The 55,432-nt window shown below is 60.9% G+C and carries 56 protein-coding genes and 1 tRNA gene (2 of these 57 cut by a window edge); 25 read left to right on the forward strand and 32 right to left on the reverse strand.

The window, feature by feature from the left end:
• The 18 genes from AC0L2U_RS03590 to rpoZ all read right to left on the reverse strand — a co-directional run.
• Nucleotides 1-541, reverse strand: partial view of a RimK family protein gene (locus AC0L2U_RS03590; protein ID WP_127321391.1) — the start only. 923 nt of this gene lie to the left of the window's left edge; only the first 541 of its 1,464 coding nucleotides appear in the window; the start codon lies at nucleotides 539-541; its stop codon lies off the left edge, out of view.
• The gene (locus tag AC0L2U_RS03595) at nucleotides 541-1,644 is read right to left on the reverse strand and encodes a peptidase C39 family protein (RefSeq protein WP_128363024.1); all 1,104 of its coding nucleotides are present in this window, start codon (nucleotides 1,642-1,644) and stop codon (nucleotides 541-543) included. Before AC0L2U_RS03595 ends, AC0L2U_RS03590 begins: the two co-directional genes overlap by 1 nt.
• Nucleotides 1,645-1,954: 310 nt before the next feature.
• Entirely contained in the window at nucleotides 1,955-2,746 is a 792-nt protein-coding gene (locus AC0L2U_RS03600; RefSeq protein WP_127321389.1) for an anti-sigma factor family protein, read from the reverse strand.
• Nucleotides 2,743-3,261, reverse strand: a complete 519-nt coding sequence (locus AC0L2U_RS03605) for an RNA polymerase sigma factor (RefSeq protein ID WP_127372020.1) — start codon at nucleotides 3,259-3,261, stop codon at nucleotides 2,743-2,745. Before AC0L2U_RS03605 ends, AC0L2U_RS03600 begins: the two co-directional genes overlap by 4 nt.
• Before the next feature lie 175 nt (nucleotides 3,262-3,436).
• Nucleotides 3,437-6,187 (reverse strand): DUF2339 domain-containing protein, encoded by a 2,751-nt coding sequence (locus AC0L2U_RS03610; protein WP_292634207.1) that lies wholly within the window; start codon nucleotides 6,185-6,187, stop codon nucleotides 3,437-3,439.
• A gap of 112 nt (nucleotides 6,188-6,299) precedes the next feature.
• On the reverse strand, nucleotides 6,300-6,818 hold the full coding sequence (locus AC0L2U_RS03615) for a PaaI family thioesterase (RefSeq protein WP_027162667.1): 519 nt from the start codon (nucleotides 6,816-6,818) through the stop codon (nucleotides 6,300-6,302).
• Nucleotides 6,815-7,591, reverse strand: coding sequence for a DNA repair protein RecO (recO, locus tag AC0L2U_RS03620; protein WP_473601396.1), 777 nt, complete (start codon nucleotides 7,589-7,591; stop codon nucleotides 6,815-6,817). The genes AC0L2U_RS03615 and recO overlap by 4 nt, the downstream gene beginning before the upstream one ends.
• Before the next feature lie 393 nt (nucleotides 7,592-7,984).
• Nucleotides 7,985-9,079: a porin gene (locus tag AC0L2U_RS03625; RefSeq protein ID WP_473601397.1), complete on the reverse strand. Its 1,095-nt coding sequence runs from the start codon at nucleotides 9,077-9,079 to the stop codon at nucleotides 7,985-7,987.
• A 734-nt stretch (nucleotides 9,080-9,813) separates the two neighbouring features.
• Nucleotides 9,814-10,707, reverse strand: a complete 894-nt coding sequence (locus AC0L2U_RS03630; RefSeq protein ID WP_292702670.1) for an aminoglycoside phosphotransferase family protein — start codon at nucleotides 10,705-10,707, stop codon at nucleotides 9,814-9,816.
• 5 nt (nucleotides 10,708-10,712) lie between these two features.
• Nucleotides 10,713-11,639, reverse strand: coding sequence for a GTPase Era (gene era / locus AC0L2U_RS03635; protein ID WP_027038032.1), 927 nt, complete (start codon nucleotides 11,637-11,639; stop codon nucleotides 10,713-10,715).
• Nucleotides 11,636-12,391, reverse strand: a complete 756-nt coding sequence (gene rnc / locus AC0L2U_RS03640) for a ribonuclease III (protein WP_128289777.1) — start codon at nucleotides 12,389-12,391, stop codon at nucleotides 11,636-11,638. The genes era and rnc overlap by 4 nt, the downstream gene beginning before the upstream one ends.
• Nucleotides 12,391-13,140 carry a signal peptidase I gene (gene lepB, locus AC0L2U_RS03645; protein WP_127267160.1) on the reverse strand — a complete coding sequence of 250 codons (750 nt, stop codon included), beginning with the start codon at nucleotides 13,138-13,140 and terminating at the stop codon, nucleotides 12,391-12,393. The genes rnc and lepB overlap by 1 nt, the downstream gene beginning before the upstream one ends.
• Before the next feature lie 78 nt (nucleotides 13,141-13,218).
• Entirely contained in the window at nucleotides 13,219-13,632 is a 414-nt protein-coding gene (acpS, locus tag AC0L2U_RS03650) for a holo-ACP synthase (protein WP_292692862.1), read from the reverse strand.
• The gene (locus AC0L2U_RS03655; protein ID WP_127322859.1) at nucleotides 13,629-14,228 is read right to left on the reverse strand and encodes a DUF2062 domain-containing protein; all 600 of its coding nucleotides are present in this window, start codon (nucleotides 14,226-14,228) and stop codon (nucleotides 13,629-13,631) included. Before AC0L2U_RS03655 ends, acpS begins: the two co-directional genes overlap by 4 nt.
• Before the next feature lie 248 nt (nucleotides 14,229-14,476).
• Nucleotides 14,477-14,878 (reverse strand): VOC family protein, encoded by a 402-nt coding sequence (locus AC0L2U_RS03660; RefSeq protein ID WP_292692859.1) that lies wholly within the window; start codon nucleotides 14,876-14,878, stop codon nucleotides 14,477-14,479.
• 50 nt (nucleotides 14,879-14,928) lie between these two features.
• The gene (pyrE, locus tag AC0L2U_RS03665; RefSeq protein WP_127267157.1) at nucleotides 14,929-15,507 is read right to left on the reverse strand and encodes an orotate phosphoribosyltransferase; all 579 of its coding nucleotides are present in this window, start codon (nucleotides 15,505-15,507) and stop codon (nucleotides 14,929-14,931) included.
• A gap of 50 nt (nucleotides 15,508-15,557) precedes the next feature.
• Nucleotides 15,558-17,786, reverse strand: a complete 2,229-nt coding sequence (locus AC0L2U_RS03670) for a RelA/SpoT family protein (RefSeq protein ID WP_023812864.1) — start codon at nucleotides 17,784-17,786, stop codon at nucleotides 15,558-15,560.
• Between the two features lie 113 nt (nucleotides 17,787-17,899).
• Nucleotides 17,900-18,301, reverse strand: a complete 402-nt coding sequence (gene rpoZ / locus AC0L2U_RS03675) for a DNA-directed RNA polymerase subunit omega (RefSeq protein WP_013532591.1) — start codon at nucleotides 18,299-18,301, stop codon at nucleotides 17,900-17,902.
• Between the two features lie 327 nt (nucleotides 18,302-18,628).
• On the opposite strand from rpoZ, the gene AC0L2U_RS03680 reads away from it, so the two are divergent.
• Together AC0L2U_RS03680 and AC0L2U_RS03685 are read left to right on the forward strand one after the other, a co-directional pair.
• The gene (locus AC0L2U_RS03680) at nucleotides 18,629-19,210 is read left to right on the forward strand and encodes a LabA-like NYN domain-containing protein (RefSeq protein WP_127267156.1); all 582 of its coding nucleotides are present in this window, start codon (nucleotides 18,629-18,631) and stop codon (nucleotides 19,208-19,210) included.
• Nucleotides 19,211-19,221: 11 nt separating this feature from the next.
• A complete protein-coding gene (locus AC0L2U_RS03685) occupies nucleotides 19,222-19,878 on the forward strand; it encodes a uracil-DNA glycosylase (RefSeq protein WP_473601400.1) in 657 nt (218 codons plus the stop codon).
• A gap of 17 nt (nucleotides 19,879-19,895) precedes the next feature.
• Here AC0L2U_RS03685 and AC0L2U_RS03690 read toward each other — a convergent pair whose 3' ends face one another.
• Genes AC0L2U_RS03690 through dapA form a run of 3 tightly spaced genes read right to left on the reverse strand, consistent with a single transcriptional unit; the run spans nucleotide 19,896 to nucleotide 22,007 of the window.
• Nucleotides 19,896-20,606 (reverse strand): glycoside hydrolase family 25 protein, encoded by a 711-nt coding sequence (locus tag AC0L2U_RS03690; protein WP_473601401.1) that lies wholly within the window; start codon nucleotides 20,604-20,606, stop codon nucleotides 19,896-19,898.
• Nucleotides 20,607-20,620: 14 nt separating this feature from the next.
• The gene (gene smpB / locus AC0L2U_RS03695; protein WP_013532594.1) at nucleotides 20,621-21,100 is read right to left on the reverse strand and encodes an SsrA-binding protein SmpB; all 480 of its coding nucleotides are present in this window, start codon (nucleotides 21,098-21,100) and stop codon (nucleotides 20,621-20,623) included.
• Between the two features lie 25 nt (nucleotides 21,101-21,125).
• Nucleotides 21,126-22,007, reverse strand: a complete 882-nt coding sequence (gene dapA, locus AC0L2U_RS03700) for a 4-hydroxy-tetrahydrodipicolinate synthase (RefSeq protein ID WP_127267153.1) — start codon at nucleotides 22,005-22,007, stop codon at nucleotides 21,126-21,128.
• Nucleotides 22,008-22,253: 246 nt separating this feature from the next.
• On the opposite strand from dapA, the gene AC0L2U_RS03705 reads away from it, so the two are divergent.
• Together AC0L2U_RS03705 and AC0L2U_RS03710 are read left to right on the forward strand one after the other, a co-directional pair.
• Nucleotides 22,254-24,305, forward strand: a complete 2,052-nt coding sequence (locus AC0L2U_RS03705; protein ID WP_473601402.1) for a lytic transglycosylase domain-containing protein — start codon at nucleotides 22,254-22,256, stop codon at nucleotides 24,303-24,305.
• A gap of 232 nt (nucleotides 24,306-24,537) precedes the next feature.
• Complete coding sequence (locus tag AC0L2U_RS03710) at nucleotides 24,538-25,437, forward strand: alpha/beta fold hydrolase (protein ID WP_473601403.1); 900 nt, start codon at nucleotides 24,538-24,540, stop codon at nucleotides 25,435-25,437.
• A gap of 60 nt (nucleotides 25,438-25,497) precedes the next feature.
• Here AC0L2U_RS03710 and AC0L2U_RS03715 read toward each other — a convergent pair whose 3' ends face one another.
• From AC0L2U_RS03715 to AC0L2U_RS03730, 4 genes are all read right to left on the reverse strand, one after another.
• A complete protein-coding gene (locus AC0L2U_RS03715) occupies nucleotides 25,498-26,592 on the reverse strand; it encodes a tyrosine-type recombinase/integrase (protein ID WP_128363098.1) in 1,095 nt (364 codons plus the stop codon).
• Nucleotides 26,593-26,827: 235 nt separating this feature from the next.
• A complete protein-coding gene (locus AC0L2U_RS03720; RefSeq protein ID WP_473601405.1) occupies nucleotides 26,828-27,997 on the reverse strand; it encodes a porin in 1,170 nt (389 codons plus the stop codon).
• A 97-nt stretch (nucleotides 27,998-28,094) separates the two neighbouring features.
• Nucleotides 28,095-28,460: a GIY-YIG nuclease family protein gene (locus AC0L2U_RS03725; RefSeq protein WP_245486894.1), complete on the reverse strand. Its 366-nt coding sequence runs from the start codon at nucleotides 28,458-28,460 to the stop codon at nucleotides 28,095-28,097.
• A tRNA-Ser gene (locus AC0L2U_RS03730) sits at nucleotides 28,433-28,523 on the reverse strand. Before AC0L2U_RS03730 ends, AC0L2U_RS03725 begins: the two co-directional genes overlap by 28 nt.
• 450 nt (nucleotides 28,524-28,973) lie before the next feature.
• On the opposite strand from AC0L2U_RS03730, the gene AC0L2U_RS03735 reads away from it, so the two are divergent.
• Nucleotides 28,974-30,161, forward strand: a complete 1,188-nt coding sequence (locus tag AC0L2U_RS03735; RefSeq protein ID WP_473601407.1) for a porin — start codon at nucleotides 28,974-28,976, stop codon at nucleotides 30,159-30,161.
• 136 nt (nucleotides 30,162-30,297) lie between these two features.
• Nucleotides 30,298-31,410, forward strand: coding sequence for a pyridoxal phosphate-dependent aminotransferase (locus AC0L2U_RS03740; RefSeq protein ID WP_128288775.1), 1,113 nt, complete (start codon nucleotides 30,298-30,300; stop codon nucleotides 31,408-31,410).
• 34 nt (nucleotides 31,411-31,444) lie between these two features.
• On the opposite strand, the gene AC0L2U_RS03745 is transcribed toward AC0L2U_RS03740, so the two are convergent.
• Nucleotides 31,445-32,437 carry a bifunctional helix-turn-helix transcriptional regulator/GNAT family N-acetyltransferase gene (locus tag AC0L2U_RS03745; RefSeq protein ID WP_128288776.1) on the reverse strand — a complete coding sequence of 331 codons (993 nt, stop codon included), beginning with the start codon at nucleotides 32,435-32,437 and terminating at the stop codon, nucleotides 31,445-31,447.
• 159 nt (nucleotides 32,438-32,596) lie between these two features.
• On the opposite strand from AC0L2U_RS03745, the gene AC0L2U_RS03750 reads away from it, so the two are divergent.
• The 8 genes from AC0L2U_RS03750 to AC0L2U_RS03785 all read left to right on the forward strand — a co-directional run bounded on the left by AC0L2U_RS03750 (nucleotide 32,597) and on the right by AC0L2U_RS03785 (nucleotide 39,862).
• Nucleotides 32,597-32,881: an acylphosphatase gene (locus tag AC0L2U_RS03750; RefSeq protein ID WP_128288777.1), complete on the forward strand. Its 285-nt coding sequence runs from the start codon at nucleotides 32,597-32,599 to the stop codon at nucleotides 32,879-32,881.
• Nucleotides 32,882-32,952: 71 nt separating this feature from the next.
• A complete protein-coding gene (locus AC0L2U_RS03755) occupies nucleotides 32,953-33,603 on the forward strand; it encodes a TetR/AcrR family transcriptional regulator (RefSeq protein WP_292636183.1) in 651 nt (216 codons plus the stop codon).
• A gap of 61 nt (nucleotides 33,604-33,664) precedes the next feature.
• Nucleotides 33,665-34,828, forward strand: coding sequence for an isovaleryl-CoA dehydrogenase (locus tag AC0L2U_RS03760; RefSeq protein WP_127396810.1), 1,164 nt, complete (start codon nucleotides 33,665-33,667; stop codon nucleotides 34,826-34,828).
• Between the two features lie 2 nt (nucleotides 34,829-34,830).
• Nucleotides 34,831-36,438, forward strand: a complete 1,608-nt coding sequence (locus AC0L2U_RS03765) for a carboxyl transferase domain-containing protein (RefSeq protein WP_127810904.1) — start codon at nucleotides 34,831-34,833, stop codon at nucleotides 36,436-36,438.
• Between the two features lie 195 nt (nucleotides 36,439-36,633).
• Complete coding sequence (locus AC0L2U_RS03770) at nucleotides 36,634-37,002, forward strand: hypothetical protein (protein WP_127269365.1); 369 nt, start codon at nucleotides 36,634-36,636, stop codon at nucleotides 37,000-37,002.
• Nucleotides 37,003-37,041: 39 nt separating this feature from the next.
• A complete protein-coding gene (locus tag AC0L2U_RS03775) occupies nucleotides 37,042-37,413 on the forward strand; it encodes a hypothetical protein (protein WP_127322446.1) in 372 nt (123 codons plus the stop codon).
• Between the two features lie 69 nt (nucleotides 37,414-37,482).
• The gene (locus tag AC0L2U_RS03780) at nucleotides 37,483-37,827 is read left to right on the forward strand and encodes a hypothetical protein (protein ID WP_236382870.1); all 345 of its coding nucleotides are present in this window, start codon (nucleotides 37,483-37,485) and stop codon (nucleotides 37,825-37,827) included.
• A 52-nt stretch (nucleotides 37,828-37,879) separates the two neighbouring features.
• Complete coding sequence (locus tag AC0L2U_RS03785) at nucleotides 37,880-39,862, forward strand: acetyl-CoA carboxylase biotin carboxylase subunit (RefSeq protein ID WP_128288778.1); 1,983 nt, start codon at nucleotides 37,880-37,882, stop codon at nucleotides 39,860-39,862.
• A gap of 89 nt (nucleotides 39,863-39,951) precedes the next feature.
• On the opposite strand, the gene AC0L2U_RS03790 is transcribed toward AC0L2U_RS03785, so the two are convergent.
• Nucleotides 39,952-41,073, reverse strand: coding sequence for an ABC transporter substrate-binding protein (locus tag AC0L2U_RS03790; RefSeq protein ID WP_127810906.1), 1,122 nt, complete (start codon nucleotides 41,071-41,073; stop codon nucleotides 39,952-39,954).
• 392 nt (nucleotides 41,074-41,465) lie between these two features.
• Nucleotides 41,466-41,732: an SEL1-like repeat protein gene (locus AC0L2U_RS03795; RefSeq protein WP_013532614.1), complete on the reverse strand. Its 267-nt coding sequence runs from the start codon at nucleotides 41,730-41,732 to the stop codon at nucleotides 41,466-41,468.
• Nucleotides 41,733-42,180: 448 nt separating this feature from the next.
• On the opposite strand from AC0L2U_RS03795, the gene AC0L2U_RS03800 reads away from it, so the two are divergent.
• From AC0L2U_RS03800 to AC0L2U_RS03835, 8 genes are all read left to right on the forward strand, one after another.
• A complete protein-coding gene (locus AC0L2U_RS03800) occupies nucleotides 42,181-42,522 on the forward strand; it encodes a DUF2147 domain-containing protein (protein WP_292634510.1) in 342 nt (113 codons plus the stop codon).
• A gap of 53 nt (nucleotides 42,523-42,575) precedes the next feature.
• On the forward strand, nucleotides 42,576-44,075 hold the full coding sequence (locus AC0L2U_RS03805) for a recombinase family protein (RefSeq protein ID WP_473601409.1): 1,500 nt from the start codon (nucleotides 42,576-42,578) through the stop codon (nucleotides 44,073-44,075).
• Nucleotides 44,076-44,578: 503 nt separating this feature from the next.
• A complete protein-coding gene (locus AC0L2U_RS03810; RefSeq protein WP_292634506.1) occupies nucleotides 44,579-45,052 on the forward strand; it encodes a hypothetical protein in 474 nt (157 codons plus the stop codon).
• Nucleotides 45,053-45,321: 269 nt separating this feature from the next.
• On the forward strand, nucleotides 45,322-45,663 hold the full coding sequence (locus tag AC0L2U_RS03815) for a hypothetical protein (RefSeq protein WP_473601411.1): 342 nt from the start codon (nucleotides 45,322-45,324) through the stop codon (nucleotides 45,661-45,663).
• Nucleotides 45,664-45,890: 227 nt separating this feature from the next.
• Nucleotides 45,891-46,388 (forward strand): hypothetical protein, encoded by a 498-nt coding sequence (locus AC0L2U_RS03820; RefSeq protein WP_292634503.1) that lies wholly within the window; start codon nucleotides 45,891-45,893, stop codon nucleotides 46,386-46,388.
• 216 nt (nucleotides 46,389-46,604) lie between these two features.
• Nucleotides 46,605-47,174, forward strand: coding sequence for a hypothetical protein (locus AC0L2U_RS03825; RefSeq protein WP_473601412.1), 570 nt, complete (start codon nucleotides 46,605-46,607; stop codon nucleotides 47,172-47,174).
• Between the two features lie 11 nt (nucleotides 47,175-47,185).
• Nucleotides 47,186-47,920, forward strand: coding sequence for a hypothetical protein (locus AC0L2U_RS03830; RefSeq protein WP_473601413.1), 735 nt, complete (start codon nucleotides 47,186-47,188; stop codon nucleotides 47,918-47,920).
• A gap of 107 nt (nucleotides 47,921-48,027) precedes the next feature.
• Complete coding sequence (locus tag AC0L2U_RS03835; RefSeq protein WP_473601415.1) at nucleotides 48,028-48,567, forward strand: hypothetical protein; 540 nt, start codon at nucleotides 48,028-48,030, stop codon at nucleotides 48,565-48,567.
• A 133-nt stretch (nucleotides 48,568-48,700) separates the two neighbouring features.
• Here AC0L2U_RS03835 and AC0L2U_RS03840 read toward each other — a convergent pair whose 3' ends face one another.
• Complete coding sequence (locus AC0L2U_RS03840) at nucleotides 48,701-49,006, reverse strand: hypothetical protein (protein WP_352712888.1); 306 nt, start codon at nucleotides 49,004-49,006, stop codon at nucleotides 48,701-48,703.
• Between the two features lie 176 nt (nucleotides 49,007-49,182).
• Between AC0L2U_RS03840 and AC0L2U_RS03845 the strand changes: the two genes are divergently transcribed.
• Both AC0L2U_RS03845 and AC0L2U_RS03850 read left to right on the forward strand, forming a co-directional pair.
• The gene (locus tag AC0L2U_RS03845) at nucleotides 49,183-49,809 is read left to right on the forward strand and encodes a hypothetical protein (RefSeq protein ID WP_473601416.1); all 627 of its coding nucleotides are present in this window, start codon (nucleotides 49,183-49,185) and stop codon (nucleotides 49,807-49,809) included.
• 208 nt (nucleotides 49,810-50,017) lie between these two features.
• The gene (locus AC0L2U_RS03850; protein ID WP_473601418.1) at nucleotides 50,018-50,362 is read left to right on the forward strand and encodes a hypothetical protein; all 345 of its coding nucleotides are present in this window, start codon (nucleotides 50,018-50,020) and stop codon (nucleotides 50,360-50,362) included.
• 41 nt (nucleotides 50,363-50,403) lie between these two features.
• On the opposite strand, the gene AC0L2U_RS03855 is transcribed toward AC0L2U_RS03850, so the two are convergent.
• From AC0L2U_RS03855 to AC0L2U_RS03865, 3 genes are read right to left on the reverse strand one after another with little or no spacing between them, the layout of a single operon-like run.
• Nucleotides 50,404-53,028, reverse strand: coding sequence for a DEAD/DEAH box helicase family protein (locus AC0L2U_RS03855; RefSeq protein ID WP_473601419.1), 2,625 nt, complete (start codon nucleotides 53,026-53,028; stop codon nucleotides 50,404-50,406).
• Complete coding sequence (locus tag AC0L2U_RS03860) at nucleotides 53,012-54,595, reverse strand: Eco57I restriction-modification methylase domain-containing protein (RefSeq protein ID WP_473601420.1); 1,584 nt, start codon at nucleotides 54,593-54,595, stop codon at nucleotides 53,012-53,014. The genes AC0L2U_RS03855 and AC0L2U_RS03860 overlap by 17 nt, the downstream gene beginning before the upstream one ends.
• A gap of 23 nt (nucleotides 54,596-54,618) precedes the next feature.
• Entirely contained in the window at nucleotides 54,619-55,248 is a 630-nt protein-coding gene (locus AC0L2U_RS03865) for an N-6 DNA methylase (protein WP_473601422.1), read from the reverse strand.
• A 143-nt stretch (nucleotides 55,249-55,391) separates the two neighbouring features.
• Between AC0L2U_RS03865 and AC0L2U_RS03870 the strand changes: the two genes are divergently transcribed.
• Nucleotides 55,392-55,432 carry the 5' portion of a hypothetical protein gene (locus AC0L2U_RS03870; RefSeq protein WP_473601423.1) on the forward strand. It continues 190 nt past the right edge of the window, so only the first 41 of its 231 coding nucleotides appear in the window; it begins with the start codon at nucleotides 55,392-55,394; the stop codon falls past the right edge of the window.

Raw genomic sequence — 55,432 nt, forward strand, 5'->3', positions numbered from 1 at the left:
GGTTGGTGTAGGTCTCCAGGCACTGGATGAAGCTTTTTTCCTCGTCCTCGGTCATCCGCGCCAGCGGATGGAAACCGATCTTGCGGATCGAGGCCCATTCGGCGCTGTCCTTGATGTGGACTTCGAGCGCCGGCGCGCGGAACCAGTCGAATAGAAGTTTGGCGAAGCGGTCCCAGATTTTCGACGGGCCGATGCCGAAGAAGATGCAGACCTTTTGCGGAAAAACGCCGCCGAGATCCTTGCGGCATTTGTTGAGCGCCAGCTCCAGTTCCGGCAGCGCGTGTTCATAGAGCTTGCGCTCCGAAAGGTCGATCATCGTTTCGACCGTCGGGATCACCTTGTGGCCGCGCGAGCTTGCCAGCAGCGACGCATAGTAGCCGCGGCTCTGGTAGCCGTAATTGTTCGACAGGTTGATGACCTTCGGCCGCTGGCCGCGAAACAGTGACGGGTGCGCGAGATAGTCGCGATTGGTGATGATCTTGTGCGGTGTCGCCACCTGGTCGAGATCGCTCTGCCTGCCGGTAAGGATGACCCAGGTCATTATCTGTCACGCTTTCCCAGAGTGATGGCGGCACGCAATCCATCGCGACCGAACTGCGCCATGTTCATGAAGATGCCGTAAGGCACGGGAATGTTGGCTGCATCAAGGATGGTCTCCTGCCTTTCGTCCTCGACCCAAGGGTCGTGGATCAGGATATGGTCGCCGTCATCGCCGATCGCCAGCACCCAGTGCGGCACCTTCTTGCCAAACATCAGGAAGCCGCTGATCAGCACCAGCACCAGCTTTCCCCCAGCGATCGCAGCGCGGATATCGTCGATTGTGAACGCACGGTAATTCACCGGTATGCCGTAAAGTTCCGCGCGTCGGCGAAAGTCGACCTGGGCCAGTTCCATCACCCTGCGCTTGTCCTCACTGCGTACCGATTGCAGGAACAACGCGCCATAGAAGGAAACGTAGATCTCCACCGCGAGCCCGCTTTCGTAGCCCGAGACAGCGAGGCCAAATGGCTCGCAACCACCGGGACCCGACATCATGAAGACGGTCGTCGCTTCACGCCACAGGCGGATTTCCATGACCGGATCCGGCACGAAGCCGCGATCGAAATTGGCCATCGCCATCATCAGGCAGCAAGGGCCGCAGGTGAATTCGCAGGTCTGCGGGTAGAACGGCACCTTGGTGGCGATCGGAATGTCACCACGCAAGGTCTTTTCGTAGCGAAGTGCCGTTTCGCCATCCTCATAGTAGCCGGGCTCGCGGCCGATCTTGCGATACCCGGCCTGTTCGTAGATGCGGATCGCGCGGCTGTTGTCCTCGCGAACTTCGAGACGCAGCATCATGCGGTCGTGCTCGAAGGCGGCATCTTCGGCGGATCCGAGCAGCATGCGGCCGACACCCAGCCCGCCGAAAAACGGACTGGTCGCAATCGAGTAGAGGCGCGCCACGCCGCTGCCCTTGCGAAACAGCACGATCGCGTAGCCGGCCAGGCGGCCATCGACCTCGGCGACCAGCGTCTCGGCGGTTTCACGCTCGATGAACAGGCGAAAGGAGCGGCGGGAAATACGGTCGCTTGAGAAAACAGCTTTCTCAATGGCGGCGAGATCATCGACGTCAGACGCGCGGGCCGTGCGGATCTCGGCAGGCATGCGGCTTCAGAAAACCTCGATTGGTGGTGGAAATGGCCCTACTCGAACACGTCCTTGACGCCGACCAGGGCGTTGGGAAAACCGGCGTCCACCTGGGCGCACGAAGTCCGCTCCACCACCTTGAATCTTCGCCTCGTGTTTCCAAAAACCGCTTCCGATTTCCGGGGCGATGCGACGGCATTCATCAAGCGCTATCGCACCTCGATTAGGGCCGAATTGTGACAAATCCGACGCGGCCCGACGGGTGTGAAAGGTCCTTCGGCCGGATCGGCATTCGCGGATCGACGGCACCGGCAAAAGCAATGCCGTTTCAGCTTGCCAGCCCGTTCACAAGTTGCGTGTAGGCGCTCCTGGCGACCTCGGCCAGCCGCTCGCGCGGCAAGGAGCCGACCACGGCGCAGCCATAGCCCTTGTCCAGCCAGTAGACGGCCTCGGGTCCATCTTGCGCGGCGGCGTAGGTGCCCTTGGCATTCTCCGTCGATTCCGTGGTGACGAACAGCGATATACGCTGCCCATTGCCGTCCTCGTAAAGCAGCATGGCGGCCTTGCTCTCGCCTGCCGGCAACAGCCGGCCGCCGACCAGCTGGAATCCGTCGGCGGTCAGGTCCGGCGCCACCAGATTCAGCCCTATCCGGTTGGACAGCCATGTCTGCAGATGGTCCTTGTCGCTGGCCGGCACCTCGACGGCATGCCGCTTTTCGGCGGCATAGATGACATGAGCCGCGATTGCCTGCTCGGCCAGCCGATCTTCGGCCGGATCCTCCTGGCCGATGCCATCGATGCCGGCAAAATAGCCACCAAGTCCGCCTACGGCCAGAAGCACGGCGGCAGCAGCGGCAAGCCACCAGCGTGAGCGTGGCACAGCTGCCTTGACCGGCACCTCGCCAAGCACGACCTTGTGCAAGTGCCCAGGCACGGCTTCGTCCAGCACGTCGGCGAAGGCGGCACGCAGCGCCGCCCGGTCGGCGGTGAAACGGGCGCTCCTGGCCTTCATCTCGGGATTGGCGTCGAGCCAGGCATCGTAGGCCGCGCGCTCATCGCCGGGCAGCTCGCCATCGAGCGCCATATGGATGTCACGTTCGGAAAAGTCGCGGCGGATCATTTCTCGACGATCCTTATCGCGCGGCGGCGCGCCGTGTCGTCCAGCAACCCGCGCAATTCCTCACGCCCGCGCGCAATGCGCGACATCAGCGTGCCCGCAGGCACGCCCAGAATGTTGGCGGCTTCGGCATAGGAAAAACCTTCGATGGCAACCATGACAAGGGCTGCGCGACGGTCGGGGCTGATCGCCTGCAATGCGTCGACGATCTCGCGCGAGGCAATGCTCTCCACCTGCTCGGCCGGCTGGGCAACGGCCTCGCCCGCCTCCAGCGGCAGCATCGCCGCCTCGCCGCGGCGGTTCACCTTGCGCATCTGGTCGATGAACAAATGATGCATGATCGTAAACAGCCACCTCCGGGGGCTTTCTCCCGTCTGCCAGTTGTCGAGCCGCACAAGCGCCCGCTCGAGGCAATCCTGGACAAGGTCGTCGGCAGCGTCGCGGTCGCGCAAAAGCGAGCGTGCGTAGCGGCGCAGGCGCGGTATTTCGCCAAGGATTGCTGCCTTCTTTTCGTCCATGACCGCTGGTTTTCGAGGTCGCCCTTATTGATCCCAATTGAACGCGCCTTCCGGGCGCGGCGCAAGCGGCCAGCGCGAAGCGGTCTCCCGCCCCGGTCACCCAAGCCATGAGATAACGCGGGTGAGTGCCGATTTATTCCCGGTCGGGGTGAAATCTTATTGTTCTTGCTTGCCTTTATCCGTTTTCCCGCGCCGCCCGCGTCAAAAGCCGCTGATAAAACAGGCCGATGCCGATCAGCACGGCGCCAAGGCCGATGAATGACAGCGCCCTCAGCACGCCTTCCAACTCCGACATGTCGAAGATGAAGACCTTCAGCACGGCGATCGCGATCAGCGCGGCCGAGGCGACGCGCAGCACCTGCGATTTCAGCCAGACACCGGCTGTGAGCAGCGCAACGCCTATCACCAGCCAAAGCGCCGAATATGTATAGGTTTCCAGTTGGCCGAGACCGCTCCACAAGCCGATGAACTCGCCCTTGAACAGGCGCCTCACCGACAGCGTGGCATAGGCGAAGGCAAGCACGGCAGCCACCACAGCCAACATCTGCGCATACCATTTCGGCCGCTTGTCCCTGGTGTAGAGCGCCAGTCCCCCGGCGGCGATCGCCGGCAGGAGATAGGCGAGGAACAACAGGTTGAACACCGGGATGCGGCCTGTCGATTCGTCTGTCAACAGCGGATTCAGCACGACGAAGTGCCTGACAACGATGAAGGCGACCGAGGCCACACCGGCGGCCATCGAACCATAGCGCAGCACCGAGCTTGGCGAGCGCATGTCGATGGCGACCAGGATGGCGCCGGCACCGATGGCGATCAGGGTGTAGATCGACTGTTCGGCGAGCGTCATGGCACCCGTGTCGATGACGCCGCCGTGCATGGCGTGGCGCACCAGCATAGCGAGCGTGAGCAGCGCAAACAGCGCCGCAGCCGCCTCCATGGCAAGGCGCGGCCGGCCATTCGTGGTGCGCGCAAGCTGCCAGGCGGCAAAGCCGAAGGCCAGCGCCGGCACGCCGTAGCCGGGCAACAGCCAGTTGAAGACCGGTGTCCTCGACAGGAACGCGGCGCCGACAATGGTCGGGTCGAAAGCGACGCGGCCAAGCACCGCGATCACAGCGCCGACCGAAATCCAGCCGAGCACCGGATAGGCGCGCCAGCGCGTGGCCAGCGCTGGCACGATGGCCGTCGCACCGAGCAGGATGGTGGTCCAGCCGGAATCGAAAGCCATATGCATGAGCAGGAGCCCGGCGATGGCCGCGCCACCCAGGGCAAACGACACCGCGACACCGCCCTTGAGCGGCGGCTCCTCGGCCCGCGCGATCCACTCGCCGCCGGCGGTGAAAATGACGACCAGCAGTGCCGTTGCGGCGGCGTAGACAAGGTCACGGTCGAGATTGCCGAAGGTGAACCAGAGCGCCAGCAGGATGACCAGCGGGACGATGACGCCCCACGCTGCCCATGAGGCCGCGCGGATCTGCGTGCCGGCGGCGAACCGGCGCGCGGCCCAGAAGCCGGCGCCGATGAAGACCAGGCCGAGCACGATGCCGATGCGCAAGGTCAGCACGTTGGACGTGGCCACCGGCAGTCCGTCGACGCCCAAGGCGCCGCTGGAAAAATCGGAAGCGATGGAGGTTGGCGGGATGATGCCGAGATAGATCAGCACCGTGACCAGTCCCGCGGCATAGAGGAGCGGCAGCGCCAGCGGACGATAAAGCGCGACCCCCACCATCGCGGCGATCACCACAGCGCCCGGCAAGGCGTAGCCGGCGGCAGCGAAGGCCGGGTCGACCGACAGGCCCAGCGCCGAGAATGCGACGAACAGGCCAGGCACGATGGACGGCCAGTCGAAAGCCCTGGCTGGTCCAGGTTCGTCGTCACGGCGAGCGAGCCAGACAAGGACGAGCACGGCCAGCGTGACGGCGTCGATGAACAGGATGGCAGAGAGGTTCGCCCCCGGCGCATCGGTCATATAGAGGATAGTCCAGACACCGGTGCCGAAAAAGGCGGCCGCCATCAGTAATTTCCAGTCCCGCATGCGGGCGATGACGCCGGTGGCGGCGAGCACGATCGCGAGGTAGCCGAACAGCGCCCAGGGATTGGGTGCCTGCGAGGCGACCAGCACCGGCGTCACCATGGCGCCTACCAAGCCGATGCCGGCCAGCGCCTGACCATGGACCAGGGCTGCCGCGATCGTTGCCACGCCGATGACGCCGAGCAGCGTGAAGGCGAGTGCCGGGCCGATGAAGCCGTAAATGCCATGCGCGGCATAGACGGTGCCGAACAGGATGAAGGCACCGGCAGCAGTCAGGATCGCTGGAATATAAGCGCCGGCGGCCCCTTGCACCGGCACCTTGAAGCCGGTGCGCCGGATGAACTCGCCGCCGGCGACCAGCACCAGGCCGAGCACGCCGGCCATGGCCAGCCGCACGCCGGGACCGAAAATGCCGGCCTCGATGGTGTAGCGGATCAGGAACAGGCCGCCCAGCGCCAGTGCGATGCCGCCAACCCAGACCGCCCAGCGGGTTCCGAGCGCGGTTTCGACGTCAGATTGGCGGGCGGCTTTCGCGGCTGCGGGAAGCTCCGCGGGATCCACCGCCTTCGGGGCCGGTTCTGCAGCGGTCCACGGCCCGGAGACGATCTCGCCGGTCGAGTCTTCCGTGTCCGTGGCTGGCGCCGGGACGGTGACCGCTGCGCTTACCTCCGGCGGAACGATATCGGCCGCGGCCGCTACGGCCGGAGCCATATCGGCGGGCACGTTGTCGGCCACCGCCTGTTCGGACGGCCTGGCCGCAGGCGGCACGGCTCCCGAGAGCACAAGGCTGCGCAGTGCGCCAAGCTCGCGCTCGACAAGGCCGATGCGGCTCTGCTGGCGCGAAATGATGACGAACAAGGCGATGATGGCGACAAGGCCGATCAGGCTTTCAAACATGGCGGTTCCCCCAAACCAGGCCAGTTTTCACTGACATTCGTCTTACTGACATTCAAATGCGGCGGCCAAACGGCCAGAAAATCCAAGCTCGGAAAACTCAATGCGCCGCCAGTCAACGCGCCGCCAGATTGGCGGCCGGAAAGATCGAGCATGTTTCGGTGCCGAAAGCCAGCAGCTTGCCGCCGGCATCCTTCAGCGTCGCTTCCGACACCGCCAACGTGCGGCCCTTGTGAACAACCCTGCCCTCGCACACCACCTCGCCGGTCTTCGGCGTGATGGGACGCGTCAAATTCACCTTGAACTCCGCCGTGGTATAGGCCTCGCCCTTTTCGAGCAGCGTCTGCACGGCACAGGCCAGTGCCGAATCGAGCAGCGTCGCCGCCCAGCCGCCATGCACGCTGCCCAGCGGATTGAGATGGCGCTCGCTCGGCATGCCCCGAAAGACAGCGCGCCCTTCCGAGACTTCGGTGAGAGTGAAATTCAGCTGGAAGGAAATCGGCGGCGCCGGATACTTGCCGTCGACGATGCGCTGCAGCAATTCCAAACCGGTGTATTTCAGGATGTCGGCGTGCGGAATGGTGCCGAGGCCGAGCGGTGAGACCCGGCCAGGATAAAGTTCGACCTCGCTCATGTGATGATTTCTCTGGCTGCGTCTTCGCCAGCTATGGCCTTGCCGCGCGCGTGATGTTTGCGCAAGGCGGCGAGGAAGCCGGTACGAGCGTCCGGCGGCTCGATGCCGCGCGGCTCATAGACGTGACGGTTGAAGAAGAAGCCGGTGAGCCGGAAGGCGTCGTCGACATCAGCCGCATCGGCGCGCAGGCCGGAGCCGCGCTGCAGGAAGGCCGGCAGAGCCAGCATCTTGTCGCGCCACGGCAAACCGGCTTCGCGCGATACCGCACGTCCCGACTTCGGTGAGACATAGGCCAGGTCCTGTCGCGTGCCGGTGGCGGCGCATTGGCTGAGATCGAGGCCGAAGCCGAGTTCGTCCAGCACCAGAAGCTCGAAGCGCGCCACCAGTTCGCCGGCAACGTCGGCGTCGTCGAGATGGACGATCATCACGGCAAGCGTTTCGTAGAGACCTTCATGCGCGTCGCGCTCGGGCAACAGGCGCAGATGCGCGGCCATGGTCTGCAAGCCATAGACCGCGACGGCGCTATCCATTAGCCGGGCCGCGTTCATCTCGATCGCCTCGGCCTGGAACGTACCGAGATGCTCGTCAAGGCGCGCCCGCCACAACAGGTCGACGCGATTGCCGGGCTGGAGCACAGGCTGCTGCTTGCGCGAACGGCCGCCACGAACAAGGCCAAGATGACGGCCATGCGCGCGCGTCATCACCTCGAGAATGGCGCTGGTTTCGCCATGCTTGCGGGTGCCGAGAATGATTCCCTCGTCGCGCCATTCCATCCCCAAAGCTTTTCACCGGTTGGATGGCGAAATCAAGGGTTGGGTTTGGCGCCCGGCGGGGCCACGAACTCGGGTTAACCGGTTCCTTCGGAGCCTTCGCCGGCGCGTTGGCTGACGGAGCACAAACGAAAAACCCGCCTGTGCGGCGGGTCACTGGCGCAAATCAGCACCATGGACGAACATGTACCATAGCTGAGGTCACGGAATCAAGAAAAAATTCCTATCTTGAAAAACTACCACAAAAGCTGCCAACACCGCCGAACTGGCTGCCGCGAGGCCTTTTTTAACCTGAGTTCGGAGCCCTGGTGCCGGCAGGCCGTCACCTAGCATCAGCATACAAAAAGCCGCCCGCAGCAATGTGCTGCGGGCGGTCTGGTAAGGTCAGTCGATCCGTTAGAACGAGCGCTGGAAGCGAATGATGCCGCCGACGCCATCCTTGAACTTGTCGTCGAAATTCTTGAAGTAATCGACTTCGGCCGTGATCGTGTAGCCGGGCACGATGGTGTAGGCGACGTTCGCGGCAACCGCGAAGTCTTCGAAGTCGGTGTAGGAGACCTGGGCGTTGAGCTGGACCTTCTTGTTGACGGTGTAGGTGCCACCGCCCCAGACGGCGAAGTTGCCGGTCCATGGCTTGTAGAAGTTGGTCGCCTTGTTGTCGTCGGTGCCGTAGCCCAGCATGGCGAACAGGGTCAGGTCCGAGGTCGCCTTGATGTCGAGGCGAGCCTTGCCGGCCCATTCTTCCCAGTTGCTGTTGTAGGCGCCGACCGCGGTGATCGCACCCCAGTCGCCCTTGTACTTCACACCGCCCACGACATGCGGAACATAGCTGTCGATGGTCTCGGCGCCCGAACCTTCTTCAAGCGAAGCCACCGCGGAGAAGCCGTTGCCGGCATCGAAGTAGTAGCTGATCAGGTTGGTGTCCTTGAGGCCGTAAGGAATGATCGTGTCCTGGACGACGTTGCCGGCATAGCCGATGAAGGAATCATAGGCCGTTTCGTCCTTGCCGACGCGCAGCCCGCCAAGCTGGATCCAGGCGAAATGCAGATCGGTGGCCTTGTTGCCGGCCTCGCTGTCGATCGCAAAGCCATCGGCGCCCTTGGCCGTGGTTACGCTGCCGAAGTTGAAGCGCGTCTCGGTGTAGGTCTTCAACGTGCCGAGTTCGGTTTCCTGGCCGGTCCATGTCTTCAGCGTGAAGCGCGCGTTCTTGCTCCAGGTGTCGTTGATGCCGCCATCCTGGGAATCGATGGCCTTGGTGCCATCGAGCACGCGATTGCCGTCGCCGAAGCTGGCGTCATAGCGAATGTAGCCGCCGATGCGCAGGCAGGTCTCGGTGCCCGGGATGTAGAAGTAGCCGGCGCCGTAGACGTCGCAGATCTTGACGTATTCGGCCGGTTCCGGTTCGGCGACGACGACAGCGTCCGCAGCGCGCGCGCCGCTGACCGCGATCAGGGCCGCGGCTGAGCCGAGAAGGAGGCTCTTGATGTTCATTTTCTGACCTCTCCAGTCATAGTTTAAAAATGGCTTCGGGGCTGGCGGCAATGTTTTCCCGCCTCACCCCCCCAACGAAAAAGGCTCGCACCGCTCGCCCTTTTCAGCGGCGAACATACCCATCGATCATCTGCCTTCAATGACGATTTCCGGAATAATGACAATTCCCCAAACAGATTAATGCCGTGTTGCACAAATAACACTTGATAATCCGACGAGCGGCACAAATGGCACAATGTCATTTATTAAATATATATACGGATACTTTCGCGGCTAACTATACTGATAACGTGTTATATTTCCAATATTTCCGCATAATACGCAAAGTATACCTCAATTCCGTCGAAATTTATCCGATTATTGCCGCCTCCCCTTCTGTTGCCAGATAACGCCCATCTGCAAATCCCGCTCTGATACCGAGGCGAAAAGCGGGATGACGCTTCCAAGGGTGTCTGCCCCCTCCAAGGCGGTCGAAACTTCCTGGAGTGCCGTCGTGTCGCCGATTGTGACAGCAGCCAGCCGTTGAAAAACGATTCCTCCGTGACGCCCTCTCAGTGGACCTGAACGACGCAGGCGATGCGCTCCCCCCCCGCCTCGATCAGGCGGGTGGGCACGCATAGGTCCGGGAAAGCATCGCCTCGGCCAGAATGTCCCTGGTCGCGCCATACGGGGGCGGATGGATCGGCGACAGGATCAGGATCTGGTGGGCGAGAGCGCCTTGAACGTTTGGCGCCTCACCCCCGCCGCGCGTGATCGGCAAGCATCTCATCGATCACATGACGGGATTTTTCAACCTCGACAGGGTTGACGTCGATCTGTCCAGCTACCGTGATCAGCGCCTTCCAAAGCGTCCAGCCACGACCACGCGCCCACATCGCCTCATCGGCTGGAAGGCCGGCGCGAAACGCCTCCCGGCTTTTGCCTTCAAACAATGTCCAGGCAATCGCCAGATCGCAGGCGGGATCGCCAACGCCGGAGGTTCCGAAGTCGATCACCGCGCCCAACCGGCCTTGCCTGACCAGCAGGTTTCCCCAACTGACGTCGCCGTGGAACCAGACCGGCGCACCGTGCCATGGCGCGGCAAGTGCTGCCTCCCACACCGCGCGGGCTGCGACCGTATCGATCTTGCCGTCGAGGGCTGCAATCGCTTGCCGGGTTTCGCCATCGTAGACGCTGAGTGCTCCGCCGCGAAAGAAGTTGTGTTGTCCCGGCGCCGGTCCGCCAGTGGCATCGATACGCTGCAGGGCGACCAGGAACGCGGCCAGGTCGGTCGCAAATTGTGGCAGGCTGGCAATCCGCTCGCGCTTTGCCGTCTCGCCTTCGATCCAGCGGTAGACGGACCAGTGCCAAGGATAGTTTTCGGCCGGAACTCCCATCGCCAGCGGCACCGGAATCGGCAGCGGCAACAGAGGCGCCAGCCTCGGCAGCCAGCGATGTTCCTTTTCCACTTGCAGGAAATAGGCCGCGGCGCTTGGCAGCCGCACGGTCATCTCGTCGCCGAGATGAAAGGTCCTGTTGTCCCATCCGCCAAATTCGACCGGCCTGACCGCAAGATCTTTCCACCAGGGGAATTGCGTGGCCACCAACCGGCGGACCAAAGCTGTGTCAATCGGAGGCTTGTTGTCCATCGAGCCTAGCGCGGAAACTCGAGCCCCATCTCGCGATAGCGCTCAGGGTCGTCGCCCCAGTTCTCGCGCACCTTGACGAACAGGAACAGGTGCACCTTCTGTTCGAGGATGCCCGCTATCTCCATGCGTGCCGCCTGGCCGATGGCGCGGATTGTCTCGCCCTTGTGGCCAAGAACGATCTTCTTCTGGCTGTCGCGCTCGACATAGATGGTCTGGTCGATGCGCACCGAGCCATCCGGCTTCTCTTCCCATTTCTCGGTCTCGATATGCGAGGAATAGGGCAGTTCCTGATGCAGCCTTAGATACAGCTTCTCGCGCGTGATCTCGGCCGCGAGCTGGCGCATCGGCAGGTCCGAGATCTGGTCTTCCGGATAGTACCAGGGGCCGACCGGCAGAGCCTCGGCCAGATAATCGAGCACGTCCTTGCAGCCGGAACCGGTCAGCGCCGACACCATGAAGGTGCGCTTGAACGGCACCCTTTCGTTCGCTGCCGCCGACAGAGCGAGCAGCGCTTCGTGCTTGACGCGGTCGACCTTGTTGAGGATCAGCACCATCGGCTGGCGCACATCCTTCAGCCGTTCGAGGATGGCGTCGGCGTCGCCCCTGATGCCGCGTTCGGCATCGATCAAAAGCAGCACGATGTCGGCGTCCTTGGCCCCGCCCCAGGCGGTGGTCACCATCGCCGTGTCGAGCCTCCGCTTCGGCTTGAAGATGCCGGGCGTGTCGACAAAAACGATCTGCGCATTGTCATGCGTGGCGATGCCGCGCACGATGGCGCGGGTCGTCTGCACCTTGTGGGTGACGATCGACACCTTGGCGCCCACCAATTGGTTGACCAGCGTCGACTTGCCCGCATTGGGCGCGCCGATCAGCGCGACAAAACCGGAATGCGTGGCGGCGGCTGCGGTCGCCGGCTCTTCGGTAGCGGTCATGCCGCACTCCCTTCACTGGAGGGTCGCGCGCCCTCCGATTTTTGGGCCGATGTGGTGGCCCAGACGCCTTCGCGCACAAGAAATGCCGAAGCCGCCGCTTCTTCGGCAACCCTGCGGGAGCCGCCAGTGCCGCTTATCGGCGCAAAACCGCGGACCTGCAAGGACACGGTGAAGACGGGCTGGTGGTCCGGGCCTTCGCGTTTTTCGATCACGTATTCGGGGCGTGCATCGCTGGTCTTGGCAATCCATTCCTGCAGATCGGATTTCGGATTGAGCGGCTTTGTGATCACCGTATTCGAGCGCGGTTCCCAGTAGCGCAGGACAAACCGCCGCGCGGCCTCGATGCCACCGTCAACGTAAACCGCCGCGATCAGGGCTTCGACCGCATCCGCCAGATAGTTTCCGCCCGAGCCACGCGACCGCATCTTCAAGGCAGAATCGGCGCGGACCAGATCCTCCAGCTGCATTTCGATGCCGATCTCGGAGCATGTCCGCGCATCGACCAGCGCATTGAAACGCGGCGCGATTTCACCTTCCGGCGCATCGGGAAATTTTTCGAAAAGCATATCGGCGACGACAAGCCCGAGCACGCGGTCGCCAAGAAATTCAAGACGCTGGTTGTTGGTGGCGGCCTTGACCGCACTGGAATGCGTCAAGGCGGTCTCGAGCAAGCGGATATCCTTGAAGACGTGGCCGGTCTTGGCTTTTACCAAACCGGCCAGAGTTTCGCCTGTCGGACGCTTCAAAGCCATCAATTGACGAAGTGGAACAGGCGCGAAGCGCGCATCAGCGACGGCCATTTCCAGATTTCGAGAGGGCTCGCCTTGCCGGCGATCGAGAAGAAAACAAGATTGGCGCGGCCAACCAGATTTTCCGCGGGAACGTAGCCGACGGTGAAACGGCTGTCGGCGGAATTGTCCCGGTTGTCGCCCATCATGAAATAGTGGCCGGGCGGCACATCGAATTCGCGGGTGTTGTCGCCGATCGAGTTCGAATTCAGGTCGAGCGTGTCGTAGCTGACGCCGTTGGGCAAGGTCTCACGATAGACATCGATCGGGCGCGATTCCTCGGTGATGTCGGGATTGTCGATCTGGCCTGTTTTCACGCGCGGCACGCCGACGCCGTTGATGAACAGCTGGCCGTCCTTGACCTGGATCTTGTCACCCGGCAGGCCGACAACGCGCTTGATGTAGTCGACGGACGGATCAGGCGGGAACTTGAACACCGCCACGTCGCCGCGCTTCGGCTCGGCGCCCCAGATACGGCCCGAAAAGATGTCGGGGCCGAAAGGCAGCGAGTACCGCGAATAGCCATAGGACCATTTGGTGACGAACAGATAGTCGCCTTCAAGAAGCGTCGGCCGCATTGATCCCGACGGGATCGAAAAAGGTTGGAACAGCAGCGTGCGGATGACCAGGGCGAGCAAAAGCGCCTGGACGATGACGCTGACGGTCTCGCCAAGCCCGCCGGATTTCTTCTCGGATTTTTCAGCCACGCTCATGTCGTCCTCGATTGTGCGTTGGATGGTATAGAGTCTCGGCGCGCGCTGGGCAACGTCAATGCCGGTCGTCAGAGGCAATCAATGTGGCGCTTCTTCGACGGGCAGCGCCTCGATGATCACAAAGGCTTGAGCGAGCGGGAAATCATCCGTGATGGTGAGGTGGATTGCCGCCCGATGGCCCTTTGGCAGGATCTTGTCCAGCCTGGCCTGCGCTCCTCCCGTCAGAGCCATGGCCGGCGCGCCACTGGGCAGGTTGACGACACCCATGTCGCGCCAGAACACGCCCTGCGCCATACCGGTGCCCAGCGCCTTGGCGCAGGCCTCCTTGGCGGCGAAGCGTTTGGCATAAGAGGCCGCGCGGGCGCCTCGATTGTCGGAACGCGCCTGTTCGACCTCGGTGTAGATTCTCTGGATGAAGCGCTGGCCGTGACGCTCCAGCGATTTCTCGATGCGTCTGATGTCGATCAGGTCGCTGCCGATGCCGATGATCATCGCGCGGTGGAACCGATGCTTGCGCCGGGATGGGACGATTGCGCATGCCGGCTTGCGCGCTCGGCCAGACGTTTGCGCCGCTGTTCGCGGAAAGCGTTCATGCCCCAGCGCGTGAGGGCGTAGAACAGCAGCCCGAAGGCGAGCCCGAGCGGAACCGCGCCTATCAGCATCGGTTCAAGGACCGGTTTCCACAATTGCGCGAAGGAGAGGTTGTGCAACATCTCGCCCAGATGTGCCGGCGGCCCATGCGTCGGCAAGCGGTCATGCAGGATGAGCTTGCCCGTTTCCCACGACGCCCCCCATAGCAACGGGAAGGTCAGGGGGTTGCCGAAAAAAACCGCGCCGAGAGCGGCCGCCACCAGATTGCCGGCGATCACCCAGCACAGGAGGGCAGCGATGATGAAATGGAAACCGACGGGAAAGAATGAAGCGAAGACCCCGGCTGCAACGCCGGCCGCCACCGCATGCGGTGTGGCCTTCAGCCGCAGGATGCGCTTGGAAAAATACTGAAGCGAGCGCGAAAATGAGCGGCGCGGCCAAAGGTAGGTACGCACCCGCTCGTAAAGGCCATCAGGCTTGCGGCGTCGAAAAAGCACTCTGTTCCCGTTCCACGGCTCCCGCAACGGCACCTTAGCCTGGCGTGGCAGCCACATCTTGCGCTTGACGATCACCCAATGGCAATCGCAAGCATGATATAACGACGCGCTGACAGAAGAACAACCAAGCACCGTCTGTCCGATGCGCACTCGTCGCCGCCCTTCGGGGTGGCAGGTCTTGTTTCGAACATTGGACAATCGCGGCGAATTTAAGGAAAACTGGCAGTCGCTCTTTCGAAGAGCGCCGGCTACGGCAGGTATTCGCTGATTTCGACCAGATTGCCGTCCGGATCGCGGAAATAGACCGACATCATCGGACCTCTAGCCCCGACACGTTCGACCGGACCGAGTTCCACCGCCACACCATTGGCCGCGAGCCGGGCACGGACCTCATCCAGTGGCCCGTCCGTGACCAGGCAGAAATCGCTCGAGCCCGGAGTCGGCGACTTCGCCTTCGGCTCGAAAGTGCGGCCGACCTCATGCACATTGATCTTATGGATACCGAAAGCCAGCGCCGTCGGCCGATCCGCCGCGTCGATGCGCTCAAAACCCAGCACGCGCTGGTAAAACTCACAGGTCACTTCCAGCGAAGCGACCGTCAGCACGAAATGATCGATGCCGGTGATCATTTCCAATCTGTCTTCACGCATGTCGCTTTCCACAAAACCGCCCCACACTGTTGGGCGAAAAAAATGCCCCGTCAGATGTTGCGGCTGCCGGGCTTGATCGCCGGGATGGCGGCAAGCTCCGGTGGCAGCCGGTCGGCCGGATAGGCCGGGACCTCATACTCGGCCAGCGCGATGAGCGGCACGCCGACATCGGTCTTGCCAGCCGAACGGTCGATGATGCAGGCCGCGGCCACTACCTCGGCGCCAAGATCGCGCAGGCACTCGATGGTCTCTCGGATCGACAGGCCAGTGGTGACGATGTCCTCGACGATGACGACACGCGAACCCCTGGCTATCTCGAAGCGGCGCAAGCGGAACTCGCCGCCTTCCCGCTCGACCCAGATCGCCGGCACGCGGAGATGGCGCGAGGTCTCGTAGGCTGGGATCAGCCCGCCGATCGCCGGGCCTACGACATAGTCGATCTTGCCGGGCACGCCTGCGCGGATTTTCTCCGCCAGCGCCTTGCACAGTAGCTCGGTCTTGTCGGCATGCATGAACACGCGCGCCTTCTGCAGGAAGACCGGACTGCGCAGGCCCGAGGTCAAAATGAAATGCCCTTCCAGAACAGCACCCGCCTCGCGGAAAATGCCCAGCACTTCATCGGTGTTCATGTCTGCCTCTTTTTGATTGACCATGACTTTGTCCGAAACCGGAGCATGATCTAGCCATTGACGCGTCTTGCGTCGCTGACGCTCGAATTGTCCTTGAGCTGCGACAGCAGCCGGTTGAGGTGCTTGAGATCCCAGACTTCGAGATCGATCAGCATTTCGGTGAAGTCGGGCGCAGTGCGCACCATCGACAGCGTATGGATATTGGCGTCGTTCGAGGCAACCACCTGCGCTATATCGGCGAGTGACCCCGGCGCGTTGATGGCGGTGACCGAGACACGCGCCGGAAAGCGTTCCTTGGTGCGCTCGTCGATGTCCCAGCGCACGTCTATCCAGCGCTCGGGCTGGTCGTCGAACGCCTGCAGCGCCGGCGACTGGATCGGATAGATGGTGATGCCGGTGCCCGGCTGGACGATGCCGACGATGCGATCGCCAGGCACTGCCCCTTCCGGCGCGAAGCGCACCGGCAGATCACCGCGCACGCCGCGGATCGGCACGGCGCCATCGCGTGGCTGGTCCTTGTCCTTGCGCGCGGCGCGACCCGGAATCTGGAACAACATACCGGCCGCATTGCGGATCTTCGACCAGCCCTCCTCGCGCGGCTTGGGGACGGCCGTGGTGACGCGCTCATCCTTGTAGTCAGGGAATACCGCCTTCATGACGTCGGTGGAGGCGAGCTCGCCGCGCCCGACGGAGGCCAGCACGTCCTCGATGTCCTTGCGCGCCAGCCTGTGCAGCACCTGCTTCAGGCTCTCCTTGGTGAAGGTCTTGCCGGCACGCTCGAAGGCGCGTTCCAGGATGCGGATGCCGAGACCCGAATATTGCTTGCGGATGGCGTTCTTGGTGGCACGGCGGATGGCCGAGCGCGCCTTGCCGGTGACGACGACCGATTCCCATGCCGCCGGCGGCACCTGCGCCTTGGAGCGGATGATCTCGACCTCATCGCCGTTCTTCAGCTCCGTCATCAGCGGCATGATGCGGCCGTTGACCTTGGCACCGACGCAGGTGTCGCCGACATCGGTGTGCACCGCATAGGCGAAATCGATCGGCGTCGCGCCGCGCGGCAGCGCAATCAGCATGCCTTTCGGGGTGAAGCAGAACACCTGGTCCTGGAACAGCTCCAGCTTGGTATTTTCGAGGAAATCCTCGGGATTGTCGCCCTCGGCAAGCTGCTCGATGGTGCGCCGCAGCCAGGCGTAGGCGTTGGTTTCCTTCGAAATCGCGTGGGCGGCGCCATTCGTCTTGCCGCCGGTGTCCTTGTAGATCGAATGGGCAGCGACGCCGTATTCGGCGATTTTGTTCATCTCTCGGGTGCGGATTTGCAGCTCGACACGCTGGCGCGACGGGCCGACGATGGTGGTGTGGATCGACCGATAATCGTTCTGCTTCGGCGTCGAGATGTAGTCCTTGAAGCGGCCCGGCACCATCGACCACGCGGTGTGGATGGCGCCAAGCGCCCTGTAACAATCCTCGACCGTGTCGACGACGACGCGGAAGCCGAAAATATCCGAGAGCTGCTCGAAGGACAGCGCCTTGGCCTCCATCTTGCGGAACACCGACCACGGCTTCTTCTGCCGGCTCTTCACGCCGGCGTTGATCGCATGCTTCTCGAACAGCGTGGACAGCGCCTTTTCGATGTCCGTCAGCACGCCCTTGTTGCGCTCGAAGATTTCGGCAAGCCGTGCGGTGACGGCGCGATAGGCTTCCGGATTGATGAAGCGGAAGGCGATCTCTTCCAGCTCCTCGCGCATGCCTTGCATGCCCATGCGGCCGGCCAGCGGCGCGTAGATATCCATCGTCTCCTCGGCGATGCGCAGGCGCTTGGCCTCCGGCATGTGGTCGAGGGTGCGCATATTGTGCAGGCGGTCGGCGAGCTTGACCAGCAGCACGCGGACATCTTCTGAAATCGCCAGCAGAAGCTTTCTCAGGTTTTCCGCCTGCTCGGCCTTCTTCGAGACGAGATCGAGCTTCTTCAGCTTGGTCAGGCCCTCGACCAGCTTGCCCATTTCGGGGCCGAACAGATCGTCGATCTCGGCCCGTGTGGCGGTCGTGTCCTCGATCGTGTCGTGCAGCAGGGCGACCGCGATCGTCGCCTCGTCCATATGCATCTCGGTGAGGATGGCGGCGACTTCGAGCGGGTGCGAGAAATACGGGTCGCCGGAAGCGCGCTTCTGGTGGCCATGCTTCTGCATGGCATAGACATAGGCCTTGTTGAGCAACGCCTCGTTGACGTCAGGCTTGTAGCGCTGGACGCGCTCGACAAGCTCATACTGACGCATCATGGGCGGGATCTCGCAGCGGTGAAATGAATCATGCGCCGCACTGCTGTACGGCGCATGTCATAGATAGCCACGAAACTGCCAGGACGGAAGTGCCGGATGCTTGATCCAGGCTCTTAGTAGTCGTCGCTTTTTTCCGGTGGCACCAGACCCTCGATGCCGGCCAGGAGATCTTCCTCGGTCATGCGGTCGAAGGTGATGTTCTCCTCGGCGTCATCGGCGTCGGTGGCAGCAACGGCGGTGCCGGTCTGATCGGCAATCGCCTCGCCATCGGCCTCGGGCTCGTCGACCTCGACATGCTTCTGCAGCGAATGGATCAGATCTTCCTTGAGGTCGTCGGGCGACAGCGTCTCATCGGCGATCTCGCGCAGCGCCACGACCGGGTTCTTGTCGTTGTCACGCGGCACGGTGATCGGCGCGCCCTGGCTGATCTGCCGGGCACGGTGGCCGGCAAGCAGCACCAGTTCGAAGCGGTTGTCGACCTTGTCGATGCAATCTTCAACGGTTACGCGGGCCATGGATTGCCCCTTTCATGCGATGGATTTGATGGAAAACAGGCGCGGTCCATAACCCGAACGCCGCCAAAATACAAGCATCATGGACAATGGCCGGGCTGCAGGGCGCCCAATCCTTCGTTCAAACACCCGATTCGGCAAAAACTGGCTGTGCTTATGTGTTCGGTGTCCCGATCACAATTGCTTGCAGTGCCGCACGCGCCCTTGGATTGCCGTGAATCTGGCGCTATCTCGGATGCGTAGAGGTCAGCCGGTTTATTATAAGCCTGACCGAACGTCGCTATCGCATTTCGTTTAGACGGCCGTTTATTTCGAGAAGGAATATTTTCCATGTTCGACCCTCGTGAAAAAATCGCCCTATTCATCGACGGCGCCAATCTTTATGCGACGTCGCGCGCGCTCGGCTTCGACATCGACTATCGCAAGCTCCTGTCGAGCTTCCAGAAACGTGGCTATCTCCTGCGCGCCTATTATTACACGGCGCTGGTCGAGGATCAGGAATACTCCTCGATCCGACCGCTGATCGACTGGCTCGACTATAACGGCTTCAAGGTGGTCACCAAGCCGGCCAAGGAATTCACCGACTCGACCGGCCGCCGCAAGATCAAGGGCAATATGGACATCGAGCTGACGGTCGATGCGCTGGAGCTCGCCGATGTCGTCGACCACTATGTCATCTTTTCCGGCGACGGCGATTTCCGCACGCTGGTCGAGGCGCTGCAGCGGCGCGGCCGCAAGGTGTCGATCGTCTCGACCATGGCCTCGCAGCCGCCGATGATCTCCGACGATCTGCGCCGCCAAGCCGACCATTTCATTGACCTGACGACCTTGAAGAACGACGTTGGCCGCGATCCGTCCGAGCGGCCGGTGCGCAGGCCCGAGCCGGCCGAAGTCGACGAGGACGATTACTGAGGCCGGTCGCCATGACCGTCCTTTCCGCCTCCGAACCCGGCCGCGACTGCCCGCTCTGCCCGCGGCTGCACGACTTCATCGCCGAGTGGCGGCAGCGCGAACCACCCTGGTTCAATGCGCCGGTGCCGACTTTCCTGCCCTCGGAAGGTGACGCGACGGTCCAACTGCTGATCGTCGGGCTGGCGCCCGGCCTTCGCGGTGCCAACCGAACGGGCCGCCCGTTCACCGGCGACTATGCCGGCGACCTGCTCTACTCGACACTGATTTCGCACGGTTTTGCACGCGGCGAATTCAAGGCCAGACCCGACGACGGATTGGAGCTTGTCGGCACGGCGATCACCAATGCCGTGCGCTGCGTGCCGCCCGAGAACAAGCCGGTGGGCGCCGAGATTGCCACCTGCCGGACATTCCTGGTGCCGACGATCGCCCGGTTCCCTAATTTGCGCGCCGTGCTGGCACTGGGATCGATCGCGCATCAGTCGACGGTGCGGGCGCTGGGTGGGCGCGTCGCCGCCTACCCGTTCAAGCATGGCGGGCAGCTGCCGGCCGGTGGCGTCACGCTGTTTTCGAGCTATCACTGCTCACGCTACAACACCAATACCGGCGTGCTGACCGAAGCGATGTTCGTTAGCGTTTTCAGCCAGATATCGGAATTCTTGCAGAAATAGAGCCGGGTGCCAGCGGATCAGCTTGGCGGCGCAAACAGTGCACTCAACGCACCGGGCCCACCCTGCAGCACATTCAGGTCGACATCGCCATTGATGCCGTCAACGCGACCCCTGTTGTGGTACTGCCAGTAGACCCAGTCGTCGCGATCCGGCTCCAGGAGCAATGAGCGGAGCCAGAGCGGACGGGCAGCAATGCGCTCTGCATACGCTTCCGCTGCGTCGTCGGTCAGATAGACCACCGCCGGCTTGCCGAACGCCGCCTCGACTGGAGCGAGGAACGCGGCCAGTTCGGCGTTCAATTGTTCGGGCGTCGGCCGCTGCGGGCAGTTGCCGCCGAATTCGATATCGACCACGGGTGGCAGCAGGGGCTGATCGTGCGGCACCACCGAGATGAAATTCTTCGCCTGGTCCGCACCCGGCCGGCAAAAGGTGAAAAAGTGATAGGCGCCGACGGCGAGACCGGCGGCCCGGGCCTCTTCCAGATTCCGTGCGAAAGCATCATCGACATGATCGCCGCCTTCGGTCGCCTTGATGACGGCAAAGGCGACATCGTCGGCGGCTACGCGCCGCCAATCGATCTGGCCCTGATGATGGGAGACGTCGATGCCCCTGACTGGATATTTATCGCGATCCGGCGAGAATGACCTGAAATAGAGATAGCCGCCTGCTGCGAGGAAACACAACAAGACCAGGCTGGCCAAACCAAAGAGAACAATCCGGTTCTTCAAGCGAATGGCCCCGCCTACCCACGCTCTTTTAACAGCCGGCCCTTCTCGCGCGACCAATCGCGCTGCTTCTCGGATTCGCGCTTGTCGTGCAGTTTCTTGCCGCGGCCGACAGCGAGCAGCAGCTTGGCGCGGCCCTGGTCGTTGAAATAGATTTTCAGCGGCACCAGTGTCATGCCTTCGCGGTCGACACTCTGTGACAGTTTCGCCATCTCGCGCTTGTTGAGCAGCAGTTTGCGGCGCCGGCGCGGCTCATGGTTGAAGCGGTTGGCCTGCAGATATTCCGGCAGATAGGAATTGATCAGCCAGATCTCGCCACCTTCGACCGAGGCATAGCTGTCCTGGATGTTGGCCTGGCCCTGGCGCAGCGACTTGACCTCGGTGCCGGTCAGCACCAGACCGGCCTCGACCGTGTCAAGCACCTCATAGGAAAACCGCGCCTTACGGTTTTCCGAAACGGTCTTGTTGTTGGGATCGGCTTTTCTGACTTGATTCATGATGTGGAGAGGTGGCGCCTCATCCCTAATTAATCAAGCCGGCGTGCTTCATAGCCGCATCGATCTTGTCGGCAGTCGACTGTTCGATCGTCACCAGCGGCGAGCGCAGCACGTTTTCGACCTTGCCTAGCTTCGACAGCGCATATTTGGCGCCGGAAACGCCAGGCTCGATGAAGATCGCCTTGTGCAGCGGCAGCAGGCGATCCTGCAGATCCAGCGCCCTGACGCTGTCGCCGGCAAGCGTTGCCTCCTGGAATTCGGCGCAGAGCCGCGGCGCGACGTTCGACGTCACCGAAATACAGCCGACGCCGCCATGGGCGTTGAAGCCGAGCGCCGAAGCGTCCTCGCCCGAGAGCTGGATGAAATCCTTGCCGCACGTGGCGCGCTGCTCGGAGACCCGTTCGACCTTGCCGGTGGCATCCTTGACGCCGACAATATTCTTGAAGTCGTGCGCGAGCCGCCCCATCGTCTCCGGCATCATGTCGATGACCGAGCGCGGCGGGATGTTGTAGATGATGATCGGCAGCTTGGTCGCCTTGGCGACCGCCGCGAAATGCTCGTAAAGACCGCGCTGTGTCGGCCTGTTGTAGTAGGGCGTGACGACGAGGGCGGCATCGGCGCCGGCCTTCTCGGCATACTGCACGAGGCCGACTGCTTCCTCGGTGTTGTTGGAGCCGGCGCCGGCGACGACCGGAACGCGGCCCTTGGCCACCTCGATACACACCTTGACGACCTGGCGGTGCTCGTCATGCGACAGCGTCGGCGACTCGCCGGTGGTGCCGACCGGCACCAGGCCCGTCGTGCCCTCTGAGAGTTGCCATTCGACGAACGCGCGAAAGGCTTTCTCGTCGAAACGCCCGCTCTTTTCGAACGGTGTCACGAGCGCAGTAAGCGAGCCTCTCAGCATGTCGTCCAACTCCTTGGCACTTCTGGTGTTTGTGTCGGTGTTTGTGGTCGCGCCTTCTAACCGAAAGCGAAGCGGCGCACCATAGTCTCGACATGGTTGCGCGGCAAGCATTGCCATGGTGCCAGCAAGCGCAATTCGAACAGCCTCGCTAACCCTTTGTTTACGGGCTCTTCACGACCTAAGTTTAGGCTTCGAGGCATCTTCGCCAGCCTGTGGAATGCCAGGACAAGGAAAGACTTAAGGATCATGCCGGGCGGTCGGCCTCACCTTTTCGCGCTGCTTGGCGCCACGCTCGCGCTGATGCCGGGCATGGCGATCAGCGGTAGCGTGGACGTACGGGTCACCTCAGCCATTCCGATGCCAGGCGCGGCAATTGCGCTGCCAGACCTGCAGGATAGGACGCGACAGGCGCCCTTGCCTGACGTCGCCCCCCTGAAAAGCGGGCTGGATGCGTTGGCGGCGGGCGATAGTCCCCGCGCTCGTGGAGTGCGCAATGCCCTTCCGGCTCAGTCGCTCGACCAGCATATCCTTGCCTGGGCGATCGCGCTTTATGGCGGCGACAAGGTTCCGAGCGGCGATATCACTGCTGCGGCCAAGATGCTGCCCAATTGGCCGGGCACCGTCGCCCTGCGCAGGAACAGCGAGCGCGCACTCTATCGCGAGAACCCTGCCCCCGACATCGTTATCAGGGCGTTCGACGGCAGCCAGCCGCAGACATTCGAAGGCGTGATGGTTCTTGCCCGCGCCTATGTGGCGTCAGGCAATATCAAGGCGGCACGTTCGGTGCTGTCGCCCTTCTGGCGCACCGCGATCCTGGAGGCCAGGGACGAGGCGGCGCTGATCAAGGAATTCGGCAGCTTGATCCCGGCCACCGACCACCGTTTTCGCATGGAGCGCATGTTCTATGCCGACCGCGCGAATTCCGCTTTGCGCGTCGCCGGCCTGGCCGGCGCCCAGCAACTCGCCGAGGCCTGGGCGGCGGCCGACAAAGGCGACAAGAACGCGCCCAAGCTGCTGAAGGCCGTGCCGGCAATGCAACGTTCGGCCGGCTACTTCTTCGCGCAGGCCGAATATCTGCGCAAGCAGGAGGATTTTGCCGGGGCCGCCGCCATTGTGATGCAGGCGCCGACCGATCGCGACGCTCTCGTCGATCCGGATGCCTGGTGGGTCGAGCGCCGGGTGTTGTCGCGCGAACTGGTAGACCAGGGCGACATGAAGACCGCGTACAAGATCGTCGCCACACACGCCGCCGAAAGTGCCGCCAATGCGGCAGACGCCGAATTCCATGCTGGCTGGTATGCGCTGCGCGGCCTGAACGACCCAAAAACCGCGGCCAGTCATTTCGCTCGCATCGCGGACCTCGCCCAGGGGCCGATGACGCTGTCGCGCGCCTATTACTGGCTCGGCCGTGCCGCGGAAGTCGGTGGTCCGGGCAATGCAATGGACTATTTTGCGCGCGCCGCTGCCTATGGCACGACATTCTACGGCCAGCTTGCCGCCGAACGCGTGGGCCGGCAGGCGCTGAACATCGCCTACCCCTCGCCAAGTGCAGCCGACCGGCAGAATTTTGCCGGCCGCGAGGCCGTCAGCGCCATCAAGCGGCTGCAGGAGGCGGGCTACGACCGCTATGCCGAGACGCTCTATCGCGACCTTGCCGGGCAGTTGACCAGTCCGGGCGAACTGGCGCTGCTGGCTGTCCTTGCGGAAAAGCAAGGGAACCATTTTATGGCGCTGAAAATCGGCAAGATCGCCGGGGCGCGCGGCATCGATGTCGGCGCATTGTCGCATCCGCTCGGCGTCATTCCCGATTCGGCCGACATTTCCGGCTCGGGCAAGGCCCTGGCCTATGCGATCGCCCGTCAGGAAAGCGAATTCAACATCGGCGCCGTGTCCAGCGCCGGCGCGCGCGGGCTGCTACAGCTGATGCCGGGAACCGCAAGGCAACTGGCGAAGAAGGCCGGGCTGCAGTTTTCGCAAACACGGCTGACCACCGATGCCGGCTACAATGCGACGCTTGGCTCAGCCTTCCTCGGCGAACAGCTCGATCGCTTCAACGGCTCCTACGTGCTGACCTTCGCCGGCTACAACGCCGGCCCCAACCGAGCCAGCCAGTGGGTGGCCAGATATGGCGACCCGCGCGGCAAGGACATCGACGCGGTCGTCGACTGGATCGAGCGGATTCCCTATACGGAAACAAGGAGTTACGTTCAGCGCGTGATGGAGAATTACGAGGTCTACAAGATGCGTATTTCGGGCAAATACGACATTGTCGGGGATCTGGTGAACGGGCGGAGCTGAGGCTTTCTGTCCTTCTCCCCTTGTGGGAGAAGGTGTCGCCGAAGGCGACGGATGAGGGGTGTTCCAGGGAACGCCAACGCCTCACTTCGCTGGAACACCCCTCATCCGTCTCGGCGCTAGCGCGCCGATCCACCTTCTCCCACAAGGGGAGAAGGCAAAAGAGCCTTTCATTTGACCATCCCTGCCCTCGCCTGTAGCTGTCCAGATCGGTACAGCGAGATCGAACATTCCGATGGCAAGCGAGCAAAATTTCTCCGACTTCTTCTACAGTGCACCGGATGGGCTAAAACTTCATGCGCGCGTCTACGGTGAGGCCAATAGCGGATCCTGGCCGGTTGTCTGCCTGCCTGGCCTGACTCGCAACGCCAGGGATTTTCACGAGCTGGCGCTCTATCTGTCGACGGATGCGGCAACTCCGCGCAAGGTGATCGCCTTCGATTACCGTGGGCGCGGGCAGTCAACCTACGATCCCGACGTCAAAAACTACAATGTCGGCGTGGAGGCTGGCGACATCCTGGCCGGGCTGACGGCGCTGAACATCGAGGAAGCGGCCTTCATCGGCACCTCGCGCGGGGGATTGATTATCCATGTGCTCTGGATGATGCGGTCATCCGTCCTGAAAGCCATTGTTTTCAACGACATCGGACCGGTGATCGAGACGGCCGGACTTGCCCATATCCAGTCTTATCTCGAGCGCGACCCGGCACCGAAAACCCGCCCGCAGGCAATTGCCGCCCAGCGCAGCGTGCATGGCGAAGACTTCCCCGCCCTTGCCGGCGCCGATTGGGATCGCATGGTATGGGCTCTCTACCGCGAAACGGATGATGGGCTGATGCCGGATTTCGATCCGAAGCTGGTGGATACCGTGGCGAGCCTCGATCTGACGCAGAAGCTCCCTGATCTATGGCCTCAATTCGAGGCGTTGGCCGCCATCCCGTTGCTCGCCATACGTGGTGCCAATTCGAGATTGCTGTCCATAGACACGCTCAACCAGATGAGAGAGCGCCATTCCATGATGGAGACGATCACTGTCGAGGGCCAGGGCCATGCGCCATTCCTCGAGACCGGCAGCCTACCGGGCGACATAGCCGCTTTTCTCGATCAAGCCGAGCGGAAGAATATCCTGAAGTAAATCCCATGACCAAACAAGGTCACGGGATAGCCATGATGGTATAGGTGGGGATTCTTTAGCCTACTTGGCTTTTGAACTTTTCCGAGTCGCTTTCGGCGACTCCTTTGCGGCGGTGGCTGCCTCGTCCTTCTTTTTCCGCCCTGCCGTCGGCGACGAAGGCGTCGTCACGGGCGAAGAAAACACGGAGCCTTCAGCGCGATTGCCGCCCGGCTGAGTCGATCGAGGTGTTTCCAGCACGATGACACAGCCATCGAGATCGTTGGTGGCCAGATGCGCGTAGCGCATGGTCATCGACAGCGTCTGGTGGCCGAGCCACATCTGCACGCGCCTGATGTCGATGCCGCCCTGGACAAGGCGCGAGGCGCAGGTATGGCGCAGTATGTGCGGCACCACCTGGTCGTCTGCACCAAGTCCGACTTCGGCCTTCGCGTCGTTCCAGATGGCACGAAACTGTGCCTGGCTAAGCTTTGTGAACGGTCCCTTGGGCCGACGGCCTTCGGTGGGCGGCAGCTTGATGACCTCCTTGACCCGCTCGGTCATCGGAATGGTGCGGCTGCGGCCGGATTTGGTGATCCAGAAACTGACGCGATGCTCCTGGATATCGTTCCAGATCAGCCCAAGCGCCTCGCCGAGACGGCATCCGGTGTCGACCAGGAAGACGGAAAGCCTGTAGGCATCCTCGCTGCGGTTCTTGATGGCGGCGAACAGGCGCGCCTCTTCGTCCCTTTCGAGGAAGCGAATCCGACCCGCCCGCTCCTTCTGGCGGCGGAACTCGGGCAGGCTGTGGATATCTCCCATCTTGTGAGCCTTGCGCAGCAGTTTGCTGAGGGCAGCCATCTTTCGATTGATGGTTGCGTTGCTGTTGCCGCGCTGGCGCAAGGTGCCGATAAGGTTGTCCAGGGTACTTTGGTCAAAGGCGCTGAAACGCTCCCCAAGGAGGATCTCGTCTATTTCGCCGATGAACGAGCTGACATTATACTTATGCCGCCCATCATCCCATAATATGTCCCGATATGCTGAAAAAAGATCTCCGACCCGATGCGACTTTACTTCTCTAATCTTGTTGTAGGTGTATCGAATCTTCGGACTTTGAGAAGAAAACATCGAAAAATGATCAGAGGACTCGCCCTCTTGAATCGCTTCGTTCGTCATCATTTGCCACACCCCCGAGTGGGATAGGTCAGCCCTACCCGCTTGGAAGCGTCCTTTCAAGAGATTTAATCACGCAGTTGTGATTTCATCCGCCCATCAGCGGATCCCACGAAACCACCCCACGGATTCATTCAGCTACCGTTCCCCCATCCTTCTGTTTGCCTTGATCCAGTCACGAAACAAAAACAGCCCGGGCGTTGTGCGCCCGGGCTGGATTTTACCTGTAAGGAACCAGCCCTTAGAACGAGCGCTGGAAGCGGAGGAGACCGCCGATGCTGCTGTCATCGTCAGCGCCGGTCCAGTTGGAGGCCGGGAAGCTGCCCGCATTGACGTAGTCGACTTCGGCTGTGACCGTGAAGCCGGGAACGACGTCATAGGCGATGTTCGCCGCGATGCCGAGGTTCTCGTCTTCGTCATACGAGATCTGGGTGTTGAACGAGGTCTTCTCGTTGAACTTGTAGGTGCCACCGCCCCAGATCGCCCAGTTGCCGCCCCACTGCTTGTAGAAGCCGCGACCGCCAGCCGGGACATGCCAGGTCGGGTCGGAGAGGTTGTCATCGGTGCCGTAACCGCCCATGACCCACAGCTGTATGGCGTCAGAGACGTTGACATCCAAACGAACCTTGCCAGCGACTTCTTCGTAGTTGCTGTCATAAGCGACAACACCCGAGATGCCGCCCCAGCCCTGCGTCCACTTCAGGCCGCCGACGACATGCGGAACATAGCTGTCGATGGTGCCCTTCACGCCCGAGCCTTCTTCGAGAGAGAGAACGGCCGAGAAGCCGTTGCCAGCGTCGAAGTAGTACTGGATCACGTTGGTGTCAAAATCGCCGTAGGGAACCAGCGTATCGTTGATGACGTTGCCAGCGTAGCCGGTGAACGTGTTGAAGGCCGATTCGTCCTTACCGACGCGGAGACCACCGAGCTGGATCCAGGCGAAGTTCAGCGAGACATTCTTGTTACCGGCAGCGTTCGGAGCAAAGGTAGGGTTGCCGAGGGCGTCAACGCCATCCTGGACCGCAAAGCCTTGGCGATTGCCGAAGTTGAAGCGGGTCTCGGTGTAGGTCTTCAAGGTGCCGAGTTCGGTTTCCTGGCCGGTCCAGGTCTTCAGCGTGAAGCGGGCATTCTTGTACCAGGTGTCCTGCTCGTCGCCGTCCTCGTGGTCGCCTGACGTTGCACCGGTGAACGCGCCGACGTCGCCAGCGCCGATGTCGTAACGCACATAGCCGCCGATGCGCAGGCAGGTTTCGGTGCCGGGGATGTAGAAGTAGCCAGCGCCGTAGACGTCGCAGATCTTGACGTATTCAGCGGGTTCCGGCTCGGCGACGACGACGGCGTCGGCGGCGCGCGCACCGGAAACTGCGATCAGGGCCGCAGCGGAGCCGAGGAGAAGGCTCTTGATGTTCATTTTCTGACCTCCAGTCAGAATCGAGAGCGGAGGTCGGCAAAACCCAGATCTCAGGCCTTTTTTTCGTTATATTTCAGGCGGATAGATAAAAAGGCCTTCAGCGGGGCTCTGTCCGCCAAAACCGTTTACTGGCGAAAGCCTTGCCCGATCCGGTCTTGAAATATCGCTCGAGTTGCCGTGCGTTGGCCTCGGTTTCGACCGCGATATAGGTCCTCAGGGCTACAGGCGGATAGGCCCTGGTCGAAGTCACATAGCCTGATTGATGCGATTCGAACCGGCGTCGAAGGTCGTTTGTCGACCCGACATAGACATCGCCATTATGAAGCTGCAGGAAATAAACATGGTCCCCTACGCTACTTCGTAGCTTCGGGCGACACTCCCACGCCCGAATGCGGTTCCGGGTGGCCTGCCACCCGAAGCCCGCAGGGCGTAGGGTGGCGGAGAGGATGGGATTCGAACCCACGAGAAGCTTTTGACCTCTACTCCCTTAGCAGGGGAGCGCCTTCGACCACTCGGCCACCTCTCCGTTGCGCCGCTGGATAAAGAAAAGCGCCGGCACAATCAACAAGCCCGCATCATTATATGCAAAAATAAGAAGGCGCCGAACCGCGGCCTTCCATGGATGTGGCGGTTCTGCGGTTGTTTCCCGGCTAGCGACTCGAGAGCTTGCCATGATTCCGTCGGTCCAACGCCAGATTCGCCGGCAAACAAGGGATTGCGGCGGCCTGATGGTTAACGAGAGCTTTCTGAGTGAGGCCAAATCGTGTCATTTGTGCAACAACACCAGGGGATAGCAGCCAGGCAACCCTTTCACCGGTACGATCGTGGTTGAACGCCGCCGCCTCATGGGTAATGTCGATTTCGAAGGAGCGGCGCGGTGCGCATCTTTTTCGGTAGTGGGGATGGGGCAGGGAACGCTGTCCTTCAGCAAAGAATACCCAGACCCGTTTTTTAACTTTTGACTGGAGGTCAGAAAATGAACATCAAGAGCCTTCTCCTTGGCTCCGCTGCGGCCCTGATCGCAGTTTCCGGTGCGCGCGCCGCCGACGCCGTCGTCGTTGCCGAGCCGGAACCCGCTGAATACGTCAAGATTTGCGACGTCTACGGCGCTGGCTACTTCTACATCCCCGGCACCGAAACCTGCCTGCGCATCGGCGGCTATGTCCGTTACGACATCGGTGCTGGCGACGTCGGCTCGTTCGATGGTGCTCGCAGCAACGACGTGCAGGACGGCAAGAACCAGGGATCCTGGTACAAGAACACCCGCTTCACGCTGAAAACCTGGACCGGCCAGGAGACCGAGCTCGGCACCTTGAAGACCTACACCGAGACCCGCTTCAATTTCGGCAACAGCAACGGTGATCCCGACTTTGGCCCGAACGATGCGCACAACAAGGACGTATCGCTGAACTTCGCCTGGATCCAGCTTGGCGGTCTGCGCGTCGGTAAAGACGAATCGGCCTTCGATACGTTCATCGGCTACGCCGGCAACGTCATCCAGGATACGCTGGTTCCCTACGGCGACTTCGACACCAACGTCGTCCAGTACTATTTCGACGCAGGCAATGGTTTCTCGGCCGTGCTCTCGCTCGAAGAAGGCTCTGGCGCTGGCTCCGTCGACGATCTTGGCAACGGCAAGTATGGCGTTGGCACGATCGACAGCTATGTTCCGCATGTTGTCGGCGGCGTGAAGTGGACCCAGGGCTGGGGCGCGATCACCGGTGTCGTTGCGTATGACAGCAACTACGAAGAAGTCGCCGGCAAAGTTCGCTTGGATGTGAACGTTTCCAACGAGTTGTCGTTGTTCATCATGGGGGGCTATGGCACCGACGACAACCTCAACGACCCGACCTATGATCAGCCCGCGGGCGGTCGCGGCTTCTACAAGCAGTGGGGCGGCAACTGGGCAGTGTGGGGCGGTGGCACCTACAAGTTCAACGAGAAGACCTCGTTCAACCTTCAGGCGTCTGCTGATGACTGGAAGAACGTCGGCGTCGCAGCGAACGTTGCCTATGACATCGTTCCCGGCTTCACCGTCACGGCCGAAGTTGACTATCTTCATGCCGGCAAGTTCGATGAGGGCAGCACGGATAACGTCGCGTGGACTCCGGCCGACAAGAAGAACAGCGTCGGCGGCCTCCTCCGCTTCCAGCGCTCGTTCTAATAAGTTGCGACAAGTCGAAATCGAAACCCGGCGGGCAACCGCCGGGTTTTTTGTCGTAGCGCAGCTCGATCGGCAACTTGCACCCGCCAAACTGCCACGTTAGCAAGAAGGCCCTTTTTCAAGCGAGCTTTCCACCATGCACCAGCGCCCTCCCCTCATGCCACTCATCGCAGCGCTTCCCTCGACGGTGCCGTTTGTCGGCCCCGAAGCGCAGGAGCGCGAGCGTGGCCGCGCTTTTCGCGCCCGCATCGGCGCCAATGAGAGCAGCTTTGGTCCCTCGCCGCGCGTCACAGCCCGGATGGCCGAGATCGCCGGCGACATGTGGATGTATTGCGATCCCGACAATCACGATCTGAAGGTGGCGGTCGCCGCGCATCACGGCGTAGAGGCCGAGAACGTCGTTGTCGGCGAAGGCATAGATGGCCTGCTCAGCCTGGTGGCACGCATGTATGTCGCGCCTGGTGACGCGGTGGTTACGTCGCTCGGCGCCTACCCGACATTCAACTTCCACATTGCCGGTGTCGGCGGGCGGCTGGTGACAGTCGCTTACGAGAACGACCGGGAAAGCCTGGATGGCCTGCTGGCGGCGGTGCGCAAGGACAAGGCCCCGCTGGTCTATCTCTCCAACCCCGACAATCCAATGGGCAGCTGGTGGGAGGCGAGCGAGATCATCCGCTTCATCGAGGCGCTGCCGCAAACCACCATGCTGGTGCTCGACGAGGCCTATGGCGAACTCGGACCGGCTTCGGCGATGCCGCCGATCGATATCTCCAGGCCAAACGTCATCCGCATGCGCACCTTCTCGAAGGCTTACGGGCTGGCGGGCATACGCTGCGGCTATGCGATCGCCGAGGCCCAGGTGATCCGCGACTTCGAGAAGATCCGCAACCATTATGGTGTCAGCCGCATGGCGCAGATCGCCGGCGTCGAGGCGCTCGCCGATCAGGACTATCTGCAAAGCGTGGTGGCGCGGGTCGCGGCCGGCCGCCGACGCATCGCAGGCATTGCCGAAGCGAACGGGCTGAAGCCGCTGGCGTCGGCGACCAACTTCGTCACCATCGATTGCGGCGGCGATGGCGCTTTCGCGCTGAAAGTTCTGCAAGGTCTGCTGTCACGCGACGTCTTCATCCGCAAGCCCATGGTGCCACGGCTCGACCGCTGCATCCGCATCAGCGTCGGTCTCGATCACGAGCTCGACATTCTTGCCGAGGAGTTGCCTGGCGCGCTGGCAACAGCGCGGGGAAATTAGGTTCCGTCTGCAAGCAAACCAGCTGCAAAGCAGCCTACAAATCCATTTCCCAGGTCTGGCCGGTCAGATCCTTGCCGAAGCTGTGGTGGTGCTCCTGCGAGACCAGCCTGAAGCCGGAACTTTCGTAGATCGCGCGCGCGGCGACGAGGATGTCGTTGGTCCACAGCACCAGCTTGGCGTAGCCGCAAGCCCGGGCCTGGTTCACGCATTCCGCGACCAGTCGTTTGCCGATGCCGAGGCCGCGCGCCGACGCCTCGACATGCAGCATTCTCAGCTTGGCCATTTCGTCGTCCTGATGAACCAGGAACACCGCGCCGACCGGATCACCACCGCGCTCTGCGATCCAGCAGAAATCGCGGCCGGGCACGAAATTGCGAATGAAATCGGCGCCGATCTCGGCGAGCATGGCCTCGAACTCGATCGTCCAGCCATATTCCTCGGCATAGAGTTGGGCCTGGCGCTGCACGACCCAGCCGACGTCGCCGACGCGATGCGGCCGCAACGTCACCTCGCTGCTGTCACGGGTGGGATCGCCCAGCAATTCCCCCGCCTTGCGCAAGGCGCTGCGCAGTTCATGCAACCTGTCGTCGGGGACGCTTTCGATCAGCCGCGCCGTGTCCCGATCGGCCGCCGTCTGCAGTCTGGCAAGCGCTGCCTCGCCTCGTGAGGTCAGCGAGAGGACCCTTCGACGCCGGTCAGCCGGGTCCGTTCTGGCCTCGGTCAGCCCCTGGCCCGCGAACTTGCGCAGGATCCGCGTCAGATAGGCGGCATCGACACGCAACTGTCTTGATATTTCGGAGGCCGCCGGGCCATTCTCCAGCCGAAAAGCACCAGCCAGGAAACCTCGCTCGCCCGCGATTTCGGCGGAAGCCGGGTTGCTGCGGTGACCCAGCTCGAACAGCACGCGCGCCTCGGTCAAAGTGAATGCACTTTGTGTCAGCGTCTCGTCGAGAAGGCCGACGGTGCGCGTGTAGAAGCGATTGAAGCGCCTGACATCAGCCACCAATGCGTTGCGTTCGTCCAACATCCGCAGCCACTCCTAAGGCAGCCGTATTTTCCAAAATTAGTGGACGGAGTCAAATAAATTTCGAGCCAGAGAGCCCAGCCATTGCGCCCGCGCCCTTCCCAGGTTGCATTCCTCACGCCACGCGCCAGATTCAAAACGAGACAGGCTTTGGAGAGATTCATGGCTGATCGTCGCAGGGAAGTGCTGACGCGGGTCTACGGCAATGTGCAAGGCGTCGGCTTCAGGGCCTGGGCTCGGGATCAGGCCACGAGCCTTGGCCTTGCGGGCTGGGTCCGCAATGAGGCGGATGGGTCTGTAACGGCCCAGATCGCTGGGCTCGATGAGGCGGTCTCGACCATGATCGAGCGCCTCTGGAAAGGGCCGGTCGGGGCTTCGGTTTCCAGGGTCGACGTCGACGAGTTGGCAGTACAACACGCCCTTATCGGGTTCAGGATCATTGCCTGATTGCGGCTTCGATCTCGTCATCTTGAATTAATTGAACGTTCGTTTTATTATTGTTCCGCAGAGGAGCTGACATGGCACGCACCACGGGGTCCGATGGCGAAAAGACCGAAGCGACCATCCGTGAGGCGGCGGTCAACCTCATCGCGCGTCTTGGCTACGAAGCGATGTCGATGCGTCAGCTTGCCGCCGAGGTCGGCGTCCAGGCGGCTGCGCTCTACCGCTACTTTCCAACCAAGGAAGAGCTTCTGTTCACGCTGATGCGCGAGCACATGGAAGATCTGGCCACAGCATGGGAAGCAGCCTGCCCAGCGAACGTAGATTCGGCGCAACTGCTCTCGGCCTATGTGCGCAATCACATCGCCTTTCATATCGAGCGACGGCACGCCACGCATGTGTCGAACATGGAATTGCGCAGCCTGTCGCCCGAACGGCTGACGCAGATCCTGCGCATGCGCACAGCTTACGAGAAGGAGCTGCGCACTATTTTACGCGATGGTGCCGAGACGGGCACCTTCAGCATCGACGACACCGGGCTGACGGCGATGGCGCTGATCCAGATGATGACCGGCGTCATCGTCTGGTTTCGGCCGGGCGAGCGGCTATCGATCGCCGAAGTCACGGCGACATATCTTTCAATGACAATGCGCCTGGTTGGCGCGAGGATCGGTACCTACAGCGCCGCGCGTCCCTTCGGACGCGCAAAGGACGCTGTAGCATTTTGATTTTGCGCATGACCCCGAAAATCAAAGTCGATTTTCGGGGTCATGCGCGGGGAGGAACGGCATGTACACGAACACACTCAGCTTCGGGCATGACGAGGAGATCGAGGCGCTGCGCGACTTGGTGCGGCGCTTCGCCCAGGACCGGATCGCTCCGATCGCCGCCGACATCGATCGCTCGAACGAATTTCCGGCGCATCTGTGGGGTGAACTCGGTGCGCTCGGCCTGCTCGGCATCACGGCCGATCCCGATTTCGGCGGCAGCGGCATGGGCTATCTCGCGCATGTGATCGCCGTCGAGGAAATCTCGCGCGCTTCGGCCTCGGTCGGCCTCTCCTATGGTGCTCATTCCAATCTCTGCGTCAACCAGATCAACCGCTGGGGAACGCCAGCGCAGAAGGGAAAATTCCTGCCGCCACTGTGCTCGGGCGAGCGGGTCGGCGCGCTGGCGATGTCGGAACCCGGCGCCGGCTCGGACGTCGTCTCGCTCAAGCTGCGTGCCGAAAAGCGCAACGACCGCTACGTGCTCAACGGCACCAAGATGTGGATCACCAACGGGCCTGACGCCGAGACCCTGGTCGTCTACGCCAAGACCGACCCGGACCTGAAATCGCGCGGCATCACCGCCTTCATCGTCGAGAAAGCGATGGCCGGGTTTTCCGTGGCGCAAAAGCTCGACAAGCTCGGCATGCGCGGCTCCAATACCGGCGAACTGGTTTTTTCGGATGTCGAAGTGCCGTTCGAAAACGTGCTGCACGAGGAGGGCCGTGGCGTCGAGGTGCTGATGTCGGGCCTCGACTATGAGCGCACCGTGCTTGCCGGCGGCCCGATCGGCCTGATGGCGGCATGCCTCGACGTGGCGATCCCCTACGTGCATGAGCGCAAGCAGTTCGGCCAGGCGATCGGCGAGTTCCAGCTGGTGCAAGGCAAGCTGGCCGACATGTACACGGTGATGAATGCCGCGCGCGCCTATGTCTATGCCGTTGCCGCCGCCTGCGACCGCGGCCAGACGACACGCAAGGACGCCGCCGGCTGCGTGCTGTTTGCCGCCGAGAAGGCGACGCTGATGGCCCTCGACGCCATCCAGCTGCTTGGCGGCAATGGCTATATCAACGACTATCCGACCGGCCGCCTGCTGCGCGACGCCAAGCTCTACGAGATCGGCGCCGGCACCAGCGAAATCCGTCGCTGGCTGATCGGGCGCGAGATCATGGCCGAGGGGGTGTAGGTATGGCCACATTGCAAACCCAGATCTCTCCTTCCTCCGAGGCATTCCGCGCCAATGCCGAGCGCATGCGGGCGCTGGTCGCCGACATTGCGGAGAAGGCGGCGGCCGTCGAGCGCGGCGGCTCGGAGGAAGCGCGCGAGCGGCATGTTTCGCGCGGCAAGCTGTTGCCGCGGGAGCGTCTCGCCCAGTTGCTCGACACCGGCTCGCCCTTCCTCGAGATCGGCCAGTTCGCGGCATGGTCGATGTATGGCGAGGAGATCTCTTCGGCCGGCATGATCGCCGGCATCGGCCGCGTCGAAGGCACCGAAGTCATGGTCGTCGTCAACGACGCCACGGTGAAGGGCGGCACCTACTATCCGCTGACCGTGAAGAAGCATTTGCGGGCGCAGGAGATCGCGCTGCAGAACAATCTGCCTTGCATCTACCTCGTCGACAGCGGCGGCGCCAACCTGCCCAACCAGGACGAGGTGTTTCCCGACCGTGAGCATTTCGGCCGCATCTTCTACAACCAGGCCAACATGTCCGCCGCAGGCATTCCGCAGATCGCCTGCGTCATGGGTTCCTGCACGGCGGGCGGAGCGTATGTGCCGGCGATGTCCGACGAGACGATCATGGTGCGCAACCAGGCGACCATCTTCCTCGGCGGTCCGCCGCTGGTGAAGGCGGCCACTGGTGAAGACGTCAGCGCCGAGGATCTCGGCGGCGCCGATGTGCACACGCGGCTTTCCGGTGTTGCCGACCACTATGCACTCGACGACGACCATGCGCTCGCCATTTGCCGACGCATCGTCAAAAACCTGAATCGGAACAAGACTGTAAGTCTGAACTTACAGAAATCGATTCCGCCGCTTCATCCCGCGGATGAACTGTACGGCATCGTGCCTACCGACCTGCGCCAGCCCTATGACGTCCGCGAGGTGATCGCGCGCATCGTCGACGGTTCCGAATTCGACGAGTTCAAGCAGAACTACGGCACCACGCTGATCACCGGCTTTGCCCATCTGCATGGCATGCCGGTCGGCATCATCGCCAACAACGGCGTGCTGTTTTCCGAAAGCGCTGTGAAGGGCGCGCACTTCATCGAGCTGTGCTGCCAGCGTAAGATCCCGCTTGTCTTCCTGCAGAACATCACCGGCTTCATGGTCGGTCGAAAATATGAAGCAGGCGGCATCGCCAAGGACGGCGCCAAGCTGGTGATGGCGGTCGCCACCGCCAGGGTGCCGAAGATGACTGTCATCATCGGCGGTTCGTTCGGCGCCGGCAATTACGGCATGTGCGGCCGCGCCTATTCGCCGCGCTTCCTGTGGATGTGGCCGAACGCCCGCATCTCGGTGATGGGCGGCGAGCAGGCGGCAACGGTGCTTGCCATGGTCAAGCGCGAAGGCATCGAGCGCAAGGGCGGAGAATGGAGCGCCGAGGAAGAGGCGAAATTCAAGAAGCCGATCCTGATGAAATACGAGCATGAGGGCCATCCGCTCTATTCGTCCGCACGCCTCTGGGACGACGGCATTATCGACCCTGCGAAGACGCGCGACGTGCTGGCGCTCAGCCTGTCCGCTGCGCTCAACGCCGAAATCGAGGACACGCGCTTTGGCGTGTTTCGGATGTGAGAATGGACGGTCAACTTCGACGGCCAAACGGCGGAACTATAGCGGCAGGCCGTTGCTGCCGTGCGAAAAGGCTGAACTGTATGGGCCAATCGATTCATCAGCATAAGCGGCTTCGATTCTCAAACAGTGAACTGGCGGCGAGGCAAAATATTCGCTACTGCTTATCCAGCATGGGGCAATGGGGACGGGCTGAAAATGAAACTGAAATATTGCCAGGGAACGGCTGCTTCGATACTTTCTGTATTTCTAATATTAACAGCGACCGACGCCGGCTCGGCGGAATCGCTCGCAGGACGCAAGGGAGACGTGCGTTTTCCGCCGACCTTGGGTTCGGGCGAATGCAACGTTGCCTACAAGGGTTATGTCGCGGCGAGCGGTCATTCGGCCTACGCTACAACCTTTTATTCGCGTGTCGTCGACCTCTACATTGTCTGCGGGACGAAGCTCAACGCGCCGTCCCAGAAGGCGGCGGAAGAGACGGCGCTGCGCAATTGCCAAGCCGGCTTGACACGGTGGAAGCTCAAGACCGCGAGTGGCGGCTGCGCAATCTCGTCATCGAAATAAGCAACCAGCCGAGACTTTTTTGCGAATGGGGGAAGCAGTATGAAATCCTGGACCTGCAAAGGAGCAGCCACCTCTATAGTGGCAGGCTTGCTGATCGTGGCGGCCCCCACCGCCGCCATGGCCGGATCGCTGGCAGGCAGCAAGGGCGACGTGCGCTACCCAGTGACCATTCCTATAGGAACCACCGGGGGCTGCGGGAAGGCTTACGCAGCGTATCTCGCAGCCGCAGGCCATTCGGCTTTCGCGGCGACGCCAATCGTTCCGGCGACCGAGTACTTCGTTTGCGGCGTGAAGCTGAATGCATCGTCGCAGAAGGCGGCTGCGGAACTGGCACTGAAATCCTGTCAGGCCAGCAAAAGCAAATACAAGGTTACCGTTGCCGGCGCCTGCAGCATCGCCGCGTCCAAATAGGCCGGAAAACGCCCGGTTTTTCTCGTTGGGTAAGACAAGATGAAATCCACGAATTCCAGGCGAACAGCCATGGCGATATTGGCCGGATTGCTGACGGTCGCCGCGTGTGGCGCGGGCATGGCCGGCTCACTCACTGGAAGCGAGGGAGACAAGCGTTTCCCGCCGTACCTGCCGCGAAATCCCAAGGATCCCTGCACCAAGACCTACAAGGCCTATGTCGCGGCCGGTGGCCATTCAGCGTACGCAACCACGCCCTACGCGCGGATAATGTCGTCGTACATAGTTTGCGGCGGTCACCTCAACGCACCATCTCAAAAGAGGGCCGAAGAGTTGGCGATGAAATCCTGTCAGTCAACCCGCGGCCACTACAAGGTCACGACCGGCGGCGCCTGCGAGATCGCTGCCTCCAAATAGGCTGGCGCCTGCCAGAATGGCGCTGCTGCCCGAGGCAAAACCGGGAGGCTCCATGTTCGCCAAGATCCTGATCGCCAATCGCGGTGAGATCGCTTGCCGTGTCATCCGGACGGCGCGCAAGATGGGTGTGCGCACTGTCGCCGTCTATTCGGATGCCGATGCGAGATCCCTGCATGTCGAGATGGCCGACGAGGCGGTGCATATCGGCCCCTCGCCCGTCGGCGAAAGCTATCTGCGCGGTGACAAGATCATCGCCGCGGCCCTGGCAACGGGCGCACAAGCCATTCACCCCGGCTACGGCTTCCTGTCGGAAAATCCCGATTTCGTCGACCAGGTGGTGGCGGCGGGGCTGATTTTCATCGGCCCGTCGGCGGCCTCGATCCGGGCCATGGGGTTGAAGGACGCGGCCAAGCGGCTGATGGAAAAGGCCGGCGTGCCGGTCGTGCCGGGCTACCATGGCGAGGCGCAGGAAATCGTGCTGCTTGCCTCCAAGGCACGCGAGATCGGCTATCCCGTGCTGATCAAGGCGCGCGCCGGCGGCGGCGGCAAGGGCATGCGCCGGGTCGAGCATCCCGATGAGTTTTCCGAGGCGTTGTCCAGCGCGCGGCGCGAGGCGAAAGCCGCGTTCGGCGACGACCGCGTGCTGGTCGAAAAATATGTCGACAAGCCGCGCCATATCGAGGTGCAGGTGTTCGGCGACAATTTCGGCAATGTGGTGCATCTCTACGAGCGCGACTGCTCGGCGCAGCGCCGCCACCAGAAGGTGATCGAGGAATCGCCCGCGCCCGGCATGACCGAGGCTTTGCGTAAGGCGATGACGGATGCGGCGGTGAAGGCCGCCAAGGCGATCAATTATTCAGGCGCCGGCACCATCGAGTTCATCGTCGATGCCTCGCAGGGCCTGAAAGCCGACCGCTTCTGGTTCATGGAGATGAACACCCGCCTGCAGGTCGAACATCCGGTCACCGAAATGGTGACCGGCACCGATCTGGTCGAGTGGCAGTTGCGGGTCGCCAGCGGCGAAAAGCTGCCGAAGACGCAAAGCGAGATCGCGCTCGTCGGCCATGCCTTCGAGGCGCGCATCTATGCCGAGGACGCGACGAAAGGTTTTCTGCCGGCAACGGGCACGCTGCACCATCTGAAATTTCCAGACGCGGCCTCCGAATGCGCCACGATGCGCATAGAGACAGGCGTGCGGGCGGGTGACGCCATCTCGCCCTATTACGACCCGATGATTGCCAAGCTGGTCGTCCACGCCACGGACCGTCAGGGGGCTCTGGGAGCGCTTGGCGCGGCGCTATCCCGGACCGAGATCGCCGGCTCGACGGTCAACACCGCCTTTCTCGCCGCTCTGGCCGCCGATCCGGATTTCGCTGCAGGCGATGTCGACACCAGCCTGATTGGCAGACACCAAGAAACCTTGACGACCGTCCCGCCTTCGAGCGACGAAACCATTGCTGCCGCCGCCCTTGCGGCCTCCGGGGCCGGAGCATCGCCGTCATCCGACGATCCGTGGTCGTCGCTTGTCGGCTATGCCCATTTCCACAGCGTGGCGCGACGCACATGGCTGAAGTTCGGCGAAGACGATATCGCGGCGAAGGTTTCGGTGCGGGCGGACGGACGATTCCAGGTCGCGCTGGACAAACCCTATGGCGACACCAATTCGCATGATTTTCGCGCCACGCCGCGCCTCGCCCGCTGGCCAGGCCATATCACCGTGTTCGAAGGCGCCGTCGGCTACACCTTCGCCGTGCCGGACCCGTTGGCACGGGCCGATGAGGCGGCGGCAAGCACCGGCAGCCTGCGTGCGCCGATGCCGGGATTGGTCAAGCTGGTGCGCGTGGGAAAAGGCGATACGGTGATCAAAGGCCAGCCGCTGCTGATCCTCGAGGCGATGAAGATGGAGCACACCATCGCCGCGCCGCATGACGGCGTGATCGCCGAGATCGCCACAGAGGGCGCACAGGTCACCGACGGAACGGTGCTGGTGCGGTTCGTCGAGGAGCACAACGCCGCGACCACAGCAGTGAGCTGACGGTTCGGAAGGCCACGACAGGGGAAGCAAAAAAATGGCCGGGATGAACCCGGCCATTTCTCTATGCCATCCAGTCGCCAGGGTGGCGATTACTGCGCGATCGGCGCGTATTTGCCGTCATGCCACTGGTTGATGTCGTAGCTGGCATTCTTGAGGTCGCCCTTCTCGTCGAAGGTGACATCACCGACAACGGTGCTGATCGGCGTACCGTTCTTCAACGCTTCGGCAACCTTGGCCGGGTCGTCGCTGCCGGCACGCTTGATGCCTTCGGCGAAAGCCTGGATGGTGGCGTAAGAGAACAGCGTGAAACCCTCCGGCACGAAACCGCCGGCCTTGATCTTCTCGACGGCTGCCTTGGCTTCCGGCTTTGCCTGCGGATCCGACGGGAAGACGAACATGGTGCCCTCGCCGGCCGGGCCGGCAACCTGCCAGAATTCCGGCGAGGCGATGGAGTCCGGCATGATCAGCTGGAACTTCAGGTTCTGTTCCGCCGACTGACGCAGGATCAGGCCGGCTTCAGGATGGTAGCCGCCGAAATAAACAACGTCGGCTTTCAAATCCTTGAGCTTGGTGACGAGAGCCGAATAGTCCTTCTCGCCAGCGTTGATGCCGTCATAATAGACCTCCTTGAGGCCGCCGGCATTCATCGTTGCCCTGACGGCGTCAGCCACGCCCTGTCCGTAGGCGCTCTTGTCATGCAGGACGACGACATTCTTGCCGGCAAACTTCTTGGCGATCCATGGGCCGATGAAGGCGCCCTGCGCATCGTCACGCGTGTAAAGGCGCATGATCGTCGGCCAGCCGGCCTTGGCTGCCGCATCGGTCAGCACCGGGTTTGACGAGGCCGGGCTCATCATCAAGGCGCCGGCTTCGGCATAGACAGCCGAGGCCGGAATGCTGGAACCCGAGCAGGCATGGCCGTCGATGAACTTGACGCCATCGGCGACGACGCGGTTGGCAACCGACACGGCCTGCTTGGGATCGCATTGGTCGTCTTCGATGCTCAGCTTGATCTGACGACCGTCGACACCGCCCGCGGCGTTGATCGCATCGGCGGCAGCCTGTGCGCCCTGCTTGAACTGATCGCCGATGGTGGCGAGCTGTCCTGTCATCGGGCCCACCACCGCAAAGGTGATGTCGTCTGCGAGTGCGACCGGCGTGCTCAACATCAGGCCGAATATGGCCGCGTTCAAAATACTCAATTTTTTCATGATGGTAGAACTCCTCCACTCACGCGCGGCCGCCCCGGCCGCGCTTCTTCCAGAGAGGCCGGACAATTTCACCCTTCATTGAGCCTGTCTAGGCGCATTGGCGCCGCTCGATTGGGCCTGCAAGACGTCATCCACGCAAAAAGCCACGCCAGCCTTGTTCCGGCTGGTCGCGGCTTTTTTGCCCGTCGAGCAATCTCCAGGCGCCCCCGCGCCTAAAAATCCGCTCAGCTTCCCTGTGTCGCGCACGACTGGGCCTTGCGGCCTGCCGCGTTCTTTCCCTTGCCTTCGTGACCGTCTTGCGCGGCCTTCAATTTCGCCGGGTCTGGCCGTCTGTGCGGCCTTGATCCCGGAGCTTCCCTGTCTTCGATGGATCTGTCTGCGATTGGCAGATTTCAGTGCATGGTCATCCATTCGCGGGCTTCGCGCAGCGCCGTGGCGATCTCGACCTTCGACATGGCGGCCGACAGTTCCGAGCGCAGCTCGGCGGCGCGGGCCGAGCCCTTGATTGCGGCGATGTTGAACCATTTGTGGGCGGCAACGACATCGGTCTCGCAATCGCGGCCGGTCGCATACATCATGCCCAGTTCGAAAAGGATGTCGGCCTGAGCAGTTGCTCCCATGGCGCCGAAACCTGCTTCAAGCATTTCAAAACGTGCCATTTCAATCCCCTGTTTTCCGGCCCTGTCAGGCTCCCGAGAGCTGCCTTCTTTCGTCTTGCCGGCTGCTCTTCCGATGCTTTCGAGAATGCCGTGCAGGCTTGAATCCGTCGTTAAATGGCGTGCTTAATTTGAGGAAAACAAAGCTAAAACAAGAGGTAAACGCCGAAATTCGTTAAGGATACAAACCCAGCAATTCAGCCTGCTTGCCTCAAATTTGACGAAAGTTTTCTCGCGCGGGGGCAAGACTTCGCTAACCACGGCAGACAAAGGCGATGCGCCGATCGTTTCATTTCATCGTCGAGGAGGCGCTTTCAGGCGGCTGCAAAATCCCAAAGTCTTCCGCTACGGCACCGCTTTTGTTTTGCCGGGAGCTGGATTAGCTTACGTTTGCGTAAGCGGCAGACCGGCGAGGCGGAGCATCCGGCCGGACATCCACAGGGAGGAAGACATGTTTCGAAAACTGAGCCTGGCCCTTGCGGCCACATTGATCGTGGCGAGTGCGGCATGGGCCGATCCGATCGAAGGCAATTGGAAGACGCAGGCCGGCGAAACCGCGGCCATCGCCGCCGGCAGCTCGTTTTCCATCACGCTCAAGTCCGGGAAATATGCCGGCAAGACCATCGGCTCGCTCAAGGCGACAGGCGACAACAAATATGCCGGCAACATCACCGATCCGGCAAACGACAAGACCTATTCGGGCAAGGCGACATTGTCGGGCAGCTCTCTCAAGATGAGCGGCTGCGTGCTCGGCGGACTGATCTGCAAGAGCCAGACCTGGCATAGACTTTAATTCTGCATAGTGCTATCGGACGGTTTCCAGACACCAACGGAGACCGTCCACCCATGCTACAGCCGCGCGATCTCAAGGGACGCCAAGCGATCTCGTATGCCCGCTGGTCCTCAGGGAAGCAGGCACATGGCGACAGCCTCGCCAGACAGACTAAGAATGCAGAGGATTTTTGCCGGACCCATGGTCTCACACTAGACCGCCAACTGGTGGACGATGGTATCTCAGCGTTCAAAGGGGCGAACCTTGAGGCATCCTTCGGCAAGCTTGTGGCGGACATAAAGTCGGGTGTGATCCTCGCTGACACAGTCCTGATAGTCGAGAACGTCGACCGCATCTCCCGGCTCAACTACTACGACGCCCAAAAGTTCTTCGGCTCCGTGCTGGAGACCGGGATTACCATCGTCACCTTGCATGACCAGCGTGTCCACACCATTGAGGGCTACCGGGCGAACTTTATGCACATGGTCCAGTCCATCCTTTCGATGCAGTCGGCGAACGAATACAGCGACAAGCTGTCCAAGCGTGTCAAAGAGGCTTGGAGCCGCAAGGCGGACAAGGCCAAGGCTGGCCGCATCAAGCTCGCTAAGGTCCCCTTCTGGATTGACCGCGAGACCCACGAATTGAGTGAACGGGCCGACGATGCCCGGTTGGTCTTTGAACTCGCCAAGGAAGGGCACGGCCAGCAATCCATTACGCAGATGCTGAACACGCGCGGCATCCCCTCTCCTTCGGGGAAAACATGGGCGCAAGCTGTGGTGGGCGAAGTCCTCCGCTCTCCAGCCGCCTACGGTTGCCTTGTCCTCAAAGGCGAGGAGGTGCCCGGCTACTTCCCTGCGTTGATCAGTGAGACGGAATGGCTGGCCACTCGGCAACGCACCAAGGCCCGGCGTCACAGTAGACAGGTGGGGCGCACATCAAACCTATTTTCCCGCATGGTCCACTGCGGGCACTGCGGCTCCCCGATGGTCCTCACGTCCTCCAGGAAGGGCGGTGCGGTATGGGGCTATTTCACCTGCACGGGGAAGACGTTCAAAAGTACGGAATGCACCGCGCCTAACTGGCGCTATGACCAGTTCGAGCAAGAGATGATTGACCGCATAGGGTTCCTGGCTGTTCCTATACCGCAGGACCAGACGGCCCCCGATCTCTCAAGGGAACTTGAGGAGACCATAGGTGCCCTTGAGGCCAAGCAGTCGAACGTCCTTGCCGGTATTGCCGAAGCTGACACACCCGAAGTCCGTAAGGTTCTCTTGGGGCAGGCCGATCAATTGGCGCGCCAGATCGAAGCCAAGCGTCGGGAGATAGTGGCCATCCGCGAAAATGACGCGAGACACCGTGAGAGCGCGGCGGCTTTCGTGGACTTTGAAATGGATCAAGAGGAGATCAAGCGGCTGGCTGAGGAGGACCGGAAGAAAGCCCAAGGGCTCATCTCCAGCCTCGTGCAGCGCATCGACCTTGAGAGCGCCAGCAAGACCCTCAGGCGGGCGATTGTCACGATGCGAAGCGGCTACAGCCACGCCCTTGTTTTCGACAGCACTGGGGAGCCGGGCTGATTAGGTTGCCGTATAGCACATTGACTGAAACCCTTTCTCCGTCGAAACGACCCGCAACCGTTTGACTTTGTTCGGTTTTGTGGATTTGGCTGCAATTACCCACCCATCATGGACAGAGAAGGCTCGCAAAGTGCAGGGCGATTAGGGGCCCATTCTGATAAGAGAACGACTTCATTAGTGACAGCTAATGGGTTGCCATACCGAGATACATGCGAACGCCCGCACTTCCGTCTCATGCGTGATTTCCACCTCATACTGTACATTAGAACGTCCGCGCCGAGCCAGCGCCATCGCTAATGTCGTCATACTGATACAGGCAAAGCTCCCCGGTCCAGCCAATTAAGGCCTCGTACAGATACGAGCAAAGCTCCGCTCGGGGCTCGCCGCTTGTTTTCTCCCTTGTCCTCCCTGTTTTTCTCTTGGTGGTCCTTTCTGATCACCAAGGTCAACACTCCTACATCTTGCGCCATAGCGCCTTGCATCCACAAAATCTAGGAACCATCGTGACCTATACCGAAGCAGCGGGCCTCCCCGCGTCTGCGGACATTGCCGCCACTATCGACGCCATGCGCGCCACTCCTTCTACGCCATCCCTCGCCGCCACATTCCCAACCCACGGTCGCCACTGGGGCCGCACGTCTCCCTTGCCCATTCGCATCACCCGCGCCACCCGTCGTCTCGCCCATGTGGGCGCGATGGTGCCGGAAGGGTGCAGCAAGGAGGACATGGAAAGGGTCCGATGCAACCACCGCATCCATGTCGATGCCATCAAGGAAATCCTTGGGACCCTCTGGTCTTTCCGGCTCCTCGGCTGGCTCCCTTCGGACACCATCTATCTGGACTTTGACCAGATCACCAAGACCGTAACCGCTGGCACCCGTCGGCCCAAGGACACCCACGACCTCATGCCTGACTGGTTCAGCCGCCGCTATTCGGTTGATGAACTCAAGGCCTTCCGGGACGGCAAGCCCGTCTGACTGCCTCGCAACCTGTATGCGGTGCCCATCGTTTCAGGGCGCTCATCCAGCTTTCCGGTGTCCTACGTCACCCGCCCTTGCCACGCTCGTTTTAGTCCACCACCGCACACAGGAAATGAAAGCCTCCTCGCCACCGGCTCCGCTCGTTCCGTCTGTGTATGCGGTGGCCCTGTTTCAGAGGGCATCGCCCCCTGCCCGCTTCCCTACACCACCCGCACCAACCCAACCCCTGTTGTGGCCACCACCGCACACAGGAAGAAAGCCATTCCATGTCCCTTCACACCACGACCATCGAACTTCACGGCTCCTATGCCGCCTACCACCCGGCCTCAGGCACACGCATCGACACATCCGACACCGCTTACGGTCGTCGGACCTACAAGGACCCGCTCGGCCCTTTATGCCGTAGCCTTAGGGACACCCTCGGCTATCCGCCCGAGACCCGTATCTACGTTGAACGGGCAGGAACCCCGATCTACAAGCGAGACCTAACCCTGGCCTATTGGGCAGACCACGATGTCGTAGACACTCAGGACCGCTCAGCAGTACGGATCAAGTTCCGTCCCTTTGACGGCTTCGCCAACGTGGGAGCCGAAAGGCTCGCCGCGTAACCGCAGGTGAAGACCAAAAATCCTCCCTCCGATGTCGCCCATTTTGGGGGGACTATAGGGGGGAACTTAAGATACCTCAGGATACCCTCAAGGAACTTGAGTTGCCCTAAGGTCTCTCCCTTGAGGTTTTACCAGTAGAGTTATCTCTCAAGTACCCCTGAGTTCAGCTGATGTGAACTCGGGTTGAACTCTCGTTCCCCACAAGCTCGCTCGAAGCTCCGCCTTCCATGCCAGCTTCCCATACCCAACCACAGGAGGTCGCTATCTGCGATCTAGGGCTTACTCTCGGCATCGCTGCCGGGATCGCTAATGCTGCCGGTCAGGCATCCGCTGCCGCAGCCAACTCCAAAAACATCCAACAGCGCTACAATCTGGCTCAGGTTTCCAACGAACATGACTTCGTGACCAAGGCCAATGCTGCCAACAAGGAAGGCTATCAGGCTACCCTTGAGGGTGACCGCGCCAAGTCATCCGCTATCGCCTCAGGCGCTGGCATGAACGGCAACACCGCTGGCCTCAGGCTGGCCGAACAATCCCGTCAGCAAGCACTATCCATAGCCAACGCCAAGGACCAGCGGGAGGGTGCCAAGGCCAACTACATCATGCAGGGCAAGGCTGACCAGCTTGGGGCGCAAGACGCGCTCAACAAGCAGCAAATGAACCCCATGACTACGTTCCTGGACGTGGCCACGTCCGGTCTCAAGAACTACGGCGCATTTCAGTAACCCCAAGGAAACCCCATGGCATCCCCCGTCACTCGGGGCCACCCGCGCGATTGGCGTGTGGGTGTCCAGTCCCCGCACAACGGCGCTCAGTTGCGCCGCCGACAGATCATCAACGAACAGAAACCCTGCTCTTGCCCCGGCTGTGACCGGAAGCGCTCGGGGGTCTCTCGCTACTGTGGCCATCATCGTGATGCCACAAGTTCCCGAGGGGACCCCTTGGCGCGCCTCCCGTCTCGCAACGAACTGGTGATCTTCACGAAGGCTATCGACCTGTTCCTGCAGACGGACCCCAAGCTTGCCGCGCGTGTCGCGGTGGACCTGAGGTCTCTTGAGCGCCGCATGTTCCAGCCGCCTACCTTCTGTCTCGGACCAGCCGACATCCACAAAGGCCTCCCCCAGATCGCCAAGGCCAAGGGTCTCCTTGCCAACTGGCAGCACCGGGAAAGGCGCACCTATACCGAAGCCCTCACCCATGCACTGGCGCTGCTGGGCTGGATGGACGTCTACTACGCTACCTCAGGTGGCCTGTGGGAAAACCGCAAGGCCTACCTGTTCACCCGAGCGGGTGCGCTCCTCGGGGACTTCCGCAAGACGGTTGGCTCTAAGACGTTGATCAAGGAGGCCTCAGGGGCAACCCACCGTCTCCTCGGTCGCGACTTCGTCCACCACGTACAGCAGACATACGGCAAGGACTTCTGGTCCTCGGCTATCTCCACCAACTCAGGGTCTGAGATGACCCTACGCGACTACACCAAGCTGGCCCTCAAGGCCGCGAACCTCCTTTAGGAAACCCCACGATGTCCAACTACTACGACCACACCGCAACCGAAACGATGCGTATGCCCAACCCCCTGGACGACAGGTCCGGTTGGACCCCAACGAGTAACCCCAACTACGCCAGCGGCTCCGCCGCCGGTCCCTCCCCCGAGGGTAAAGTGTTTGTCCCCGGCATGAACACCTACGTCGATGCCGACATTGCCGAACAGCTTGGCCTCTTGGGACCTCAGGCCACCCCCAGTGCCACCTCGACCGACCACCCGTCGCTCGACCATCGGGCCATTCCCGCTGGCGACGATCCCCTTGAACACATCGACATCAATGAACTGTCCGACGAGGATCTTGAGGCCCTCCAGCAAGAGCTTGAGATCGAGACCTGCGACCTCGAACCATCACTGTCAGAAACCCTCGACCAAATTGCCGAGTGCTTCACGCCTGAGGCCTTTGAGGCTGGTGTCGATGCAATGGTTGAAACGGGCGACTTCAACGACACGTTGGCCCGTCTCTCTGAGGCCACCGGATTAGACGAGGCCACAGCGTCAACGCTTGTCGAGACAACCGTGATGGAGGCAACCCCAATCGCAGCCGAGCAGATCGGTGGGGAGCGTTGGAGTTCCATGCTCTACGCGGCCACGAGGACCGACGACAGCCTGGCCCGCCGCATCGTGTCGGATGTGGTGACTGGTCGGTTGGACCCTGCCCGACTGGCGAACGCCTATGACCTCTGGTGGCAATCGCTGCCAGACGCCGACTGAGGGAGGACAACCGATGCTCGGCTACATCACAACCGCCTATGCGGTCACTGCCCTAACCGCGACTTTGCTCGCCCTACTTCAATTCTGACTTTGAAAGGAAATACCAAATGGCCAAGAAACCAACTACCCGCGAGGAACTCCTCGCCCAACTCGAATCTCTCGAGAGTTCCACCGAGATCGGCAAGCTACATGCTGAGGTCGCCAGACTGATTGAGGAGAATGCCACCCTGATGTCTCAGCGCCGAGACCTTGAGCGTCAGCTTGCGCAGAAGCACGAAGCCTTGCAGTTGGTCCGCGAGGCCATTCGCAAGGTTGACGTTCGGACGCGGTCCCATGGCGCGGACAGACCTGGCCATACCGAGCTTGCTGCAGCTGCGGAACGTGCAGGCCGCATGGAATGGGCAGAGGTGCAGCTTGGTGTCCAAAGGGGCACCCACGATCCCGCAACGGGCCTGCCCTATACCGCTGAGACAAAGCCCCAGCGCAGTTTGATCGCAGGGGCGCCAAAGGTAACTCAGACCGAACTGGACTCGTTCTTTCCGTCCCTCAGCGGCCTTGAGACCGACGTGACGGACGCCGCCGACGCCCTGCTCGATGCCGACCTGTCGGAACACAAGAACGCGTTGGAGATTGCCACCGCCGAATAACGGACAATCCAGTTTCCCGCGCTCCTTCCCGCCCCCCCTTTCGTATCTCAAGTTCGGTTTGAGGAGGTGGGAAGGCGCGCGGGTTTCTCTAGGTTCCCATGCGTTTTCGTTACGCCGAATGCATGGGCAGCAATCAATCTCTACGGGGTAGTGGCCGCGTCAGGCCTGCCCGCTTCCTGAGGACGTGAAATGCCTTCAGGATGATTTTGTCTTCCTCTGCTTCAGACGTTTCAACCTTCTCCTCGAAGGACGCCTCCTCGGCGTGGAAGTCATGCGCCCTTGATGGCATGTGCTTCCACCCCCACTGACATGCCTCCCAGTGACTTTCGCAGTTCACGACACGCTGTTCGATAGCTTGTCCGTGCTTCCCGAAAAATACGATTTTGTAGCTAGTCATGGTCTCGGCTTTCCAAAGCTTGGCTTGATTGCCGATGCCCATTTTTCACAGATCGAAGACAAAAAAAATAGGCTCCTACGGAGACATTCCGATAGCGGAGACGTCCAGCGGGGAGATGCATGCGTGAGGACGATCCATGAGTGCTTACTAACGTTACTTTCTCATCTGCCCTCGTCTAGGTGAAATGAAAATGCTAGACCCTGCACAGGGGGATCAAGATGAATGGGATGAGGGGCGCGCTGATCGACGCAGTGTTAGCTGTACTACCTATTGCCATCGTGTTCTTCAGTGGGTGGGCGTACTTGTCCAGCTACATCGGCGAGTTTGGAGTGGACGCTACAGAGATAACTGTCCCCCTGCCAACCGTATTGGTGTATGCATTCTCCCCCCTAAAGTCTCCCAGGGTTTTGTTTTTCCTTGCTATCTGCTTGGCTGCGTGGGTGGCCTCTGATTACTGTTTGGGAAAAAAAGAGTGTCGAAATCAGATTATGCTCGTCGCGTCATTGGCGGGCCTCGCCATTTTTCTATTCGTAGTCAGGGATGCCGCTCAAGCTGAAGCGAAGGCGATGGCGCATTTGGTGTGGACTGGGGATAAGGCGTTCTCAGTTCCCGTTCTCATCGCCCCGCATCAGGATGAGGCTTATGATGCCTTTGAGAAATGTCGAGATAGACGTGCACTTCGTCAAATCATTGGGCTTCCTGATCGTATGTATCTGCTTTGCCGCGATAAGTACTACGCTTGTGAGCGCGGGAGGATGTTTGTCGTTTCCAATGCCGGTGCGATAATTTACTCCGCAATAAAACTTCGCGAACCTGAATCTGGGGAGAAGGGCTGTGAGAAGTAGGTTTTTGATTCTGGCTGTCGCATTCGCAATACCCCCTCTGAGCGAGGTTACCGCACAGCAGGGAACTTCGGACGCCAAAGCGATCGCTGGGGTGGTTGTATTGGACGGCCCATACGAGCTGGTAGGTGGAGGAGGCGGAGTTCTGGGTTACGTATTGTCGCGAGCAGGCACGAAGGCGAACTTTCAACCGTGCACCGGCAAGGTCCAGATGGTCGACGACACAGATTTGAAGCGTTCGTCGTCGGATTGTAAGGACGAGCCGGGGAAAAATCCCAACTCCTTCAATGTCGCGTGCGCCGATGTCGAATCGCAGGTCGCGATAGTGACCGCGCAGGTCGGCCAAGAAGTCAGCAAAGTAGATCTAGGGACCGTGTTTCTGAAGGCTGCCAATGGCTACGCTCAAGGGGTGGCACCGCCACAAGAGGCACCTTGGGTGCAGTGGAACGATGCATTCGCGGCTCCTTTCTCTGTTTGCGGTGAAAAGTACGTCGTCCTTCCGAAAATGGGATTCGACCAAGCTTGGATCGGAGTTCTGAAACCATCTTCGCAGTGAGGTTGCCACTCACGGTTCAAACTGGATGGGCTTCGCGGTCCTTATCGCCCGTTACTCGGTCTGCTGCTTGATTGGTCCGAAGGCTGCCTGGAGATCGGCGCGACAACGTCGCCGCCGTCATTCTTTGCCACAACTGTATCGTAGAGGCCGTAGTGGGTTAGTCCTGCATGGCTTTCGATGCCGGTGTAGCGGAGTGAAGCGTCCTCATAGCGGCGGAAAGCGAAGACGGCCTCGTTCATCTTCTCGGTATTGAATACTCTTAGGCTCACGAGGAGATGGAAGTCATTTACCGTCAAGCCAGTCACGGTGAGGAATAGCTCCGGCTCCAACCTGGTAATTACGTCCTGAAGCTTGTTTTCCCGAAAATCCGTGAGATACATAAACGCCGGTATGCGCGTTGCAAACTTTATCAGCTTTTCTTGAACGAGCTTGCGCTTGGACTTGTATTCCTTCTCCTCATCGGTGAGCTCTCTTTTTTCTTTCGCCGTTAAATCGTCTCCTTTCGCCTTATTCTTTAGATCCTTTACTTTGTCGCTCTTGTTAATGATTGTCTCAATAATGTTGTCGCCGAGTGCTCGCCAGCCTTCGATCCGCTCAACTGCGGCTATTGCTTCTGGGTTGTCGAGTATTCGGCGTAGCGTGTCGTTGTCCACATTGACGAGTACCGCAGATTCCCATTTGCGGGCGAGCAGGGTCGCCGAGGTGCCCGCCATCGCAATGTCGAGGATGCCGCCAGCGTCAATCTGAGTCATGTTGGCACCGTCATAGGCCAACACGGGCAGAAACGAGACAAGCTCCCTGACAGCATTCTCGGGGTTCGGCTCACCCGGAGAGAGGCCGAGGCCATATTCCGACAGTTGCCTCAGCGCACGCGTTGGCGCGAAATCAAATACAAAGCAGACCGGCTTCAGCACCTCTTCTTCGTTGGGGTTGTCGCCATTGGGATTCTTGATCGACCACGGCGACTGCACCCGGAACGCGGCTTGGAAATAGGTTTCCGGCGATTTGAGGTTGCGCAGCATCAAGATGGACGACCACTGTGCCACCGTCACCCCGGTCGTAAGCTTGCCGCAGGAAAGCGTAATCGTTTTCGAGTCGAAGCCGCTACCGACGGCCTGCCGAACCGGAGGCAAGGCATCGAGGCCGATACCCGCCGATGTACCCGCCGCCACGACAACCGTGTAATCGTGCCAGAAAGTGTTGTGCCGCTCCGTCAGTAGGTTTGCCATAGCATGACAGGCGGCGACGTTGGGCAGGAACCAAAACGAATGCTGGAGGTAGGGAAGCAGCCTCACGTCCGAATACGGAAACGGCGGCCTCGTTCCCGTTTTTAGGCTTTCCATCGCTTGCGGCGCGTATCCGCCCCGGATGATGTCGAGCCATTTCTGCACGTCGGCTTTGTGCTTGAACACAGCCGTGTGGCCAGTGCCGGAAGCCGAGAAAAAGGTGTTGAGGTCAAATTCGTCGAACTCCCCGGCACTTGCAATCGCAAGAAGCTCGTCGGGCATCTGGTAGGTCAGCAGACGCATTTGCGGCATTGCGCCGTAGGGGTTGCGCTTGCCCGGATTTTGGTCGGCAAACTCAGCCTTAACGCGCTGTTCGTCGGTATAGGTCCAGTTGAAAATCTGTTCCTCTATAAACTCGCCCGTCGCCAGCGCCTTGAAAGGGGTGCCGGAGAGATAGAGGTAGGCGCGGGTGGTAATGGGCAGGAACTCGGCCTCGCTCTCCGAAAGCACGCCAAGGTCTTCGTTCACTTCTTCCAGATCGGCAGCATATTCCAGACTAGTTTCCTTCTTGGCCACCGTGGCATCCTCGCCCTCGAATAGCTCCTTCGCGGTCTCGCGCCACGCGCCAAAGTGATATTCATCGAACACCACAAGGTCCCAATTGATCGCATGGAGCCATTCGTTCCTGGCCTTGATGTTCCTGGCCTTGTCGCGTCCGAGCAGGTCTTGGAACGAGCCGAAATAGACCACCGGCTTGTCGTCGTCGATTTGGCTAGGGTCGCGCCCGGAATTTCGAGATAGATATTGCCAGCCGTCGAAATCGACATGCGATTCAAGATCGGTCTTCCATGCGTCTTCCACGGCGGGCTTGAACGTCACGACCAGCACCCGCTTAGCGCCTAGCTTCTTGGCGAGTTGGTAGGTGGTGAATGTCTTGCCGAAGCGCATTTTTGCGTTCCAGAGGAAGCGCGGGACGGCGTTGCCGTCTTGCTGCCACCTGGAATGATAGTAGGCGTGGGTTTGCTCCACCGCAGCCGCCTGTTCCTTACGTGGCGGGAAGGTTTCGTGATGCGCGCCGGTGAATTGCTGGCCGCTCCGTAGCTCGGCCAACGCAGTCCGCACATCGGCGAGAGCGCACTTCATCCACTCCAATTGCGGATTGGCAAATCCCTTGCGCTTGAGCGCGTCGCGCACGGCGTGATCGGTGATAATCGTACCGTTATGAGCTTCGGCGGATTCGTCGAGTTCGATGGTGTAGTTGGTGATCGCGGCGGTCTTGAGTTGTTCGGCGATGCGCTGCTTCACCTCACGTGTAGTATGCCCGACCTTGAGCAGCCCTTCATGTGTCTTGGCGGCGATTGAATACGCATAGATACGTGGGCGAACTTCCGGCTTTGGCGCGAGGATTTCGTCGATGGTGGGCTTATTGAGCAGGTTCATCAACAGCATCCATCGTGCGAACCTGCGATTCTATGTAAGCCTGTTCCTTTTGGCTGATGCCGTATTTGTCGCACAGTGCCTCGTCGGTCCATGTGCGATCCCATGTCTGCATCGGAACCCAAGCGTAGGTGGAGTGTGTCGCGTGCTGTGTAATTTTCCGCACCGATACCAGGAAACGGAAAAATCTAGTTCGATAATACGATTGGAGGCTCCTAGCCTCCTCGCTGGATTTAACATTGAAAAATAGGAACGATTGCGTGCACACCGACGGAGAGGCCGCGATCAACGACTTCCCCAAGATCGGATGCGGCACCATGTCCCCTCCGTTGTAGGCCTCAGGTACAAGAACCTTCCACGTGTCGATCAAATGCGGGCTTTTGGTTACAGCCTTTCGGTCGATGTATCCGACGCCCCGTTTCATTTTTCGAATATAGTGAAGTGGCAAGTCCCCCGGACGTTGTGTTGCATGGAAACCGTCGAAGTTGGATGTCCAGCCGAACTCCTTGTCCCTAGCCAGAATCGTATTGATTGACGGCTCCTTGCGACCCAAAACTTTGTTCAGAATTTCCACTGCACGCACGTCTCGCACAAAGACATCATAATCACCAAGATTTCGAAGCGCTGGCCCTACAAGCTCGCCGCCGAGAACAGTCGTTACTTTGCAACGGCCTTTGTGAGCCGCATCCCAGAGGAAGTAGCAGACACCAGCTTTGATTTCGACGCCCGGAAAAACTTCGCTCGCCGCCGGGTAATCAACGAGCTCGCGTATGCGAGAGTCCCCCAGCATGGATTTTCGAAATTCGTTAAGCCCCAGACCCGAAGCCATCCACCGCGACGGAATCACCATGGCGAGGAATCGCGGCTCGAGCTTTTTCGCTTGCTCGACGAAGTGCTGGTAGATTGGCACGTCGCGCGTTCCGCCATCCGAAGCGAGCTGGTAGGGCGGATTTCCTATGATGACGTCAAATTTCATATCGTCCCCAAATAACTCAGCGATCCGCGTCTTGATCTTGTCGGTATGGATGAACGCATAGGCATGAGTTTCAAATCCCTCGCCCCGGTCTAGCGTATTCTGGCTAGCGCCGCAGTAAGTGCATTTTCCATTCGTCCACGAATGTTCGGTGCGCTCGAACCAGATGTTGCCGGCGTCCGTTGTGAATGAGGTGGCGATGGAGTGTTCGCCGTTCGCGTGTTTCGAGCAATAGACACTCCGTCGCGCAAGCAGGCTGGTGAGGTGGGTAATGCCGATGCCAAACACCTGTTTGGTAAGGATGTGATCGACCCGCTCTTTGATGTCTGGGATGCTCTCCTCAAGGCCCGTTGTGAGGCGCGTTGTAATTTCGCGCAGGAATACGCCCGTTTTCGTAACCGGGTCCAAAAATCGCACGGTTGGGTCGGCCCAGATATTCGCGCCGCCATTATGGGCGGCCCACGCCTCAGCCAGCGAATCCAGAATCCGGTTAGCAAACTCGGGCGGAGTGAACACCTCGTCGTTGGAGAGGTTGGCGATGCACGTCAAAACGTCCGGATTGCGCCCACGAAGCGAAAAGCTTGCTTGATCGTTCATGAAGCTCCCCCCGAAGCCTGGTTCTAAGACGTGCCACCCAGTTCGCGCACTGTAGTAGGTGGATAGACCGTGATTGGCGTAAAGATTTCATGCTTGCCGAGATGGGCGAACAGCGAGCCCTCGGCGCTGAAGCTCGCCATCCCAGTGAGCACGTCAAGGCGAAAGTCGCGCCGCTGGAACTTGCCCTTGCCGAGGTAACCCCACTCCACCACGCTAATGGGCATGTTGTCCTTGTCGCGCATCGTCATGGCGTCACCATGGACCAGATTGAGCGACAGAATGTAGGAAGCGGCCCGATACAACTCATCTGCGTCATCCAAATCCAAGTAGTCGGCAAAGACCTCCAGCATATTCGCTCGGCACTCAGCGATGTTATCTGCAAGAAGCTCAATCCCATAGGTGCACATCAGCGCCAGTAGGGCGTAGTGCCGCCTCTCAAAGTCGGACGTGCCGAACTTCGCTTCAACAGCAGCCAGCTTTCGCTGCAAGACCGGGATGAGGAAATTCCCGCTTCCGCACGCAGGCTCTAGAAAACGCGAGTCGATGCGATCAGTCTCCCCCTTGACGAGGTCAAGCATCTTTTCGACTAGCCATTGAGGGGTGAACACCTCCCCGTGGTCAGCAACGCGTTTCTTGGACTTGATCAGACTCATGGATGACGTCCAGTAGCACAAATTTGGCTTGGTGCCACATCGGATGGCGCTACTCGCTCGTTCATATCGGGTCCTTTGAACAGCTATGGATCGGTCGTCGTTGGAAGCGTATATGCTCTGCCCAATAATGGGGGGAGACGAATATGGGATGGCGTGAGAATTTGATTGCTCGACACACTGAGGC

The sequence above is a fragment of the Mesorhizobium sp. WSM4808 genome (assembly GCF_055811675.1).

Excerpts from the sequence above, each read along its gene's own strand:
- AC0L2U_RS03670 (WP_023812864.1), bottom strand. The coding sequence starts at position 17,786 with ATGATGCGTCAGTATGAGCTTGTCGAGCGCGTCCAGCGCTACAAGCCT.
- AC0L2U_RS03795 (WP_013532614.1), bottom strand. The coding sequence starts at position 41,732 with ATGGCACGTTTTGAAATGCTTGAAGCAGGTTTCGGCGCCATGGGAGCA.
- AC0L2U_RS03720 (WP_473601405.1), bottom strand. The coding sequence starts at position 27,997 with ATGAACATCAAGAGCCTTCTCCTCGGCTCCGCTGCGGCCCTGATCGCA.
- AC0L2U_RS03600 (WP_127321389.1), bottom strand. The coding sequence starts at position 2,746 with ATGATCCGCCGCGACTTTTCCGAACGTGACATCCATATGGCGCTCGAT.
- dapA (WP_127267153.1), bottom strand. The coding sequence starts at position 22,007 with ATGCTGAGAGGCTCGCTTACTGCGCTCGTGACACCGTTCGAAAAGAGC.
- AC0L2U_RS03755 (WP_292636183.1), top strand. The coding sequence starts at position 32,953 with ATGGCACGCACCACGGGGTCCGATGGCGAAAAGACCGAAGCGACCATC.
- AC0L2U_RS03750 (WP_128288777.1), top strand. The coding sequence starts at position 32,597 with ATGGCTGATCGTCGCAGGGAAGTGCTGACGCGGGTCTACGGCAATGTG.
- AC0L2U_RS03760 (WP_127396810.1), top strand. The coding sequence starts at position 33,665 with ATGTACACGAACACACTCAGCTTCGGGCATGACGAGGAGATCGAGGCG.
- AC0L2U_RS03790 (WP_127810906.1), bottom strand. The coding sequence starts at position 41,073 with ATGAAAAAATTGAGTATTTTGAACGCGGCCATATTCGGCCTGATGTTG.
- smpB (WP_013532594.1), bottom strand. The coding sequence starts at position 21,100 with ATGAATCAAGTCAGAAAAGCCGATCCCAACAACAAGACCGTTTCGGAA.
- AC0L2U_RS03820 (WP_292634503.1), top strand. The coding sequence starts at position 45,891 with ATGCCAGCTTCCCATACCCAACCACAGGAGGTCGCTATCTGCGATCTA.
- AC0L2U_RS03610 (WP_292634207.1), bottom strand. The coding sequence starts at position 6,187 with ATGTTTGAAAGCCTGATCGGCCTTGTCGCCATCATCGCCTTGTTCGTC.
- recO (WP_473601396.1), bottom strand. The coding sequence starts at position 7,591 with ATGGAATGGCGCGACGAGGGAATCATTCTCGGCACCCGCAAGCATGGC.
- AC0L2U_RS03785 (WP_128288778.1), top strand. The coding sequence starts at position 37,880 with ATGTTCGCCAAGATCCTGATCGCCAATCGCGGTGAGATCGCTTGCCGT.
- AC0L2U_RS03770 (WP_127269365.1), top strand. The coding sequence starts at position 36,634 with ATGAAACTGAAATATTGCCAGGGAACGGCTGCTTCGATACTTTCTGTA.
- rnc (WP_128289777.1), bottom strand. The coding sequence starts at position 12,391 with ATGGCTTTGAAGCGTCCGACAGGCGAAACTCTGGCCGGTTTGGTAAAA.
- AC0L2U_RS03745 (WP_128288776.1), bottom strand. The coding sequence starts at position 32,437 with ATGTTGGACGAACGCAACGCATTGGTGGCTGATGTCAGGCGCTTCAAT.
- AC0L2U_RS03815 (WP_473601411.1), top strand. The coding sequence starts at position 45,322 with ATGTCCCTTCACACCACGACCATCGAACTTCACGGCTCCTATGCCGCC.
- AC0L2U_RS03660 (WP_292692859.1), bottom strand. The coding sequence starts at position 14,878 with ATGCGTGAAGACAGATTGGAAATGATCACCGGCATCGATCATTTCGTG.
- AC0L2U_RS03680 (WP_127267156.1), top strand. The coding sequence starts at position 18,629 with ATGTTCGACCCTCGTGAAAAAATCGCCCTATTCATCGACGGCGCCAAT.
- AC0L2U_RS03845 (WP_473601416.1), top strand. The coding sequence starts at position 49,183 with ATGAATGGGATGAGGGGCGCGCTGATCGACGCAGTGTTAGCTGTACTA.
- AC0L2U_RS03835 (WP_473601415.1), top strand. The coding sequence starts at position 48,028 with ATGGCCAAGAAACCAACTACCCGCGAGGAACTCCTCGCCCAACTCGAA.
- AC0L2U_RS03800 (WP_292634510.1), top strand. The coding sequence starts at position 42,181 with ATGTTTCGAAAACTGAGCCTGGCCCTTGCGGCCACATTGATCGTGGCG.
- era (WP_027038032.1), bottom strand. The coding sequence starts at position 11,639 with ATGACCGCTACCGAAGAGCCGGCGACCGCAGCCGCCGCCACGCATTCC.
- AC0L2U_RS03830 (WP_473601413.1), top strand. The coding sequence starts at position 47,186 with ATGTCCAACTACTACGACCACACCGCAACCGAAACGATGCGTATGCCC.
- AC0L2U_RS03780 (WP_236382870.1), top strand. The coding sequence starts at position 37,483 with ATGGCGATATTGGCCGGATTGCTGACGGTCGCCGCGTGTGGCGCGGGC.
- AC0L2U_RS03605 (WP_127372020.1), bottom strand. The coding sequence starts at position 3,261 with ATGGACGAAAAGAAGGCAGCAATCCTTGGCGAAATACCGCGCCTGCGC.
- AC0L2U_RS03630 (WP_292702670.1), bottom strand. The coding sequence starts at position 10,707 with ATGGACAACAAGCCTCCGATTGACACAGCTTTGGTCCGCCGGTTGGTG.
- rpoZ (WP_013532591.1), bottom strand. The coding sequence starts at position 18,301 with ATGGCCCGCGTAACCGTTGAAGATTGCATCGACAAGGTCGACAACCGC.
- AC0L2U_RS03765 (WP_127810904.1), top strand. The coding sequence starts at position 34,831 with ATGGCCACATTGCAAACCCAGATCTCTCCTTCCTCCGAGGCATTCCGC.
- lepB (WP_127267160.1), bottom strand. The coding sequence starts at position 13,140 with ATGAGCGTGGCTGAAAAATCCGAGAAGAAATCCGGCGGGCTTGGCGAG.
- AC0L2U_RS03840 (WP_352712888.1), bottom strand. The coding sequence starts at position 49,006 with ATGGGCATCGGCAATCAAGCCAAGCTTTGGAAAGCCGAGACCATGACT.
- AC0L2U_RS03805 (WP_473601409.1), top strand. The coding sequence starts at position 42,576 with ATGCTACAGCCGCGCGATCTCAAGGGACGCCAAGCGATCTCGTATGCC.
- AC0L2U_RS03740 (WP_128288775.1), top strand. The coding sequence starts at position 30,298 with ATGCACCAGCGCCCTCCCCTCATGCCACTCATCGCAGCGCTTCCCTCG.
- AC0L2U_RS03860 (WP_473601420.1), bottom strand. The coding sequence starts at position 54,595 with ATGAACGATCAAGCAAGCTTTTCGCTTCGTGGGCGCAATCCGGACGTT.
- AC0L2U_RS03710 (WP_473601403.1), top strand. The coding sequence starts at position 24,538 with ATGGCAAGCGAGCAAAATTTCTCCGACTTCTTCTACAGTGCACCGGAT.
- AC0L2U_RS03705 (WP_473601402.1), top strand. The coding sequence starts at position 22,254 with ATGCCGGGCGGTCGGCCTCACCTTTTCGCGCTGCTTGGCGCCACGCTC.
- AC0L2U_RS03685 (WP_473601400.1), top strand. The coding sequence starts at position 19,222 with ATGACCGTCCTTTCCGCCTCCGAACCCGGCCGCGACTGCCCGCTCTGC.
- AC0L2U_RS03850 (WP_473601418.1), top strand. The coding sequence starts at position 50,018 with ATGGTCGACGACACAGATTTGAAGCGTTCGTCGTCGGATTGTAAGGAC.
- pyrE (WP_127267157.1), bottom strand. The coding sequence starts at position 15,507 with ATGAACACCGATGAAGTGCTGGGCATTTTCCGCGAGGCGGGTGCTGTT.
- AC0L2U_RS03625 (WP_473601397.1), bottom strand. The coding sequence starts at position 9,079 with ATGAACATCAAGAGCCTCCTTCTCGGCTCAGCCGCGGCCCTGATCGCG.
- AC0L2U_RS03865 (WP_473601422.1), bottom strand. The coding sequence starts at position 55,248 with ATGAGTCTGATCAAGTCCAAGAAACGCGTTGCTGACCACGGGGAGGTG.
- AC0L2U_RS03615 (WP_027162667.1), bottom strand. The coding sequence starts at position 6,818 with ATGAGCGAGGTCGAACTTTATCCTGGCCGGGTCTCACCGCTCGGCCTC.
- AC0L2U_RS03715 (WP_128363098.1), bottom strand. The coding sequence starts at position 26,592 with ATGATGACGAACGAAGCGATTCAAGAGGGCGAGTCCTCTGATCATTTT.
- AC0L2U_RS03595 (WP_128363024.1), bottom strand. The coding sequence starts at position 1,644 with ATGCCTGCCGAGATCCGCACGGCCCGCGCGTCTGACGTCGATGATCTC.
- AC0L2U_RS03775 (WP_127322446.1), top strand. The coding sequence starts at position 37,042 with ATGAAATCCTGGACCTGCAAAGGAGCAGCCACCTCTATAGTGGCAGGC.
- AC0L2U_RS03735 (WP_473601407.1), top strand. The coding sequence starts at position 28,974 with ATGAACATCAAGAGCCTTCTCCTTGGCTCCGCTGCGGCCCTGATCGCA.
- acpS (WP_292692862.1), bottom strand. The coding sequence starts at position 13,632 with ATGATCATCGGCATCGGCAGCGACCTGATCGACATCAGACGCATCGAG.
- AC0L2U_RS03855 (WP_473601419.1), bottom strand. The coding sequence starts at position 53,028 with ATGAACCTGCTCAATAAGCCCACCATCGACGAAATCCTCGCGCCAAAG.